Source organism: Bacillus sp. FSL R10-2201, from assembly GCF_038008665.1.
Classification (GTDB): domain Bacteria; phylum Bacillota; class Bacilli; order Bacillales; family Bacillaceae_G; genus Bacillus_A; species Bacillus_A mycoides.
Genome location: NZ_JBBOZP010000001.1, coordinates 1,490,232 through 1,547,902 on the forward strand (window position 1 = coordinate 1,490,232; position 57,671 = coordinate 1,547,902).

Below are 57,671 nucleotides of genomic sequence, written 5' to 3' on the forward strand. Positions count from 1 at the left end.
CATTTCACAAATTTCACACGAACGTGTAGAGCAACCTTCTGAGGTATTAGAGCAAGGTCAAAAGGTAAAGGTAAAAGTGTTATCTGTTGATGCTGATACGCAACGTATTTCTTTATCAATTAAAGCAGCTCAGCCAGGACCTTGGGAAAATGTTGCTGGCGAAATAAAAGCTGGAGATATTCGTGAGGGAGTAGTAAAACGCCTTGTTACATTCGGTGCGTTTGTTGAAATTTTACCTGGTGTTGAAGGGCTTGTACATGTATCTCAAATTGCAAATCGTCACGTGAAAAATCCAAATGAAGTATTGGAAATGGGACAAGAAGTAAAAGTGAAAGTACTTGAAGTCCATGTAGCAGAAAAACGTATTTCTTTAAGCATAAAAGAAACGCTTGAAGAAAATAATGTAACAGAAGATTATAGCCAATATGAGCCAAATGCTGATTCGGCTACTTTCCAGTTAAGTGATATTATTGGTGAACAACTGAAAAAATTAAAGAAATAAAGAGGGGTACAAGTGGTAAGGGCAAAACGTAAATTAGATCATATTGAATATGCTCTTTCTACTGGTCAGTCTCGTACGCATGGCTTTCATGATATTGATTTTGTGCATCAAAGCTTGCCAAATTCAAGTTATGACACTATAACATGTGAAACAAAAATCGGCGAACTTTCACTAAGTTCGCCGATTTTTATCAATGCGATGACTGGTGGTGGAGGAGAGCAAACATTACATATTAATGAGCAATTAGCATATGTAGCGAAACATCATAACCTTGCTATGGCTGTAGGTTCGCAAATGGCAGCTTTAAAAGATGAAAGTGAAGCGGCTTCGTATAAAGTTGTTAGGAAAGTAAATCCGAATGGGATTTTTTTCGCAAACTTAGGAAGTGAGGCAACTGTCGAACAGGCAGAGCGTGCCGTTGATATGATTGAGGCGAATGCACTGCAAATTCATTTAAATGTCATACAGGAGTTAACGATGCCAGAAGGAGACCGTGATTTTACTGGTGTACTTCAGCGGATTGAGAAATTAGTTTTAAAAAGTAAAGTACCTGTCATCGTAAAAGAAGTCGGTTTTGGAATGAGTAAGGAAACAGTACAACAGTTAGCGAATATAGGTATAACAGCAATTGATATTGGCGGACAAGGTGGTACGAATTTTGCTGCTGTTGAAAATGAAAGAAGACAGCGAATGCTTTCTTATTTTAATAACTGGGGCATACAAACAGCTACCTCGATTATTGAAGCAACCTCTACAAATAATAACCTCTCTTTTATTGCATCTGGGGGTATACAAACAGCACTTGACGTGGCGAAGGCAATCGCATTAGGGGCGAATACAACTGCGTTTGCTGGATACTTTTTACGTATTTTAATGCAAGATGGTGTTGAGAATTTAGTGGATGAAATTGATCTTTTACATACAGATTTAAAATTTATTATGACAGCTCTTGGCGTGAAGACGATAGAAGAGTTACAATCTGTACCTCTTGTTGTAAAAGGTGAAACGTACCATTGGTTAGCGCAGCGAGGGATTGACACTGCACATTATAGTAGGCGATAAAAAATCAACCATCCGGTTGATTTTTTTGCGTTTTATTTTCGTAAAATGAAGAGGGAAGGCGAGAAGTTATCATTCTATATAATTCTATAAATAGAAAAAAGAGAGAGTTTATATTATGATAAAAGTATATATAAATATCATACAGAAAAGCTAAAATTGAAAAAAAGGGGTTATAAAAATGAAGAAATGTAGAAAATATGCCGCTTAATTATTGGAGTATTCTTACTTTTGCCATGTTTGTGGAGAGAAACATGGCAAAAGTAAGAAAGTATTCCTCTCTATATAGCTGGTTAGCGATAAAACAAGATAAGAGATTGCTATTTAAGAGTCAAAAGAAACAAGGAAAAATTTACTATAATTTTGGGGATGAGGATGTTAATAAAAAAGGAGATAATGTATCTTCAAATAGTAAAAATACAATAGGACGCATTACATATAATAGTGAAGATTTTAACATCCATGCACGAAATATAAGAGAAGATACAGCAGTTTCTGGATATAAGAAAAAGGTTGAAATTTCATTAACTTCAAATGTAAGAGAAGGAGATTCTAGTTCAACAACAGCACAATCAGCAATTAAAACGACGAATATTGCAATTGCAGTCGGGAATAAATTGTATAGGAATCCAACGGTGAATGCAGGAAGTGGAATAGAAGCACTAATTTTGCCAAGGGAATTAGGAGAAGACAAAAATCCATCGGAAGATTCGTATACAATTTATTATTTTAATATACCAAATGAAGTGAGTTTAAGTAATGCTGAAGTAGTATTACTTTCTGATCAAGGAAATACCATTGTGAGTAGGGAAATTAAAGGAGAAAAAGAAGATATTGTAGGTGCGAAAAAAGAGGTTGAGCGAAAGTTAAATGAGATAAGAGAGACGGATTATGTACGTGTAGAGGTAAAGAGTAAAGATCCTTCTCTACATACGTATTATGTTATTACATATTCTAAAAACCAACAGGTGTAGTTACGATTAATGCCTCGTTAAGTGATAGGGTTTATAATGCGAAAACAAAAGAATTATATTACGAGTAGAAATAAATAAAATAATTGTGTAAAAAGACGGTTTCGTACAATATCGAAACCGTCTTTTTGTATTGCCTATTTGAGGGCAGCTTGATTGGTGTGGGCTAATAATCCCCCACTGAAGTTTCACTTTATTTAATGCTGATTCTGCTTTCGAGCTTGCTCCGGTGTATCAAGACTTGTTGCACCGGGATATTGAAGTGATTGGTCGCGATCAGATTCAACGCGGCGTGATTCTCTTAGCTTTCGTTCTTGGCGATCTTTACCCATTGTGAGTTACACCTCCTTATTAAAAGTTTTGCTGTTATGAGAAAAACTATGCACAAAGAAAAGGAGGATTAACTTTCATAAAAAGTTCCCATAATGGAAATCATAGGAGGTGAAATGATGGATGGGAGTACTTTTTATTTTGTTGCTTGGATAGGGTGGATTGTCGTGACCTTTTTTATGAAAAAGGAATCTATTCGTTGGAAGATAAGTGCTTGTATATTAATTTTTATTATTTGTTCTCCGTTAAATGTGACGATTGCTTCTTTCACAATATCGGTAAATGCCCTTTTGCTTTGTATTATTTCTTTTGTAGGTATCGCGTTATATTCTATTTGGAAAAAATTATATACCTTACTTTCGGCACTTATTATTGCAATGTTATATACAAGCTTTCATTTGTTAGAAGTATATGATCCAATTTGGATTGTGGTTGATAGGTTGTTGCTGTTAAGTGGTGCACTTGTGTATGCATCGGTTTTATTGCACGGGGATCGCATATTACGATTATGCTCCTTATATATAGGGATGTTACAAGGAGAATTATTGGTGACGCTGATTTTTCGTAAATTACATTTTCCTTATGAATACGGCAGTTTAGCTTTTTTAGATGTTGCTGCTGTTTCCACTTTATTTATGGCGATTTTACTTTGGATTACAAAGGCATCGGTATATATGGAACAATTTAAGAGGAAAACACGTAAAAGAAAGGCGAGGGTAATACATGACTGAATATACACCAGCTATTTTATGTGGCGTAATTGCAGGTACAATAACTAGGTTGTTAATGCTTCGTACCGATACGAGGCAATATCCGACGAGGCTTCACGGGAAAATTATTCATATCGCGATGGGATTAATTGCGGCTGCCTTAGGAGCAATTGCGATTCCGTCTGTTTTGAAAAAAGATTTCTCTGCAATTACATTTCTTACGTTAGCAGCGACGCAATTTCGTGATGTGCGCAATATGGAAAGAAATACGCTTCAACAATTAGATGGATATGAGCTCGTACCACGTGGTAATACATACATTGAAGGAATTGCATTAGTATTTGAAAGTCGTAACTACTTGGCGATGTTAACGTCGTTTGTAACAACGTTTGCGTATATAGGATTCGATTCATGGATTGCCGGGGTAATTACTGGTATAGTAAGTTTTTTCATTGCGAAAAAATTAATGTCAGGTAAAAGACTTCATGACCTTGTAGAAATAGAGCACGTTCCACTTCGTTTTGAAGGAGCGGGACTTTATATTGATAATATTTACATTATGAATATTGGATTGCCAGCAAGGCAAGAAGAAATTATGAAATATGGAATGGGATTTATTTTAAAACCGAAATCGATAGATGCGATGGTTACAATCTCAAACTTAGGACAACGGCAAGCTATTTTACATGATGTTTCGGTTGCTTTAGGAATATATAGAGATTCTGGAACGCCGGCACTTGTACCGTTAGCGAAGCGTGATTTAGAGGATGGGAGAGTTGGGATTTTTGTTCTGCCGCAAGATCAAGATGCAGAAAAAGCGATAGGGGTAATCGGAAATGTACCAACATTAGAGAGTGCTGTTCATATGTCATCAGAAGCTCCGAAAGGAAGGGGAGATAAGAGATGATGTTAGAAAGTGTTATTCTCGCAGTCATTACAACAACGCCAGAGAAATTTGCAGGTGGTGCCCCTTTATTTATTTGCGAGTCGACAGAGGAACTGGAATTTGTTGCAAATAATTTAGAGGCTATTTTAGATGGTATTGCACATCGCTTACAAGATAATGTATATATTATTGTGAAACATTAGTAACGTGTGGTATAATGTGAGGTGTTTTGATACGTTGAGAAATATTCTGGAATGCAAATCCCTTCTTGCACAAAGAAGGGTTTTTTACATAATAAACAGAAGCAAGTTGAAAGGATGAAAGTATATGCCGAAACCAGTAATAGCGATAGTAGGCCGCCCGAACGTGGGGAAATCTACTATTTTCAATAGAATTGTTGGAGAAAGAGTTTCAATCGTAGAAGATATACCAGGTATAACGCGAGACCGTATTTATAGTGCGGGAGAATGGTTAAATCATGAGTTTAACATTATTGATACAGGTGGAATTGATATTGGAGACGAGCCGTTCTTGACACAAATTCGTCAACAGGCGGAAGTAGCGATTGATGAAGCGGATGTTATCATTTTTATGACGAATGGTCGCGATGGTGTAACTGCAGCAGATGAAGAAGTTGCTAAAATTTTATACCGTTCTAAAAAACCAATTGTACTTGCGGTAAATAAGGTTGATAATCCAGACATGCGTAGTGATATTTATGATTTTTATGCATTAGGATTTGGCGAGCCATTCCCGATTTCAGGTACACACGGTTTAGGACTTGGTGATTTGTTAGATGAAGCTGCAAATCATTTTCCAAAGATTGAAGAAGAAGCGTATGACGATGAAACAATCCGTTTCTCTTTAATTGGACGTCCAAACGTAGGGAAATCATCACTTGTAAATGCACTTCTTGGTCAAGAACGTGTAATTGTAAGTAATATAGCGGGAACGACACGTGATGCTGTTGATACACCATATAGTAAAGATGATCAAGATTATGTAATCATCGATACAGCTGGTATGCGTAAAAAAGGGAAAGTATACGAAAGTACAGAAAAGTATAGTGTACTTCGTGCACTTAGAGCGATTGAACGTTCTGACGTTGTTTTAGTCGTTTTAGACGGAGAAGAAGGAATTATTGAGCAAGATAAAAAAATCGCTGGATATGCTCATGATTCAGGACGAGCTGTTATTATCGTTGTAAACAAATGGGATGCAGTGAAAAAAGATGAAAAAACAATGAAAGCATTTGAAGAAAACATCCGTGCTCATTTCCAATTTTTAGAGTATGCACCGATTGTATTCTTATCTGCGAAAACGAAAAAGCGTACACAAACGTTATTACCGGTTATCAATGAGGTAAATGAAAGCCATAGCATCCGTGTACAAACGAATGTATTAAATGATGTAATTATGGATGCGGTAGCGATGAATCCAACGCCGACACATAATGGTAGCCGTCTGAAAATCTTCTATGCGACACAAGTTGCGGTAAAACCACCAACATTTGTTATATTTGTAAACGATACAGAATTAATGCACTTTTCATATGAGCGCTTCTTAAAGAACCGTTTACGTGAAGCGTTCGGTTTTGTAGGAACGCCGATTCACATTATCGCTAGAGCAAGAGACTAATGGAGAGGATGTGATTTTATGACAAAAATCACAGTAATAGGAGCAGGTAGCTGGGGAACAGCGTTAGCGATGGTATTAGCTGACAATGGGCATGATGTACGTATTTGGGGAAACCGTCCTGAACTCATGAATGAAATTAATACGAAGCGTGAGAACAGTAGATATCTTCCAGGGATTACATTGCCAAGCACAATCGTAGCCTACTCTTCTTTAGAAGAAGCATTAGTAGATGTAAATACAGTACTGCTAGTAGTACCGACGAAAGCGTACCGAGACGTATTGCAAGAGATGAAAGAAATTGTTACAGAGCCAATTACTTGGATTCATGCAAGTAAAGGAATCGAACCAGGTACGTCAAAACGTATTTCGGAAGTGATTGAGGAAGAAATTCCAGAGAGCTTGATTAAGGATGTTGTTGTACTATCTGGGCCGAGTCACGCTGAAGAAGTTGGATTGCGTCAAGCGACAACTGTTACGTCTGCAGCAAAGCGTATGGAAGCGGCTGAGGGAGTACAAGATTTGTTTATGAATAGCTATTTCCGTGTATATACAAACCCAGATATCGTTGGAGTTGAACTTGGTGGTGCTTTAAAAAATATTATTGCACTAGCTGCGGGGATATCTGACGGGCTTGGATTAGGTGATAATGCGAAAGCGGCATTAATGACACGTGGTTTAACAGAGATTGCTCGTTTAGGAAGAAAAATGGGCGGAAATCCGTTAACGTTTGCTGGTCTAACTGGTATGGGAGACTTAATTGTAACTTGTACAAGTGTGCATAGCCGAAATTGGCGCGCTGGAAATATGCTTGGAAAAGGGCACTCTTTAGAAGAAGTGCTAGAAAGTATGGGTATGGTTGTAGAAGGTGTAAGAACAACGAAAGCTGCTCATGAATTGGCAGAGAAAATGGAAGTTGAAATGCCGATTACAGCTGCTTTATATGACGTGCTGTTCAATGGGAATAATGTGAAAGATGCAGTAGGCTCATTGATGGGACGTGTTCGAAAACATGAAGTTGAAGCGATACCTGATTTGTTATAAAGAAAGCGGTAGAAGTACATTTCGTACTTCTACCGTTTTTTATTTTTTATGGGTCTTTTCACCAATTTTTCATCTCTGCATAGGATGAAGAGTAACTTGAGGAGAGGGTGAAAAGAATGGATAACAACATTTTTAATAACATTGAAAAAGAAGCGAAAGTGAACAAAGAAGATATTTTTAAATTAGCGTCGTCTGTTCAAAATGCGAACTTACGTGATGAGACAGTGCTTCGCCAATTGATTCATCAAGTTGCTCTAATGGCAGGACGCGAAGTGCCAAAAGAGCAAGAGGATCAAATTGTAAAAGCGATTATTAACAATAATATGCCGGCGGATTTTGGTTCGTTAAGTAAAATGTTTAAAAAATAAATTATGAGAAACAAAGAGTTTAGAGAATGCATATGATATTTATGAAAGAATGGGAATAGAGCTGTTAAGGGCATATTTGGTCAACCGAAGCGCATCATTTCGTGCTTCGGTTTTATTATTTTAAATAAAAATCATCAATTCACGGAAAAATGATGATTTTTATTTGTTTAAATATTTTAATTTGTTAAAATAGTATAAAAATAGATTGAAAGTAAAGGGGTGTATATATGTCGGAAGGACTTATGAAAATGTGGTTTGCTTTAGGGGCAATTGGATTTATGTTTCTTGCAGTAAGTTTTATTTTATTGAGTAGGCATAAAATGAAGAATAAATTTTTGAAAGGGATTACAGCTTTAGTGGCGTACACCCTCATGATTGTATCGGGAATTGTTATTTTCCTTGTTGTATTTAGTGGCCCTATTGAGCAATAAAGGATGTGTAGTCGGTAAATGTTACAAAAGCAACAGTCCATACTAGCATGAAAAGGTGATTGTCAGTGAAAAAAATCCATATTATTTTAATATTTTGTTGCATGAGCATTTTAACAGGGTGTATGTATCCAAGAGAAAATATGAAACAAAGTGCTATTCCTTATGAAGACCAGTTGCAAGTTGTACAAAAAGCCATTAATACATATAAGGAGCAAACGGATGGTTTATTACCAATTAAGACGCGTGATATGAGTACGCCGATTTATCAGAAGTATCCAATTGATTTTCAAAAAATTGCTCCAAGGTACATACAAGAGGCGCCAGGGAATGCGTATGAAAGTGGTGGGGTATATCAATATGTATTAATAGATGTTGAAAAAAATCCGACAGTAAAGTTAATTGATGTGAGAATGGCGGAACAAATTCAAGAAGTGGCATTGAAGCTAAGGATGTATCGTGATGAACATCAATATCCACCTTTTAAAAAAGTGATTACAGATGGTGTTTATGAATTAGACTTCAAAAAACTAGGATATAAAGATGTACCACAAGTGACAAGTCCGTACTCAGGAAAAGGTCTCCCTCTTGTAATTAATGAAAAAGGAGAATTGTTTGTTGATTATAGAATCGACTTATATGAAGCGTTGAAAAAAAATGAAGGACAATTTAAAGAAGGTGAAGATATCCGGAGTATACTATCGAAGGATTCCCCGTTTGTTCCTGCATATTCTTTGCCGTACACAGTAAAAAATGGAGAACCAATTTTTTTAAAATCATAAGTCATGAACCTTTCTTTTAGTGAATAAGTTCTAGAAGAAAGGTTTTTTATGTTATACAACTTGCGATGCAAACAAAAGGTATTTTTAAATAGTCATATGAAATTGGACAAAATTATATGATATATTGTCCGAACTTCTAGAATACCATTATATTATATCAGATATTATAGGCAACATTAGAGAAGGTATTAGTTGACTATAAACGTGGAATTATTCCCAAAAATATTGAGGGAGGGAATCACTTGGAAAAGGTAGATATTTTTAAAGATATTGCGGAACGCACAGGCGGTGATATTTATTTTGGAGTTGTAGGAGCTGTTCGAACAGGGAAATCAACATTTATTAAAAAGTTTATGGAACTTGTTGTTATTCCCAATATTGAAAATGAGTCAGACCGTCAAAGAGCGCAGGATGAACTGCCTCAAAGTGCTGCTGGTCGTACAATAATGACGACGGAACCGAAGTTTGTTCCAAACCAAGCGGTTTCTATCGAAGTAGATGAAGGTCTTGAAGTGAATATTCGATTAGTAGATTGTGTTGGATATACGGTTCCAGGAGCAAAAGGCTATGAAGATGAGAATGGTCCGCGCATGATTAATACTCCTTGGTATGAAGAGCCTATTCCATTCCATGAAGCTGCAGAAATAGGAACACGTAAAGTAATTCAAGAGCATTCAACAATTGGTGTCGTTATTACAACAGATGGAACAATTGGTGAAATTCCAAGAAGAGATTATATAGAGGCAGAAGAACGCGTTGTAAATGAGTTAAAAGAAGTAGGAAAGCCTTTCATTATGATTATCAATACTGTACAGCCATACCATCCAGATACGGAGCAGTTACGTCAAAGTTTATCAGAAGAATATGATATCCCAGTAATTGCGATGAGTGTAGAGAGTTTAAGAGAAACAGATGTGTATAACGTACTGCGAGAAGCATTATTCGAGTTCCCGGTTTTAGAAGTGAATGTAAACCTTCCGAGCTGGGTAATGGTACTAAATGAAGGGCATTGGTTACGCCAAAGTTATCAGGAAGCGGTTCAAGAGACTGTAAAGGATATAAAACGTCTTCGTGATGTGGACCGTGTCGTTTGGCAGTTTAGTCAATATGAATTTATTGATCGAGCGAGTCTAGCTGGCATCGATATGGGGCAAGGTGTGGCAGAGATTGATTTATATGCGCCAGATGAATTGTATGATCAAATTTTAAAAGAAGTAGTAGGAGTAGAGATTCGAGGGAAAGATCATTTATTAAAGCTTATGCTCGATTTATCTCATGCGAAAACAGAATATGACCAAGTGGCGGATGCCTTGCGGATGGTAAAACAAACCGGATATGGAGTAGCAGCGCCTGCATTAGCTGATATGAGCTTAGATGAACCGGAAATTATTCGTCACGGCTCAAGGTTCGGTGTTAAATTAAAAGCGGTTGCGCCGTCTATTCATATGATTAAAGTGGATGTAGAATCAACATTTGAACCAATTATCGGTACTGAAAAACAAAGTGAAGAACTAGTTCGTTACTTGATGCAAGATTTTGAAGATGACCCGCTATCAATTTGGAATTCTGATATATTTGGGCGCTCTCTTAGCTCTATTGTTAGAGAAGGAATTCAAGCGAAGTTATCTCTAATGCCAGAAAACGCTCGTTATAAATTAAAAGAAACGCTAGAAAGAATTATTAATGAAGGATCTGGCGGATTAATTGCGATTATATTATAAGAAAAAAATCCCTCTAATTGCAGAGGGATTTTTTTCTTTTTGAGTACGTAATAGAAAAATAAACAGTCATTATCTAATATTTTGTTGTAAATTGTCAAGTTTCATCAGAATTTCACATTTTTAGAGTAACAATTTCCTTAAAAATATTGAATTATAAAGGAGAATCGTATAATATAGGCGTTGATAATGATTTATCTACATCTTTGTAGTATAGAATTTGTAAAAATTGCCTACAAATGAAAGTAAGACTCATTTTATGATCATTATACAGTCTTATCTTTGGGAGGAGGTGAATGGCATGAACAAGACAGATTTAATCAATGCTGTTGCAGAAGCAAGTTCCCTTTCTAAAAAGGACGCAACAAAAGCAGTGGACGCTGTTTTTGATTCTATCTTAGAAGCTTTAAAACAAGGTGATAAAGTACAACTAATCGGATTCGGTAACTTCGAAGTTCGTGAGCGTGCGGCTCGTAAAGGTCGTAACCCACAAACAGGTGAGGAGATTGAAATCGCTGCAAGTAAAGTACCTGCATTCAAACCTGGTAAAGCGTTAAAAGATGCGGTTAAATAATCCTTACATATTAACAGGGAAGAAGAGTTTCCTTTTTGGAAACTCTTCTTTTTGCTTTTAAAAACATAAATATGCTAGAATGTGTTCGTATCACTTTTAGGTTTTTCGGGAGGGCTAGCGGATGGCAAAAGTTAATTTAGAACAAATTGAACATGCAGTACGTCTTATTTTAGAGGCAATCGGAGATGACCCAAATCGCGAGGGAGTACTTGATACACCGAAACGTGTTGCGAAAATGTACGCAGAAGTATTCTCAGGAATGCATGAGGATCCGAAAGAGCATTTACACAAAGTATTCGGAGAAGACCACGAAGAGCTTGTGCTAGTAAAAGATATACCATTCTATTCGATGTGTGAGCATCATCTTGTTCCGTTTTATGGAGTTGCTCACGTTGCATATATTCCGCAAGGTGGAAAAGTAACGGGACTAAGTAAATTAGCTCGTACTGTAGACACAATTGCGCGTCGTCCGCAACTACAAGAACGTATTACATCAACAGTAGCTAACTCTATTATGGAAGTACTAGAGCCGCATGGTGTAATGGTAGTAGTAGAAGCAGAGCATATGTGTATGACGATGCGTGGTGTGAAAAAGCCTGGTGCGAAAACAGTAACGACTGCAGTGCGCGGCGTGTTAGAAAATGATGCAGCAGCACGTAGTGAAATTTTATCGTTTATTAAGACGAATTAAAGAAGAGCGGGAAACTGCTTTTCTTTTTTTTATATACAAAAAAATGATATAGTTTTAATGTTAAAGAGCAAGAATATAAAGGTTGAAAATTACTTCTGCCTTTTGTGTAAATGAATGTTTGTAGTTGTTAGAGACGAAGATAACTTGTATGAATAAAAGTTGAGGCTTTATTCGGTGGCAGTTTGGCAGAAGTAGCCAAGTTTTGATTATAGAAAATAGAATGTATGTGTTATAATAAATTTTATGAATTAGAAAACAAGGGTGATTTTTTGTGTGTGACATCTACGGAGGGTATGCGGGTATTAAAGAGAAATTGATGGAGAAATTACGCCATCCTTATTTTATAAACTATATTGAAGAACCATTTATTGATGAAGAAAAAATAGCGCTGTTATACGGTGCATTAAAAAGTGCAAATATACATAAAGAACAAATTGATCATTATGTCGTAACGATTATGCTTGTACAAATTGCTCTTGATACACATGAAAAAGTATCAAATAAAGCAAACGAAGAGACGAGTGGATTCCATAAGCGTCGTCAATTGACAGTTCTTGCAGGGGATTATTATAGTGGTCTATACTATTACTTATTGTCAATGAATTGTGATATTATCTTAATTCGTGCACTTGCTGAAGGAATTAAGGAGATTAATGAACATAAAATTATGCTGTATCAAAAAGCACATGTGACGATTCAAGACATAATGGAAAGTGTAGTAATAATTGAATCTGCGCTTTTGCAAAAAACATGTGATCATTTTCAGTTATCTAATTGGAAACCATATATAACTTATGTGTTAGGAAAAAATCGTCTTCAAAAAGAGTGTCAATTGTATGCTGATAAACAAAATTCACCTGTTTTTCAAGCAGTCCAAAAAATCTCATTGGATGATGATAAAAATTTGGAAACAGTTATTAATGAATGGCTTATGGAAATGAGAAAGCAAGAAGAAAATTTTTTAGAGAATCATACAGAAGTTAATGAGATAATTTCTATGTTAAGAGATAAATCAAGGACATAAGCAACTTTACATTGGAAGAAGGTACGAGCATGCAACAATCAAAAGAAGAAAGAGTACATGACGTATTTGAGAAAATTTCTGATAAATACGATGTGATGAATTCTGTAATTAGTTTTCAAAGGCATAAGGCATGGCGCAAAGAAACGATGCGAATTATGGATGTGAAACCCGGGAGTAAGGCACTTGACGTATGCTGCGGGACGGCAGATTGGACAATTGCACTAGCGGGAGCTGTAGGTGAAGATGGGAAGGTTTACGGTTTAGACTTTAGCGAAAATATGCTAGCTGTCGGTAAACAAAAGGTAGAAGCTTTAGAATTAAAGCAAGTAGAACTTATGCATGGAAATGCAATGGAACTTCCTTATGAAGATAATACGTTTGATTATGTAACGATTGGTTTTGGGTTACGTAACGTTCCGGATTACATGCAAGTATTAAAAGAAATGACGCGTGTAGTAAAGCCTGGTGGAAAAGTAATTTGCCTGGAAACATCTCAACCAACGATGATAGGTTTTCGTCAAGGATATGTCTTATACTTTAAATATATCATGCCGTTATTTGGAAAGATGTTTGCGAAAAGTTATAAAGAATATTCATGGCTTCAGGAATCTGCTAGTACATTCCCAGGGATGAAAGAGTTAGCACGTATGTTTGAAGAAGCTGGGCTTAAGAATGTGCAAGTGAAACCATTTACTTTTGGTGTAGCAGCTATGCATTTAGGTATTAAACCAGAATCAAAATAGAAAATAGAAAAAAGACGTTTTAGGTTAAGGTGAACAATATGAAGTTACAACTTATGTACTCTTTTTTACGATCGGATATTAATGTTATAGAAAAAGAATTGAAGAAGACAGTTGCTTCTGAGCAGCCGTTAGTAGAAGAAGCGGCATTACAGCTTATTGAAGCAGGTGGGAAGCGGATTCGCCCTGTTTTTGTTTTGCTTGCAGGGAAATTTGGGGATTATAAGTTAGATGCAATTAAGCATGTTGCGGTTGCATTAGAACTAATTCATATGGCTTCGCTTGTTCACGATGATGTCATTGATGCTGCGTTTTTACGACGCGGTAGCGCAACAGTGAATGCGAAATGGGGAGATCGTATTGCAATGTATACAGGAGACTACTTGTTTGCGAAGTCTCTTGAATGTATAACAAATATAGAAATTCCAGATGCACATCAAGCGTTGTCTCATACAATTTTAGAAGTTTGTAAAGGTGAAATCGAACAAATTAAAGATAAGTATAACTATGATCAAAATTTAAGAACGTATTTAAGAAGGATAAAACGAAAAACAGCATTGTTAATCGCCGCAAGTTGTCAGTTGGGAGCGATTGCTGCTGGTGCTAATCGTGATACTGTAAATCGTCTATTTTGGTACGGATATTTTGTTGGTATGTCTTATCAAATTATTGATGATATTTTAGATTTCGTATCGACAGAAGAGAAGCTTGGAAAGCCTGCTGGTGGTGATTTATTACAAGGTAACATTACATTACCTGTTTTGTATGCCATGGAAGATCCAGTTCTTCGTCAAAAAATTACATCTGTGCATGAAAATACAACAGCAAGTGAAATGAAAGAAATTATTGATGATATTAAAGCGAGCGAAGCTATTGATAAAGCATTTTCGTTTAGTGAACGTTATTTACATAAAGCATTAGAAATAATAAAACCACTCCCTCGTGGACAGGCGAAGTATGCGTTGCAAAATGTCGCAAAGTATATTGGAAAACGAAAATTTTAGTGTTTTGTCTAAAAAATAAAATAATCTCTCTATTTCAAAACTATTGCGCAATTGTGATAAGGGTGTTAATATGTGTGTGGGGATATACAATTACATACATAATTCAGAAGTGGAGAGATTTTTTATGGAAAAAACATTTCTAATGGTAAAACCAGACGGTGTACAACGTGCCTTCATTGGGGAAATTGTAGCTCGTTTTGAGAAAAAGGGCTTTCAATTAGTTGGTGCAAAATTAATGCAAGTTACTCCGGAAATTGCTGAACAACACTACGGTGAGCATAAAGAAAGACCTTTCTTTGGTGAATTAGTAGACTTTATTACATCTGGTCCTGTATTCGCAATGGTATGGCAAGGTGAAGGTGTAGTAGATACAGCACGCAATATGATGGGTAAAACACGACCACATGAAGCTGCTCCTGGAACAATTCGTGGAGATTTCGGTGTAACTGTTGCGAAAAACATTATCCACGGTTCGGATTCTTTAGAAAGTGCAGAACGCGAGATTGCTATTTTCTTTAAGGAAGAAGAATTAGTAGACTACTCAAAATTAATGAATCAATGGATTTACTAATTATTTTGAAATAATTTGTAAACGCTTTAATAACTGTGATAATAGTAAAAAGTGTGAGAAGAATAGGGGTATTCTTCTTGCACTTTTTTTATTTCGATCAGTTACGAAGTTAGGGCTGTTATGATATATTGGTATGTAAAGTAAAAGGTCTACTATTATGAAAATAATCGAACAATTACAAGTAGGGAAAGCAAACATTCGATTTACTATATAATTTCTTTGTATTTTAAAGAGTGATGGAAGATAATATAGCTGCTTTATGTAGCGGGATAAATACATATGCGAAAAGAGGAATAACGTATGCGATATATTACAGCTGGTGAATCCCACGGTCCGCAACTTACGACAATTTTAGAAGGTGTTCCGGCAGGGGTATCTTTAGTAGCGAATGATATAAATGAAGAATTAGCTAGAAGACAAAAAGGATATGGACGCGGTAGACGCATGCAAATTGAGAAAGACCAAGTGCAAATTGTAAGTGGTGTTAGGCATGGGAAGACGATGGGGTCACCGATTGCACTTGTTGTTGAAAATCGTGATTTTACACATTGGACAAAGGTTATGGGTGCAGAGCCGTTAACTGAGCAGGAAGAGAAAGAAATGAAAAGGCAAGTTACGAAACCTAGACCTGGACACGCAGATTTAAATGGTGCGATTAAATATGGTCATAGAGATATGAGGAATGTATTAGAGCGTTCTTCAGCACGTGAAACGACAGTTCGTGTTGCAGCTGGTGCAGTTGCAAAAAAAATATTAGCGGAATTAGGTATACAAGTAGCGGGACATGTTATCGAGATTGGTGGTGTACAGGCAGCAAATATTAAATATAACTCTATTGTGGAATTACAAAGTACTACAGAAGCATCTCCTGTACGTTGTTTAGATGAAGAGGCCGGTAAAAAGATGATGCAAGCAATTGATGATGCGAAGGCAAATGGTGATTCTATCGGTGGTATTGTTGAAGTAGTTGTAGAAGGAATGCCAATTGGAGTAGGTAGCTATGTACATTATGATAGAAAATTAGATGCAAAATTAGCAGCGGCAATTATGAGTATTAACGCTTTTAAAGGTGTTGAAATTGGAATTGGTTTTGAAGCAGCACATAGACCTGGAAGTGAAGTGCATGATGAAATCCTTTGGGATGAAGTGCAAGGGTACAGAAGACAAACGAACAATGCAGGTGGATTAGAAGGTGGCATGACAACTGGTATGCCGGTTGTTGTGCGCGGTGTTATGAAACCGATACCGACATTATATAAACCGCTTCAAAGTGTTGATATTGATACGAAAGAACCTTTTACAGCGAGTATTGAACGTTCAGATAGTTGTGCAGTGCCAGCAGCTAGCGTTGTGGCTGAAGCTATTGTGGCTTGGGAGCTCGCAACAGCTTTAATTGAACAATTTGGATTAGATCGTATCGATCTTATACGTGAAAATATTGAGAAACATAATGAATATGCGAGGGGATTTTAATGGAGAACATACATATTCAAACGAAATCAAAAGAATATGATGTACATGTTGGAAGGGAGGCGTTGTCACACTTAACAACGCTTATTCAAAAAATGAATCCTGCAGTATCTAACATAATGATCATTTCTGATGAAGCTGTTGCATCACTGCATTTACAGACAGTTGTTGATGCATTGCAAGTAGAGCAAAAAGTATTTTCGTTTGTTGTACCGAGTGGCGAAAAAGAGAAGTCTTTTGAAAATTTCTATGAGGCTCACACTTCGGCTCTTGAAAATAAATTAGATAGAAATTCTTTAATCATCGCACTTGGAGGCGGAATGATTGGAGATTTGGCTGGATTTGTTGCCGCGTCGTTTATGCGTGGTATTCGCTTTGTCCAAGTTCCAACGACTTTATTAGCTCACGATAGCGCAGTAGGCGGGAAAGTAGCAATTAACCATCCACTAGGGAAAAATATGATTGGAGCGTTTCATCAGCCAGAAGCTGTTGTATATCATACGCCATTTTTACATTCACTTCCTGAAAAAGAGTGGCGATCAGGTTATGCAGAAGTGATAAAGCATGCTCTTATTGGTGATGTAGAGCTATATCATTGGTTAAAAGAAGAAGTGCAAACGTTAACGGATCTTCGTGATGAAAAGTTAATTCATATATTAACGAAGGCGATTCCTGTGAAAGCGAATATTGTGTCGCAAGATGAAACAGAAAAAGGTGTACGTGCCCATTTGAATTTTGGGCATACGTTAGGACATGCTCTTGAAAAAGAGTTAGGATATGGGAATATTACTCACGGTGATGGAGTAGCGGTTGGCATGCTATTTGCTATGTTTTTAAGTGAGCAAGTGTACAAAGTTGATCTTTCTTATGAAGAAATGAAGCAGTGGTTCTTGAAATACGGTTATCCAAAAATGCCAAGTGACTTGAATGTAGAACGTCTCGTTCAGTTGATGAAACAAGATAAAAAAGCAAATGCTGGAACAATTCATATGGTGCTTATGCAGGAATATGGGGGAGTGAATGTCGTATCTATTTCAGATGAGACTGTTCATATTGCGTTAGAAGCATTTCAAAAGGATATGGTGTAAAAAGTCATAGAACAGGTATGAAATGCATATTTAAAGGTATTCTCGTAATGGTGACGGTTATGATTAAAGATGACAGTAAGACATTATAAATCATATCAATGACTGGGGGAAGAAAAGTGAGAGTAAAAGAGCAATTGTTAACTTTGAGAGCATATGTACCTGGGAAAAATATTGAGGAAGTAAAAAGAGAATACGGATTGTCAAAAATTGTGAAACTAGCATCGAATGAAAATCCGTTTGGCTGCTCTGCGCGTGTGACAGAAGCATTAACTTCGTTAGTTAATCAATATGCACTCTATCCGGACGGGGCGGCATTTGAGCTTCGTGAGAAAGTAGCAGAGCATTTAGGTGTAAAAGCGGAACAACTTTTATTTGGTAGTGGGCTAGATGAAGTCATTCAAATGATTAGTCGTGCTTTGCTACATAATGGAACAAATGTTGTAATGGCGAACCCTACGTTCTCGCAATACCATCACCATGCTGTTATTGAAGGAGCAGAAGTTCGTGAAGTACCACTTAAAGATGGCATTCACGATTTAGATGCAATGTTACAACAAGTAGATGAGAAAACGAAGATTGTATGGGTTTGTAATCCGAATAATCCGACAGGTACATATGTAGAAAAACAAAAATTACTTTCATTTTTAGAATCAGTTCCAAAGTCAGCGCTCGTTATTATGGACGAAGCATATTATGAATATGCTGGGGCAGAAGATTATCCGCAAACATTACCTCTTCTTGAAAAGTACGAAAATCTTATGGTGCTACGCACATTCTCAAAAGCATATGGATTAGCTGCTTTTCGTATTGGATATGCGATTGGTGATGCAAAGCTTATTGGGCAGCTAGAGGTAGCAAGACTACCATTTAACACATCAACTATCGCCCAAGCGGTAGCATTAGCGGCAATAGAGGATCAACAGTTTTTACAAGAGTGTGTGAAGAAAAATGCCGGAGGATTAAATCAATATTATGCATTTTGTAAGGAATATAACGTATTCTACTATCCATCTCAAACGAATTTCATTTTCTTGAAACTTGGTATACCTGGTAATGAAGCTTTCGAACGATTAATGAAAAAAGGATATATCGTTCGTTCTGGTGCAGCATTTGGTATGCATGATGGTATTCGTATTACTGTTGGATTAAAAGAAGAAAATGATGAGATTATTGAATTACTTACGGAACTTGTAAAAGAACAAGTGAAGAAAGAAGAAACATATTCTTAAGAAATGGTGGAGGCTCCTGTTACAGGAGCCTTTTTCATTTGAACTGCAATAAGGGGAGTTGTTTGCACGTTCAAGAAAGAAAACGTTACAATAGAAGTAGACGTATAAGAAGAACTATTGTACATATAACTTATTTAAAATGTGAGGAGGATACAGTTTGAAACTAGTAGGACGAAAAAATAGTTTGAATGGGAAAATTGTTGTTCCAGGAGATAAATCTATTTCGCATCGCTCTGTTATGTTTGGAGCGATAGCGGAAGGGACGACGAAAGTATCAAATTTTTTATTAGGAGAAGATTGTTTAAGTACAATTGCATGTTTTCAAAAACTAGGTGTCCAGATTGAACAGTTTGGTAACGATGTCACGATTTACGGTAAAGGATTACATAATTTACAAGAACCGAAAGAAGTATTAGATGTGGGGAATTCAGGGACGACTATTCGTCTTATGCTTGGGATTTTAGCAAATACGCCGTTCCATAGTACGATAATTGGTGATGCATCAATTGGAAAACGTCCTATGAAACGTGTTACAGACCCGCTTAGTCAGATGAATGCTCAAATTGATGGTAGAGAAAACGGACAATATACACCTTTATCTATTCGCGGTGGTAAGGTAAAAGGTATGCATTACCATTCACCAGTAGCAAGCGCACAAGTGAAGTCAGCAGTTTTACTTGCGGGTTTGCAAGGGGAAGGGATTACTACGGTAACAGAGCCTATGCAATCTCGTGATCATACGGAAAGAATGTTGCGTGCATTCGGTTGTACCGTAGATGTTAATGGACGGACTGTTTCATTACAAGGTGGACAACAACTTAAAGGTGCAGACATAGAAGTTCCAGGGGATATTTCTTCGGCGGCATTTTTCTTAGTAGCTGGTGCAATTGTCCAAAATAGTAAGCTTGTATTGGAAAATGTTGGTTTAAATCCGACGAGAACAGGGGTTTTAGATGTATTAACAAAGATGGGTGCACTTATTTCTATCGATCATATTAGAAATGAAGAGTTTGAACCGTGCGGGGATATTACGATTGAAACATCTAAACTAAAAGGAATAGAAATTGGTGGAACTCTTATTCCAAGATTAATTGATGAAATTCCTGTAATTGCTTTATTAGCAACGCAGGCAGAAGGAAGTACTGTTATTAAAAACGCTGAGGAGTTAAAAGTAAAAGAAACAAATCGTATCGATACGGTTGTAGATGAATTAGGCAAATTAGGTGCGAAGATTGAAGCTACACCAGATGGTATGATTATATATGGTAAACAAAGTTTAAAAGGAAATACTGTTAATAGTCACGGCGATCATCGTATTGGGATGATGCTTGCAATCGCATCGTGTATTATAGATGGAGAAGTGAAAATAGAGAATAGTGATGCGGTCGCTGTATCGTATCCGGAATTTTTCGAACAATTAGCTGCGCTATGAGAGAAAGTATAGGAAGAGGTAGTTCACTCAAAAGGTTGCGTTCTTACACCTAGTTGCTTATGATAAATGAACAGAAGAGAATATTTTTTGAATTAAAGGAGACGTTTATGCAAAAGTTTGAACAGGCTGTTTCTTATATTGAAAACGGTGAAGCAGAAAAAGGATTACAATTATTAAAAGAACAACTACGAGTTGCTAATGATGAAGAGAAGTATGATATCGCTCGTTACTATCATACACTTGGGTTTATGGATGAGGCGTTAGCAATTACTGAAGACTTACGCTTGCTATATCCGGAAGAAAGTGAATTTACGGTATTTTTAGCAGAATTATATATTGATTTAGATAAAGAAGATGAAGCGATTGAAGTGCTTCATGATATTCCAGAAAACGATGATTTATATGTTCAATCGTTATTACTTGTAGCGGATTTATTCCAAATGCAAGGTTTTGATGATGTAGCAGAACAAAAACTATTAAAGGCGAAAGAAATGATGCCAGACGAACCTGTTATTACGTTTGGGTTAGCAGAATTATATAGTAGTAAAGGTGAAGAGCAAAAGGCGATCACTTATTATGAATCGTTACTAGCAGAACATAAAGTTATGGGTGGTGTTGTCATTGCGCTTCGTCTAGCAGAAACTTTAAGTGCTATTGGAAACTGGGAAGAGGCAATCTCTTACTATGAAGCGGGGTTAGAAGAGCAAAAAGATATTCACTCATTATTTGGATATGCCTTCACATTATACCAAGGAGAAGAATATCAAAGAGCAATTGGTGCTTGGCAAGAATTAAAAGAATTAGATCCTGAATACGCATCGTTATACATGTATTTAGCGAAAAGCTATGAAAAAGAAGGCATGCTTCAAGAAAGCTATGAAACACTTCAAGAAGGAATTAAAGTAGATGAGCTGTCTGTTCCTTTCTATGTAGAATTAGCGAATATTGCGGCGAAATTAGGTAAAATAGCGGAGGCAGAAGAAGTGCTTCAAAAAGCGCTGGAGCTAGATCCGGGACATTTAGGTGCGATATTAAAATATGCGTATATTTTAAAAGAACAAGAGAAATACGAAGAGCTAATTGCAGTTGTAGAGCGTGCAATTGACAGTGGAGAACCAGATACACAACTACTTTGGGATCTTGCATTTGCAAAAAAACAATTAGAAATGTATTCGGATGCATTAAAACACTATGAAAGTGCATATACTTCTTTTAAGAATCATCCAGATTTCTTGGAAGAGTACGGTTATTTCTTATTAGAAGAAGGAATGCGAAAAGAGGCGAAAGAAGTATTTACGCAGTTAATACAACTAGACCCGACACAAATTCATATTGAAGAATTGTTATATAATTTAGAGGATTTTTCATAAGTTGGAAGGAAACTGAATGCCGCTTCTTGAATCTAAAAAGAAAAGAGAAAGACAGAGGAGGGACTTAATCGCTATGAATACCCCTGTTTCTGTAAACGAGAAGAAGGATTTTGTAAAATGGTTTTTGAATAATTACCAACTGAAACAGCGTGAATGTGTATGGATTTTGAATTATTTAATGAGTCACGATCAATTAATGCATAAAGTCCACTTCGTAGAACATGCAAAATATTGTCCGCGTGGCTTAGTAATGTCAGCAAATTGTGTGAAAGACACACCGTTTCACTTTTTCAAACAAAATGTAATGACAACAGATGCAGAAAAATCGTTTCATGATATTCGTTTGAATCGAGATGAGGATATTTATATTCAGCTTAATTTTAAATCATCGTTCCAAAATGCAAACTATGTAGCTGTATTAGAAGAAAACCCATATTTGCCAAAGCATATTGAAGTGAATGAAAAAGATCGATTGCTTGCAGAACGATTTTTAGAAGAAAGTGTATTCTCATTTAGAAGAGAACGTCTTTTGAAACAAATTGATGAAGCTTTGGATAAGCAAGATAAGGAAGCATTTCATAGGTTAACAGCAGAGTTGAAGATTTTATAGAATTCATTTTGATTATGTAATCTTTACGAAATTCAGACTTTTTAAGAAAAACTACTTAATAATAGGTAGTTTTTCTTTTTTTACCTCTTTTAGTATGGTTTAATATATATAAAGTGAAAGTTCTGTTATTTCAAATGGAGGAGGGGAGAAAAGGTGAAATGGATTGTAAAAGATGTAGAACAGTTTGAGCAAGCGAGGGAGTATGTAGATACAGGGATTATACCCCTTTTGTCTATTTCGGCAGCAAAAGGGATGAAAATGGTTGTAGAGCAAGGTGAATTTATTGAGGCTTTGAGTATGGAGTTGGAAAGGGAGTATAAAGGAAGAGTGCTTTTACTGCCCGCATTTACGTATTTGGTAGAGAGCCAAAAGAATGAAAAAGACCGTTTGCAAGAATGGACAGATCATTTGCAAAGGCAAGGTTTTAAGCATATTGCCTATGTGACAAGTGACTTTTCATGGAAAGAAGATATGAGAGATGTGCAGGGTGATTTATTTTGGTTTCCATCGTTATCATTAGACCAATTTAGTGACCAAGCGAAAAGGGAAGTTATTCGTGCACACATAAAAAATATTATGGAAATGTTGGAAGAAAGATGGATAAAATAATAATAAACAGAAAGTTCTTATTATTATGAGTAGTATGATATTGACCTATACAAGAGGGTATTATATCATGATAGTGTCCTAGTTTTTATTTTTTATATAATTTTTTCACGAGGGGACAATTTCTGATAGAGGGGGGAAATTTTCGTGAGCGAGAAAGAACATCGTGTGTCAAGAAGACAGTTTTTAAATTACACACTTACAGGGGTAGGAGGCTTTATGGCGGCGGGTATTTTAATGCCGATGACGAGGTTTGCGCTTGATCCGGTGTTAAGAAAAGAAGCGGGAACAGATATGGTTGCTGTTGGACAAGTAAAGGATATTACAACAGAGCCGAAGCGCTTCGATTTTAAGGTGAAGCAGGTTGACGGGTGGTACAAGTCTGAAGAGCCAAAATCTGCTTGGGTGCATAAAGATGAAAGTGGAGAAATTGTTGCGTTTTCTCCAGTATGTAAACATTTAGGTTGCACAGTGAACTGGAATTCGGACAAAGCACATCCTAATCAATTCTTTTGCCCGTGTCACGGGGGACGTTACACAAAAGATGGGATGAACATTAAAGGCACACCGCCTCTTGCTCCGCTTGATGTGTACGAGTCTAAAGTGAAAGATGGAACGTTGTATTTAGGAAAAGCGAAGCCAAGAGGGGGTGCAAAGTAGATGCTAAATAAAATTTATGATTGGGTGGACGAACGTTTAGATATTACACCGATATGGCGTGATATCGCTGATCATGAAGTACCTGAGCATGTTAACCCGGCACATCACTTTTCTGCATTCGTCTATTGCTTTGGAGGACTTACCTTTTTCGTTACAGTAATTCAAATTTTGTCCGGAATGTTTTTGACGATGTATTATGTGCCGGATATTAAAAATGCTTGGGAGTCGGTTTATTATTTACAAAATGAAGTAGCTTACGGGCAAATTGTTCGTGGTATGCATCACTGGGGTGCTAGTCTCGTAATTGTAATGATGTTTTTACATACACTCAGAGTTTTCTTCCAAGGTGCGTATAAAAAGCCTCGTGAGTTAAACTGGATTGTTGGTGTTCTTATTTTCTTTGTTATGTTAGGTCTTGGTTTTACCGGATATTTATTACCGTGGGATATGAAAGCGTTATTTGCTACGAAAGTAGGGATTCAAATTGCAGAGCAAACGCCGCTCATTGGTCCTTATATTAAAACATTACTCGCTGGTCATTCCGAAATCGTTGGCGCCCAAACATTAACTCGCTTCTTTGCTATTCACGTCTTCTTCTTACCAGCAGCACTTCTAGGTTTAATGGCCTTCCACTTCATCATGATTCGCAAACAAGGTATTTCCGGTCCGCTATAAGAGATTGCTAAATTAAAGGGGAAAGAACAAAAGGAGGGAGATTATGCATCGCGGCAAAGGGATGAAGTTTGTAGGAGATTCTCGGGTACCAGTAGCCCGGAAACCAAATATTCCAAAAGATTATTCTGAATATCCAGGGAAAACAGAAGCGTTTTGGCCGAATTTCTTGTTAAAAGAATGGATGGTTGGTGCAGTTTTTTTAGTCGGTTATTTATGTTTAACAGTGGCGCATCCGTCACCGCTTGAGAGAATGGCGGATCCTACAGATGCAGGATATATACCACTTCCAGATTGGTATTTCTTATTCTTGTATCAGTTATTAAAGTATTCGTATGCTTCAGGCTCATTTACTGTAATTGGTGCGTTTATTATGCCGGGGATTGCGTTTGGAGCGTTACTATTAGCTCCGTTTCTAGATCGAGGCCCAGAAAGAGCACCATTGAAGCGTCCTGTAGCAACGGGGTTTATGCTTTTAGCAATTGCATCGATTATTTTTTTAACTTGGGAATCTGTAGCACACCACGATTGGGAAGCTGCAAAAAAACAAGGAGCAATTGTAAAAACAGCACCAGTTGATAAAAATGATGACGGCTACAAGTTGATGCAAAAAAATACTTGTTTAACATGTCATGGTGACAATTTACAGGGCGGAGCGGCAGCACCGGCTTTGCAAAACTTAACTTTAAAACCAGAAGAAATCGCTAAAATTGCGAAAGATGGAAAAGGTTCAATGCCTAAAGGTGTATTTAAAGGTACAGATGAGGAACTGAAAAAGCTTTCGGAATTCGTTGCAAAGTATAATAAAAAATAATAGAAAAGCTGACTACAAAATCTGTGGTCAGCTTTTTATTTTGCGTACCCAGCTAAGCTGGGCACTGTTTGATGGTGAAAGGTTTAAATAGAATTCTACAAGGATTCAAAAATTATTATAGCCTATCTTTAATTGGACAGAAGTGGCTCGGTAAAATAGATTGGTACGTCTTAGAACGGCTTAACCTTTTCTGGAATAAGAAAAGAAATGTTCGAAAGAAACATGGTCGTATCAAGGACTTGATGAAGAAAATAACATACACACTCGTGAAAGTAGGAAGCTAGAACAAACTGAAAGCTAAAGAAGGAAGAGCATCGGAAAGCCGTATGAGGGAAAACCTCACGTACGGTTTGATGAGGGGAAGCTGAAACAGAAAAGGGATAGCAAAGCCATCTCTAAAGAAAATTTAATCTGTTTCAGTTTTCTACTCTACGATGACGGAAAGTTTGCTATATAATAGAGTAGAGTTCGATGAAAGAATTACTTTGTTTGAAAGGTGTTGGACATACAGATTGGCTTACTTGTATGCAATGTTAAGGCAACGTTCGGTACTATTATTTTTATTGGTTGTTAACATATTAGGTACAATTTACGGATTCATATGGTATGGAAATCAATTAAAAGAAACCTCACCTATATTTTGGCCGTTTGTACCAGATAGCCCTATGGCGACTCTCTTTTTTGTCTTTGTTTTAATTGCTTTTTTGATGAAGAAGAACTGGGGGTTAATAGAAGCGCTAGCGATAGTTACTTTAATAAAATATGGTGTTTGGGCTGTTGTTGTAAATGCAATTATGATTTATGTAAAAGGCCCTATTGGCCTTATGGGATATATGTTAATGTTATCTCATTTTGCGATGGCAGTGCAGGGAATGTTATATGCTCCGTTTTATCGGATAAAAAAATGGCACTTCACTGTAGTTGGCATATGGACATTACATAATGATGCAATTGATTATTTATTTTGGCAAATGCCGAGATATGGGATTATGCATTTATTTGTAGAGAAAATTGGTTATTTTACGTTTTGGTTAAGTATTGCTGTACTGTGTATTACATATTATTATTGCTTACGTGAGAACCGAAAACAGTTTTCTTTATGATGGTGAGGACATTTAGGGGGAGAAAATGAAGAAAAATAAGAGCGGTATAAACATATTGGATCGATTGATCACTTTAGTAGTTTCCTATAGCATAGCATTTTCTGTTTTCGCTCTCGCGACAACGGTAGTTGTATATGGAAAATGGTTGTATTATTTTGAAATTGATTTTTTAAATATTCCAGATTTAGCGGATATGACGAAAGATGAAATTAAGAGAAACTATGATGTGCTTATTACATATTTATCGCCGTTTTATGAAGGTGCATTACAATTGCCGACATTAGATATGTCCACAAATGGACGCATTCATTTTGTAGATGTTAAAAATATTTTAGTAAAGATTCAATATATAATGTATGGAACGATTGTAATTGCTGTATTAGGAGGAGCGTATTTATTAAAAAAGAAAAAAGAAAAGTTTTTACTTCACGGAGCGATTCTTACAATTATTTTTCCAATAGCTCTTACGTTACCAATTGCTATTAATTTTGAAAAGAGTTTCGTATTATTTCATAAGCTTTTATTTAGCAATGATTATTGGATGTTTGATATTGAAACAGATCCGGTTATTTTAATGTTACCGGAAGAATTCTTTATGCATGCTGCATGTATTATTTTATTATTGATTTTAGGTGGTAGTATGCTTTGTTACGGTGTGTATAAATATTTAGTGAAAAAGAAAAGGGTTTCAAAGAAAAAATTCTCTGTTTAAAGAGAATTTTTTTGTTTTCATAGAGATAATATATTTTTTGGTTTTGTTCTGTTCTATTCTTGTCCAATTCCACATATTTTGTACTAGTAGTTATAGGGGGGACCGGGATGAAGAGAACATTAATTGGACTGATAGCATTTCTAATTATAATGTTTCCAGTACGTATATATGCTGAAGAGTGGAGTGAACTAACTGGATTGCTAGATGACTCTTTGCAGTTAGTGAAGAAAAAAGAAGATGAAAAGGCAATACAAGTACTGTACCATTTCTCAGAGCAATTTCTATCAAAGGAGAATGAAAATAATTCAAAAGTAACTCCGGGACAAATTAGAGTCGTTTCTTTAGCATACGATAAGGCGAAACAATCTCTCGCGGAAGATTCAGATAGGCAAGTTAAAGTGGATAATATGTTAGCGTTACAACTTGCTGTTGATGCACAAGTATCTAAATATCAGCCACTTTGGATGGAAAGAGAAAGAAAGATAATGAATGCTTTTTCTCAAGTAGAAAAGGCGATGGAAAAAGACGATGATGGACAGTTCCAACAGACGCTAAATACATTTTTAAATGAATTTAATATTATTTATCCTAGTTTAATGATTGCTCTGCCAGAAAACGAAGCGCAGCGTGTAAATGCACATTTATCTTATTTGGATGAATTTCGTAACGTTATGTTAAAAACGAAAGGTGGACAAATGCAACTAGGGATTATTAAAGGTGATTTGCAAAAAATATTTCATACAGTAAAAAAAGATGAGATTGCTCCCTCTCTCATTTGGTTTATGACAATTACTGGAGGACTTATTTTGTTCACTTTAACGTATGTTGGATGGAGAAAGTATAAAGGGGAGAGAGAGAAGCGGAGAAGCAACTTGCATTCTAAAGATAAATAATACGCATAAATAAAGATACGGATTGTAAGGTTTATTTATTGACAACGGTGGAAGAAAAAAATAGAATGAGAAGTACTATAATTAAAACTTCAATGGAGGTTTATGATGTTTTATTTAATTTACTTCGCGATCATTTTGATCATACCGTTGTATGCACAGTCAAAAGTACGTAGTGCCTATAGCAAGTATTCACAAGTTTATTCAACATCAGGTATGACAGGAGCGGAAGTGGCTCGAAAAATTTTAGATGAAAATGGATTGTACAATGTAGCCGTAGAAGAAACGCCAGGTCATTTGTCAGATCATTATGACCCGCGTGTAAAGACGGTTAGATTATCGACAGATAACTATTATGGTCATTCAGTTGCTGGTACAGCTGTAGCAGCACATGAAGTAGGACACGCAATTCAAGATGCGAAAGATTATAACTTTATGCGTGTACGCCATTCGTTAGTGCCAGTTGCTAATTTTGGTTCAAACATGTCATGGGTTTTTGTCCTAATTGGTGTATTTGCACAAATGTCTGGTTTGTTGTTACTAGGAATTATTTTAATGGCAGCAGGTGTTATTTTCCAACTTGTTACATTACCAGTTGAGTTTGATGCATCAAAACGCGCAATGCAACAAATTGAAGCACTTGGTATCGTATCAACAGATGAGTACGGTCAAGCTCGTAAAGTATTAAATGCGGCAGCATTAACATATGTAGCAGCAGCTGCTGTAGCAGTATTTGAATTATTACGTCTCGTATTAATTTATACTGGTATGCAGCGTAGCGACGATTAAAGACTATCAATTTTGATAGTCTTTTTTTGTTTTGTGGATTGAATCTTATAATATGTTACAAATGGAAATAATAGAGAGAATATGGGGTATAGAACTAGTTAAAATAAAGATAAGTATGGAATGATGAAAGAAGGTGACGGACATAGAATATCCATATTATTTAGTTAAACAAGTGAAGGAGCGTAGTGCTACATACCAATTAGAAGGTTTTTTAAGTGGACAGGGCCCTAAAAACCCGAAATTAATGCTTGTTGGAGAAGCACCTGGTGAAACAGAAATTCATAATGGGATTCCATTTAGTGGGAGAGCGGGAAAACATTTAATGGAATTTTTAGAACGTATTCACGTTACAAGGGAAGAAGTATATATTACGAGTGCGGTCCGGAGTAGACCTTATAAATGGAGAGAGAAAAGGGAACGAAATGGCGAAATAATACAGAAGAAGTACAATAGAACACCGAATCAAGGTGAGATACTTGCCCATGCACCTTTGCTAGATTATGAACTGGAATTTATACAGCAGCCGGTTATTGTCACACTTGGTAATATTGCATTACAGCGTTTAGTTGGTAAAAATGATAAAATTACGGATGTTCATGGAGAATTGTTAAAGCAACCTGTGCAGCGATTGAAAGATAGCAGCAGTACAGAATTTATTTGGTCAGAAAAAGAATATCATATTTTTCCGACCTTTCATCCAGCTTCTATTTTCTATAATCGGAGTTTGTTGGAGCTTATTTATGAGGATTTGGAGAAACTTAAAAGATTTATAATAAAAAACTAGAAAAGCTACAGAGCTTTTCTAGCTGAATTTAATTATGTAACGGATTTTTATTTTCATCTAATGTAAATCCTTCACCAACAACATCGTGTACATCACTTACAGCGACAAAGGCATGTGGATCTACTGAAATAATGATATTTTTTAATTTTACGATTTCATTTTTAGCAACAACACAATATAGTACATTACGTTCTATTTTTGTATAGGATCCAACTGCTTTTAAAAAGGTTGCTCCGCGCTCCATTTCTGATAAAATTTTTGAAGCAATTTCATCGTTTTTATCAGAAATAATAGTTGCTCCTTTTGCTGCATAAGCACCTTCTTGCATGAAATCAATAACCTTAGCCCCGATAAAAACAGCAACTAACGTATACATGCCCTCGCGATATGATAAATATGTAAGAATAGAGATAATGATAACGACCGCATCAAACATAAACATCGTTTTTCCCATACTCCAGCCAACATATTTGTGAGCTAGCCTTGCGATAATATCAACACCGCCAGTAGTCCCGCCGTATTTGAATATAATTCCAAGTCCTATGCCGATAAATGCCCCAGCGAATAAAGCAGCCAGTGTCATATCATTTTGCAAGTTTAAATGTAAGTTGAGAACCTCGTAGCGCTGAAACACCCAAAGGAATAAAGAGACGCTAAATGTACCGATTAATGTGTATAAAAATGTTGTTCGGCCGAGTAATTTCCAGCCAATGAAAAATAGAGGGACGTTTAAAATTAAGTTTGTATAGGAAGGATCAAGTGAAAATTTAAAATATAATAATAGCGTAATGCCGGTAAATCCACCCTCTGCAAGATGATTTTCAATATTGATATTCACAATACCGAAAGAAAAAATAGCGGAACCGATTAAAATAAAAATGATATTTCGAATCTTCAAATTTGATGTCATTTAGAAATCCCCCTAATTATGTAATGATTGCATTGCTCCTCTTAAACGATAGAACATAATAATAAGTTATTTCTAGTTGATAGTAAAAATAGAGAGTGGTATAAGAGCTTAATTAGTTCAGCCTGATATTGTGCGGAAAAAATGCAAAAGAAAGTTTCACTTTATCCCGTCCCAACGGCTGGTAGAGGGAAAAGCGAAGAAGAAAAGGTCGAACCAGCCGCAGGGACCCGATTGGTTCAGGCTGATCTTTTGCAAAAATCACGCAAAAGAAGTTTCACTTTACCCCGCTCTAACGGCTGGTAGAGGGTAAAACAGTGAAGAAAGTTCGAACCAGCCGTAAGAGCCCGATTGGTTCAGGCTGATCTTTTGTAAAAATCACGCAAAAGAAGTTTCACTTTATTATAGTCTATCCTAAAAAGAGTCGTAAATAGTGATATGAGGGAATAATATTTGTCAAATCGCGATGAATTGGCTAACATGAAAGAGGAAGGAATAAGAGGTGACTAGTATGGAAGCAAAAACGATGAAAGATATGCAGAAAGAAGTAGATGCATATATCGGTCAATTTAAAGAAGGTTATTTTAGTCCGCTTGCAATGATGGCTCGTTTAACTGAAGAAATGGGAGAGCTTGCAAGAGAGGTTAATCATTATTATGGTGAGAAACCAAAGAAAACGACTGAGAAAGAACGAAGTGTTGAGGAAGAGCTTGGAGATGTTTTATTTGTTATGATTTGTATGGCAAATAGTTTAAATATTGATTTAGAAACAGCGCATAACATTGTAATGAATAAATTTAATACACGTGATAAAGATCGTTGGACACGTATTGATGAGGGAGAGAAAGACGCATGAAAGAAATTAAAGTAATTATCGCTGGACCACGAGGACGCATGGGATATGAAGCAGTCCTTCTTATGGAAAGAACAGCGCATTTCAATTTAGTAGCAGCAATTGATTATAAGCATGGCGGAGAAAAAATTTCTGATTTACCGGGAATGCCAGCGATAGATGCACCTATTTACGCGGATTTACATACTTGTTTAGATGAAGTAGAAGCAGATGTATTGTTAGATTTAACAACACCAGAAATTGGAAAGAAACATGTGACACTTGCAGTTGAACGTGGACTTCGATCAGTTATTGGTACAACTGGATTTACTGAAGAAGAACTAAAGCAATTAACAGAAAATGCAAAAGAAAAAGAAGTAGGAACAATTATCGCTCCAAATTTTGCGATTGGTGCAGTACTTATGATGAAGTTCTCTCAAATGGCAGCGAAGTACTTCCAAGATGTTGAAGTAATTGAATTACACCATGATCAAAAATTAGACGCACCATCTGGTACAGCTGTAAAAACAGTAGAATTAATCCGTCAAAATCGTGTACCAAAAGAGCAAGGGCACCCTAATGAAACGGAACAATTAGAAGGGGCACGTGGTGCAAATGTAGACGGTATTCACATTCATAGCGTACGTCTACCAGGGCTTATTGCACACCAAGAAGTAATGTTCGGCGGAGATGGACAAATGTTAACAGTTCGCCATGATTCATTCAACCGTGCATCATTTATGTCAGGTGTAAAACTATCAATTGAAACAGTAATGAACCTTGATCATCTTGTGTACGGTTTAGAAAATATTATCGACTAAAGGGGAGACAACGGATGAAAATTGCCTTAATCGCACATGACAAAAAGAAAGATGATATGGTTTCGTTCGCATACGCATATAAACCAATTTTTGAAAAACATGAACTTTTTGCAACAGGAACGACAGGACTTCGTATTATGGAGGCAACTGGTTTAGTTGTAACAAGATATCAATCCGGTCCTCTTGGTGGAGATCAAGAAATTGGTGCAATGATTGCAAAAAATGAGATGGATATGGTGATTTTTTTCCGGGATCCACTAACAGCCCAGCCGCATGAACCAGATGTTAATGCGTTACTTCGTTTATGTGATGTATACGCCATCCCATTAGCAACAAATATGGCAAGTGCTGAAATGCTAATGCATGCATTAGAGCGGGGAGATTTAGATTACCGAAAGTTAAGAAAATGAGGGGAACAATTATGAGTGGATTACATATATTAGCGTTTGGTGCTCATGCCGATGATGTTGAAATCGGCATGGCAGGTACCATTGCAAAGTATACGAAGCAAGGATATGAAGTAGGCATTTGCGATTTAACAGAAGCTGATCTTTCTTCAAATGGAACGGTAGAACTAAGAAAAGAAGAAGCAAAGGCTGCAGCTCGTATTATGGGAGTAAAAACGAGAATTAATTTAGCAATGCCAGACCGTGGTTTGTATATGAAAGAAGAATATATACGTGAAATTGTAAAGATTATTCGTACATATAAACCAACACTAATTTTCGCACCATATTACGAAGATCGTCATCCAGACCATGCTAATTGCGCGAAACTTGTGGAAGAAGCTATCTTTTCAGCGGGAATTCGTAAATATATGCCTGAACTTCCGCCGCACCGTGTAGAGTCGTTTTATAATTATATGATTAATGGTTTTCATAAACCGAATTTTTGTATAGATATTAGTGAATACCTTTCTAAAAAGGTGGAAGCGTTAGAAGCGTATGAAAGTCAGTTTTCAACAGGGAGTGATGGTGTTAAGACGCCATTAACCGAAGGATACGTTGAAACTGTAATCGCTCGGGAGAAGATGTTTGGGAAAGAAGTTGGAGTGCTGTATGCCGAAGGATTTATGAGTAAGAAACCGGTTTTATTACATGCTGATTTAATAGGGGGATGTAAATGAAATTGAAAATAGGTATTACATGTTATCCTTCTGTAGGTGGTTCTGGGGTTGTTGGGACAGAGTTAGGAAAGCAATTGGCGGAACGCGGGCATGAAATTCATTTTATTACATCGGGTGTACCATTTCGGTTGAATAAAGTGTACCCGAACATTTATTTTCACGAAGTAACAGTAAATCAATATTCTGTTTTTCAATATCCACCTTACGATTTAGCATTAGCGAGTAAAATGGCAGAGGTTGCTCAAAGAGAAAACCTTGATATTTTACATGTGCATTATGCAATCCCACATGCTATTTGTGCATATTTAGCAAAACAAATGATTGGGGAGCGTATTAAAATTGTTACGACCTTACATGGAACGGATATTACTGTGTTAGGTTCCGACCCTTCGTTAAATAATTTAATTCGCTTTGGTATTGAACAATCTGATGTTGTTACAGCTGTGTCACATTCGTTAATTGAAGAAACAAATGAACTTGTAAAACCAGATAAAGAAATTGAGACGGTATACAATTTTGTAGATGAACGTGTTTATTTCAAACGTGATATGTCTCAATTAAAAAAAGAATATGGTATACGAGAAAATGAAAAAGTGTTGATTCATATTTCAAATTTCCGAAAGGTTAAGCGTGTACAGGATGTTGTGCAGTCATTTGCCAAAATTGTAAAGGAAGTAGATGCGAAATTGCTTCTTGTTGGTGATGGACCAGAGTTCTGTACTATTTTACAATTGGTGAAAAGTTTACATATTGAGGAACGTGTCTTATTCCTAGGAAAGCAAGATAATGTTGCAGAGCTTCTTGCGATGAGTGATTTAATGCTACTTTTATCAGAAAAGGAAAGTTTTGGTCTTGTTATATTAGAAGCGATGGCGTGTGGTGTGCCTAGTATCGGAACGAGGGTTGGGGGCATTCCAGAGGTCATTCAACATGGTGAAACAGGATATATATGTGAAGTTGGAGATACAGACGGAATAGCTAAGCAAGCAATTCAGCTACTAGAAAATGAAGAACTTCACCGTAATATGGGAGAGCGAGCGATGAAATCTGTATATGAGCAGTTTCGTTCGGAAAAAATCGTTTCACAGTATGAGGCGATTTATTATGACATACTAAGGGATGACAAGAATGGAAAGATTTAAAAAAGCTAGTTCAATTATTGAGATGTTAAAACAGCACGGACATGAGGCTTACTTCGTTGGTGGAAGTGTACGCGATCTTATTATCGATAGACCGATTGGAGATATCGATATCGCAACATCTGCTTTACCAGAAGAAGTAATGGCTATTTTCCCAAGACATGTTCCGGTTGGTCTTGAGCATGGAACTGTAATTGTTGTAGAAAATGGTGAACCGTATGAGGTAACTACTTTTCGAACAGAAAGCGAATATGAAGATTTTCGAAGACCTAGTAGTGTTCAATTTGTCCGTTCATTAGAAGAGGATTTAAAACGACGTGATTTCACGATGAATGCAATTGCAATGACAGAGGAAGGCGAAATGGTTGATTTATTTGCTGGGAAAGAAGCGATTCGTCTGAAGGAAATTACAACGGTTGGAGATGCTGCAGACCGTTTTCAAGAAGATGCACTGCGAATGATGCGTGGTATTCGGTTCGTAAGTACGTTAGGTTTCTCTTTGGAAATAAAGACGAAACAAGCAATTGAAACGTATGGGCATTTGCTCGAACATATAGCGATTGAAAGAATTACAGTTGAATTTGAAAAATTGTTGACCGGTACATATTGTGTGAATGGTCTTCAAGAGTTAGTAGAAACTAAGCTATTTTCTCATCTGCCATATTTGCAAATGTCAGAAGAAAGACTCTTGAAAGCTACGCAGTATAAATGGGATTCTTTCGAAACAGACGTTGAGGCGTGGGCATTTTTCTTATATTGTATCGGAGAAGAGCATCCATCTGTCTTTTTGCGTCAATGGAAGTTCTCGAATAAAAAGATTAAAGATATCGTAGCGGTTTTATTAGCAATTCGTTCTAGAAAGGAGAAGGAGTGGGATACAATCCTTCTTTATAAAACTGGGATTCGCATCGCTGAGATGGCGGAAAGAGTATATGAAGCGATAATAGAAAGTTATAATAGTGCGTCTGTTAAGCAAGTACAATCATTATTTCATGCATTGCCGATAAAAAATCGTCAAGAAATGAATGTGACTGGTAATGATTTATTAAGCTGGACAGATAAAAAGCCAGGTCCGTGGGTTGCCGAAATGCTTCAAAATATTGAAGAAGCAATCGTACAAGGAGATTTAGTTAATAAGAAAGAGGATATAAGGGAGTGGCTACAAAGATGCAATCTACTATAAGAAAGCAGTTATTACAAGTTTTTTCTGAAGCAGATGGTGCATTTGTATCTGGTCAAATACTTAGTGACAAACTTGGTTGTTCGAGAACCGCTGTATGGAAGCATATGGAGGACCTTCGTAATGAAGGGTATGAACTAGAAGCTGTACGCCGCTTAGGGTACCGAATTGCTAGTAAACCAGATAAAGTAACTGCGAATGAGATTCAATTAGGATTACAAACAGAGCGTATCGGTAGAACGGTTTATTTTGAAGAATCGGTTGAGTCTACTCAGCATATTGCAGCGAGACTTGCTTATGAAGGCGCAGAAGAGGGAACAATTGTCGTTGCTGAAGAACAAACAGCAGGTAGAGGACGTTTAAGTAGAAAATGGTATTCCCCAAAAGGAACAGGAATTTGGATGAGTATTATTTTGCGTCCCTCGATTCCAGTTCATCATGCACCACAGCTTACTTTATTAGCAGCTGTTAGCGTAGCGCAAGCAATTGAAAAATGTACCGGTGTAAACGTAGGGATTAAATGGCCAAATGATATTTTAATTCAAGGTAAAAAAGCTGTCGGTATATTAACGGAGATGCAAGCTGATCCAGATAAAATTAATGCTGTTATTATGGGAATTGGCATTAATGCAAATCAGAAACAAGAACATTTTGATGAGGAAATTCAGCAAATTGCAACTTCATTAGCAATTGAATCGGGTAAGCCGATTGTTCGTGCGGAACTTATGCAACAAATTTTCTTGCAACTAGAGAAATTGTATGAAGAGTATTTAAAAAATGGCTTCTCTGTTATTAAAATTCTTTGGGAAAGTTACGCAGTAAGTATCGGAAAAGAAATTACAGCTCGAACGATGAAGGAAACTATTAATGGGCTAGCAAAAGGAATTACGGAGGATGGTGTATTGTTACTTGAGGATCATCAAGGGCAAGTGCACCACATTCATTCTGCTGATATAGAAATTAAGTAAAAGAAGTTCCTATTTTGGAGCTTCTTTTTGTCATTTAGATACTAATAAATTTCACATACCATAATAGGGATAAAAAATTATTTTTTCGAAAAAATGTAGCAATTCCTTTTCAGAGTTTGCTATAATTATTTCGAATATGGGCAGTATCAAAGCGAACTGCACCATTATTTTACGCAGTATGAAAAAATAATAATTTGGATTCTGCCTTGATCCAATAACGGACTGGGACAGAGGGATGAATAATGCCGACTAACACACAACCCTTCTGCCCTTTTATGGCCAGAGGGGTTTTTTATATGATTTCGGCCATCTCCTCTCTCCTGCATAAAGGAGGAGTAGTTTTTGAAAACAAAAACAGATTTTTTGAAAATGAAAGAGCAAGGTGAGCCGATTACAATGCTAACGGCGTATGATTATCCATCTGCTAAATTAGCAGAAGAAGCTAAAGTCGATATGATTTTAGTGGGTGATTCTCTAGGAATGGTTGTACTTGGGTATGATTCAACAGTTCCAGTAACAGTAGAGGATATGATTCATCATACGAAAGCTGTACGCCGCGGAGCGAAAGAGACGTTTATTGTAACTGATATGCCATTTATGTCTTATCATGTCTCATCGCAAGATACGATGATTAATGCACGTCGCATTGTTCAAGAGAGCGGGGCACATGCATTAAAGGTAGAAGGTGCTGGAGAAGTTATATCAACTATTCACTACTTAACGAATGCGGGAATTCCCGTTGTGGCGCATTTAGGTTTAACTCCTCAATCTGTAGGAGTGCTAGGTGGGTATAAAGTACAAGGGAAAGATGCTGAAAGTGCAAAAAAATTAATAGAAGATGCAAAGAAATGTGAGGAAGCTGGTGCGATAGCACTTGTGCTAGAATGTGTGCCAATGCAATTAGCAGAAATTATTTCAGAGCAGTTAACAATTCCTACAATCGGAATTGGAGCAGGACAAAAAGTAGATGGGCAAGTTCTTGTATACCACGATCTTATCTCGTACGGCGTAAATCGTGTTCCGAAATTTGTGAAGCAATATACGTCTGTTCAAGAGGAGATTGTGCGAGGGATTTCGCAATACGTTACTGAAGTAAAGACAGGGCAATTTCCTGAAGAAAAACATTCATTCACAATGAAAGAGGAAGAGTGCTTAGCGTTATACGGAGGAAAACAATAATGAAAATCATAACTACAGTGCAAGAGATGCAGCAAATTACAAACGAACTTCGTACAAGTGGAAAAAGTATCGGTTTTGTTCCAACGATGGGGTATTTACACGAAGGGCATGCTACGTTACTACGTAAGGCCAGGGAAGAAAATGAAATTGTAGTTTTAAGTGTATTTGTAAATCCACTACAATTTGGACCAAATGAAGATTTAGATCGATACCCACGTGATATTGATAGAGATGAAAATGTAGCAAAAGAAAATGGTGTTGATTATTTATTTTATCCGAGTGTAGAAGAGATGTATCCAGCAGAACAAACGACAACAGTAGAAGTTGTGAAGCGTACCGACGTATTATGTGGCAAACAAAGACCTGGTCATTTCGCTGGTGTTGCGACTGTACTAATGAAACTATTTAATATTACATTGCCAACGCGTGCTTATTTCGGTATGAAAGATGCACAGCAAGTAGCTGTAATTGAAGGATTCGTAACTGATTTTAATATTCCCGTTACGATCGTACCAGTTGATATTGTAAGGGAAGAAGATGGATTAGCGAAAAGTTCTCGTAATGTGTATTTATCACTAGAAGAACGTGAAGAGGCTCCTCATTTATACGGCAGTCTATGTATAGCGAAAGAACGAATTGAGGCAGGCGAACGTAATCCGGAAATCATTATGAATCTTGTGAAAGAGCATATTGAGAAGTATACGAAAGGCACTGTAGATTATGCTGATTTATATGCATATCCTTCATTAAAAGCAATAAATAAAATTGAAGGAAGAATCATTTTAGCGATTGCGGTTAAGTTTGAAAATGTACGATTAATTGACAATATAACATTAATGGGGAAATAAGGGGGAGCATCTATGTTTCGCACAATGATGAGAGCGAAGTTACATCGTGCAACTGTAACAGAAGCAAATTTAAATTATGTAGGTAGTATTACAATTGATGAAGATTTAATGGATGCGGTAAATATTGTAGAAAATGAAAAAGTACAAATTGTAAATAACAACAATGGAGCTCGCTTAGAGACATATGTTATTAAAGGAGAGCGCGGTAGCGGTGTTGTGTGTTTAAATGGTGCAGCTGCAAGGCTTGTACAACCGGGTGATAAAGTTATTATTATTTGCTATGGTTTAGTGGCAGAAGAAAATATTCATAAACAAGAGCCGAAAATTGCAGTATTAGACGATGATAATCAAATTATTGAAATGTTAGGTGCTGAAAAAGCTGGCACGATATTATAAGTAGGAAGGCTATCTCTAATTAAGGAGATAGCTTTTTTGTGCATCTTTTCATTAAGATGAGGTAAAACGTGGTATAGTAACATTATATAATTTTTGTGTTTGATAGGTAAGAAATTGAGGTGTTACATATATGAGTAAGCGTTATGTCGTTGTTGATTTAGAGACGACAGGGAACTCCTGGAAGGATGGGAAGGATAAAATCACCCAAATTGCAGCTGTTGTAGTGGAAGATGGAGAGATATTAGAGATTTTTTCATCTTTTATTAATCCGAAGAGAGAGATTCCCCTATTTATTACAGAATTAACTGGGATTGATGAAAATCTTGTAAAACAAGCCCCGTTATTTCGAGATGTAGCCCCGATGATTGTTGAGCTATTACAAGGTGCGGCTTTTGTTGCACATAACGTTCACTTTGATTGGAATTTTTTAAATGAAGAATTAAGGCAGGCTGGATATACAGAAGTACATTGTCCTAAAATTGATACAGTTGAATTGGCGCAAATTCTTTTGCCAACAGCTGATAGTTATAAATTACGTGATTTAGCTAAGCAGCATGAACTAGAGCACGATCAACCACATCGTGCGGATAGTGATGCTCTTGCAACAGCGGAGTTGTTTTTACAATTTTTAAGTGAAATTGAAAAGTTACCACTTGTCACATTACAATCGCTTTATGAATTAAGTGATGTTTTCCAAAGTGATATAGCTGATGTACTTTCTGAAAATATTTTAAAGAAAATGATGCATGGTAAAGAAGAGGCAGAGGAGTGTGAGGTGTATCGAAATATTGCGCTTCGAAAGCGGAATTATTCTTTAAGCCTCAGTGAAACATACTCATCTAAATTTGATGCTTTCTTACATAAGACAATCGATAAACTTGAATTGAATATGCCAAAGTTTGAAAAAAGAGAAAGCCAACAAATTATGATGAAGGAAATATATACAGCGCTAAGAGATTCTAGGTTTTCACTGATTGAAGCAGGAACAGGTACGGGGAAGACGCTTGCATATTTACTTCCAAGTATTTATTTCGCAAAGAAAAAAGAAGAACCTGTCATTATAAGTACACAAACTGTACAATTGCAACAACAAATACTAGAAAAAGAAATTCCTTTATTAAAGAAAATAATGCCATTTTCATTTGAAGTAGCTCTTCTGAAAGGAAGAAAGCATTACCTTTGTCTACACAAATTTGAATATGCTTTGCAAGAGGAAGAGAAAAATTATGATATGGCGCTCACAAAGGCAAAAATTTTAGTGTGGTTATTGCAAACGGAAACTGGCGATCGTGATGAATTAAATATTCCTGAGGGCGGCAAGTTACTTTGGAACCGTATTTGTAGTGATGTACATAGTCCAGGCGGGATGCAAAGCAACTGGTATAGTCGTTGTTTTTATCAAAGAGCAAAGAATAAAGCATTATTTGCAGATATCGTTATTACAAATCATGCGTTATTATTTCAAGATTTTTCAAGTGAAGAACCACTATTTGCTTCATGTGAACATATTATTTTTGATGAAGCTCATCATATCGAGGAAGCGGCGAGTAGAACATTAGGTGAACAGTTCTCATGCATGTATTTTCAATTAGCTTTATCTCGTCTTGGTACGCTAGAAACAGATGATGTACTTTCTAAAGTATATAAAATGATGAAAAAATCAGAGCAAGCATCGCGTTCGACTTTCCGTATGGTGAGTCATAGTTTGAAGGAATTGAAATTTGATGCGGATGAACTATTTCAAATGTTACGGACTTTCGTATTTAAACAAACAAAGCAGGAACAAGGGATGAGCAATATGCCACTCATTTATCGATATAACACGGAAGTAGAGAAAGGTAAGTTATGGGATAGCATTACCGAGTTAACAAATCGATTTGTGTATGATGTAAGAAAGTTATTGACTACACTTGAGAAGCAAGCTGAAATATTGCAAAGTAAATTAGAATGGGAGATGCATGTCGTTACAGGTGAATATATGCATTTAATTGAGTTGTTGAGAAAGATGGCACAATCTTTACAATTACTCATTTTAGAAAAAAATTCATACGTGACATGGATGGAGACTGAAACGAAGGGAACGATTCATTCAACAGTTCTATATGCGCAGCCTGTTCATATTGGTGAAAGATTTGCTGATGAATTTTTAACCCAGAAAAAGAGTGTTATTTTCACATCAGCAACGTTAACAGTTAATGATTCATTCGACTATATAAAAGAGGAGCTAGGTTTACATGATTTTGCTCCCAATACATTAAAGGTTCCATCACCATTCCGTTTTGAAGAGCAAATGAAATTAATGGTTTCAACGGATGTACCTTTTATTAAGAAAGCAAGTAATGAAGAATATATTGAGTCTATATCGGCACATATTGCGAAAATAGCGAAAGCTACAAAAGGTAGAATGCTCGTTTTATTCACTTCGTATGAAATGTTGAAAGAAGCGTATACGAATTTGAAAAATGATGAGACATTAGAAGGATATTTATTATTAACGCAAAGTGTGAATAATAAGAGCCGAAGTCGTCTAATCCGAAAATTCCAGGAGTTCGACAAATCGATTTTGTTAGGAACAAGTAGTTTTTGGGAAGGGATAGATATACCTGGAGATGCTCTGAGTTGTCTTGTCATTGTCCGTCTGCCTTTTACCCCTCCTCATCAGCCGATGATGGAAGCAAAAGGAGAGTGGTTAAAAAATCAAGGAGAAGACGTATTTGATAAGTTGGCGCTCCCACAAGCAATCTTGCGTTTCAAACAAGGGTTTGGCCGTCTTATTAGAACAAATACAGATACGGGAACTGTATTTGTATTAGATCGTCGTTTGACAAGTTCTTCCTATGGAAAACGATTTTTACAATCAATCCCAACTGTACCGCTCTATGAAGGACCGTTAGAAGAATTGTTAGTACAGTTAGAAGAATCGTCAAATGAATAAAATTGGAAGAAAAATACGCCTGAAGTACATTTAAACTTCAGGCGTAAAAAATGTGGGTAGGAGGAATTTTATTTTTCTTACTTCTTGTATACAAAATATATTGCTTTTCGATTTGAAACCTTTTTTTGCTGTACATGTCCTGCTATAATAGATGGGTGATGAAGCAGGGGTTGTAAAGAATGTACTCTTATTGTAACCGCATTGCGTTCTTCTATAATTAGAAATTTTTGTGTAACGGAGGAGTTTTTTCATGGATAAGAAAATCGAAGTCCTATCAACGACGCGTATTAAATATTCGTCTGACTTGTATAAAATTGTTGATGGTTTGAATCGTACGTTAAAAGAGCAGGACCTCATGTTCGGATTAGCATTAGACGAAAAAGATAAAGAAACAGCTGTATTTACGATTTACAGAACGTAGTGATACAATGAAAAAGTGGATCTTTACAATCATTATCGTTATCGTTGCTAGCGGAATATATGGGGCATATGTTTATAATAAAGCGATGGAAAAGAAAATTCCAAAAGAGTCAAAGTCTGTAGAAATTGCGAAAGAAAAGGCAAAGCTTACAAAGGTAAATACTGTTGATTATTATAATGGAAAATCTTCATATACAGTCGTACAAGGTACAGATGAAAAAGGAGAACAACTTATCGTTTGGGTGCCTGATAAAAAAGGAAATGTCCTTGTGAAGAAAAAGAGCGAAGGTATTTCTAAAAAAGAAGCTTTGCAAAAATTGGCTGAACAAGCTACAGGAGAAGGTGCTGAGCCGAAGCCGAAACCAAAAGAAATTATAAAAGTAAAATTAGGTGCTCAAAACGATATTCCATTGTGGGAAATTACATATATTGATCAGGAAGATCGTTATACGTATTACTATTTAGAGTTTCAAAATGGGGTTTATGCTGGACACTACAGCATTGAAAAATAGATGTAGGGGGAACTACAAATGAAATTAGCAAAGCGAGTAGCTGCTTTAACACCATCTGCAACTTTAGAAATTACAGCAAAGGCACAAGCATTAAAAGCAGAAGGTCATGATGTAATTGGATTAGGAGCAGGAGAACCTGACTTTAATACGCCAAAACATATTATGGATGCTGCGCATAAAGCGATGTTAGAAGGACATACGAAATATACACCAACAGGTGGATTACAAGCGTTAAAACAAGAAATTGTGAAGAAGTTTACTCGTGATCAAGGAATTGCGTATGATCCATCTGAAATTATTGTATGTAATGGTGCCAAGCATGCATTATATACATTATTCCAAGTGTTACTTGATGAAGGAGATGAAGTTATCATCCCAACTCCTTATTGGGTAAGTTATCCTGAGCAAGTAAAGCTTGCTGGTGGTAAGCCAGTTTATGTAGAAGGTCTAGAAGGCAATGAGTACAAAATTACAGCAAAGCAGCTGCGTGAGGCAATTACAGAGAAAACGAAAGCTGTTATTATTAATTCACCGAGCAATCCAACAGGGATGATTTACAGCAAAGAAGAATTACAACAGCTTGGAGAAGTATGTTTAGAGCATGATATCTTAATCGTTTCAGATGAGATTTATGAAAAATTAATTTATGGTGACGCGGAATATACTTCAATTGCCCAGCTTTCTAATGTATTAAAAGAACAAACACTTATTATTAATGGTGTATCTAAATCACATTCTATGACAGGTTGGCGTATTGGATATGCAGCAGGAAATAAGCAGCTTATTAAAGCGATGACGAACTTAGCGAGTCATAGTACGTCAAACCCTACTTCAATTGCTCAATACGGTGCAATTGCTGCGTATGCAGGCTCACAAGAACCTGTAGAAACAATGCGTCAAGCGTTTGAAGAAAGATTGAACATTATTTATGATAAATTAATTCAAATTCCTGGTTTCACTTGCATTAAGCCACAAGGTGCTTTTTACTTATTCCCAAATGTAAAAGAAGCCGTAGCGTTAGCTGGGTATGATACAGTTGATGAGTGGGCAAAAGCATTATTAGAAGAAGAAAAGGTGGCTCTTGTTCCAGGTACAGGATTTGGTGCACCAAATAACGTTCGATTATCGTATGCGACATCTCTTGAGCAAGTTGAGAAAGCATTAGAACGAATTCATACGTTCATGAAAAGTAAAGTACAGGCTTAATCGTCTGTTTCTTGTAGTAAATGGCAAAAAACCTCCCTATATATAGGGAGGTTTTTTTGACGAATTGTGGCAAAAAGAAATGGCTAAAGGTGTGTTATACTAGAGAACGAGGTGTTTGGTGATGAAAAAGAAAATGATGTTACAATGGTTTGAACAGGGAAGCATAGCGATTCCTAAATTGCTTATGATGCATTATAAAAAGCTAGGTTTAAATGAGACGGAATTTATGGTAGTACTTCATGTACACACATTTTTAGAATCAGGTAATTCGTTCCCGACTCCTTCAGAGATTTCAGAACGGATGACGATAACAGAAATGAAATGCATGGAAGTGATTCAGACTTTAATCCAAAAAGGTTTTTTAGCACTAGAAGGTGGACGAAGATCTGAAGCGATGATGTGTGAAAGTTATTCTTTACAACCACTGTGGGAAAAAATATTGCACTTTTTAATGAATGAATCTATAGAGGAAGAGCAAAAAGAACAAAAGCAAATTCAAGTAAATTTATATACAGTATTTGAAAAAGAATTCGGAAGACCACTTTCGCCATTTGAATGTGAAACATTAGGGATGTGGGAAGATCAAGATCAACACCATCCGAATTTAATTCAAGCTGCTCTTCGTGAAGCTGTTATGAGTGGTAAACTTAATTTCCGGTATATTGATCGTATTTTGTTTGAGTGGAAAAAGAACGGAATTAAAACGGTAGATCAAGCGCAAAATCAAGGCCAGAAATTTAGAGCGAATCAACAACGCACACAACAAACGACAAAACAAGAGACGAAATTTACTGGGAAAGTGCCTTTTTATAATTGGTTGGAGCAGTAGTGTAGGAGGAAAGATATGTTGAACAAAACGCAAATTCGTTATTGTTTAGATACAATGGCGGATATGTATCCAGAAGCGCATTGTGAATTAATTCATGATAATCCATTTGAACTTGTAATCGCAGTGGCATTATCTGCGCAATGTACAGATGCACTTGTGAATAAAGTGACGAAAAACTTATTTCAAAAATATAAAACACCAGAAGATTATTTAAGTGTGTCTTTAGAAGAATTACAACAAGATATACGTTCCATTGGATTGTTTAGAAATAAGGCGAAAAATATTCAAAAATTGTGCCGGATGTTACTAGATGATTATAACGGGAAAGTTCCAGAAGACCGTGATGAGCTGACGAAATTACCAGGAGTAGGGAGAAAGACAGCGAATGTAGTTGTTTCGGTAGCATTTGGGATTCCAGCGATTGCTGTTGATACGCATGTAGAGAGAGTGAGTAAACGGTTAGCAATTTGTAGATGGAAAGATTCTGTGTTAGAAGTGGAAAAGACATTGATGAAGAAGATTCCAATGGACGAGTGGGGAGTTACACACCACCGTATGATTTTCTTCGGACGTTATTACTGTAAGGCGCAGCGACCACAATGTGAAGAGTGTCGATTACTAGAAATATGTCGCGAAGGAAAGAAACGAATGAAGGGGAAATAAAGGATGGAGCGAGTTATAGAAATACCGAAAGAGTTTCGGTGCGTACCATTTTTTAAAGAGAGTGCAAATTCGATTACGTATCACACAGACCAATCTTTTGAAGAAATAATACAAAATACTTACTTTATATTTGATATTGAAAGAAAATATGAGCCATGGAATGAAATTGAAACAAGTATTCCAGCGGTGTTAAATATATGGAAAAGCAAGCATGAAGAAATTGCTATACTATTTCGGAACAGAAAAAAACAAGAAGCTGAGGGTCCGATGATTCTTTTTGCAGCGCACTTTCTATCGGTTATATATTGGTTAAATGAGCAGCCTGTTCATAGTTTGAATGAGATGCAAGTAAATACGAATAAATTGGAAGTACAACCTGTTAATTTTATGGAGCGATATTCATTTATTATAAAGAAACCGAGTAATTACCATTCGTATATTCAATTAGTACAGTTGTATATCGAAATAGAAAAGCTATATGTAAAGAAAATGATAACAAAAAAGAAGTCGATTTCTCATTAAGAGAAACCGACTTCTTTTTTTGTTTATTAAGACTCTGTTGTAACAACATTTCCGTCCGCGTGAGGTATATCTCCTCCGGTATTTTGTTGCTGTTGTTGCTCTTCAGCTTTTTTTCTAGCTTCTTCGTCAGCTTTTCTTTTAGCTTCTTCGTCGGCTTTTCTCTTAGCTTCTTCGTCAGCTTTCTTCTTAGCCTCTTCGTCAGCGGCTTTCTTTTGAGCTTCTTCTTGCTGTTTACGTTGTTGTTCTTGTTGCTGCTGTTGTTCTTGTTGTTTACGTTGTTGTTCTTGTTGTTGCTGTTGCTGTTGTTCTTGCTGTTTACGCTGATCTTCATCAGCTTTTTTCTTAGCTTCTTCTTGTTTTAGTTTATCTTCATTGGCCTTTTTCAGGGCCTCTTCGTCAGCCTTCTTCTTAGCCTCTTCGTCAGCTTTTTTCGCATCTGGAGTTCCGCCAGGGGCAGTGAAGGATGCACCAACTGCAGGGCTTGTTCCAGTACCCTTTTTCGCTACTACAGAGAAACTGTAAGTAACACCTGGTTTAATACCACCAAGAGTAGCTGTCGTACCGCTTACTGATAAGCTACCACTAGAACCGTCAGTAGCTTTATAGCTTGCTGCGTATGCATCAACATCTGATGATGGTCCAGACCAGTTCAGTGTCACTGTGCTAGCGCCATCGAAAGCGAGATTAAGGCCACTAGGTGGATCTACTTTAATTTGTTTAACTGCATCTTTTTTCGCACCTTTTACGTACAATTCTCCGTTTATTTCTTGAACAGAAGAAGGACGTTCGAAACGAGATTTATCTGTAGCGAATTTGCTCATCATTACTTGGAACATTTGTTGTGCAATTTTAGTATAACGATCGCTAATGTAATTTTCTGGACCATTCTTTTCGTAACCAGTCCACACAGCCATCGTATATTGTGGTGTATATCCAGCGAACCAGCTATCTCTGTTCGCATCAGCTGGGATGCCATATTTTTTTATATCTTTTGCATCAAAGTTTTGTGTTCCTGTTTTACCAGCAACGTCGAATCCAGAAACATATGCTGTTGGCCCTGTACCGCCAGAACCAGGTTTTACTACGTCACGAAGAACATCAGTAACCATGTAAGCTGTATGGTCGTGCATTGCACGTTGTTCTTTCGGTTTAAAGCTTTTCTTTTTCCCGTCTGGGAAGATGACTTCTTTTACGAAGTGAGGTTTATTATAAACACCGTCATTTCCAAATGCTGCATAAGCTCCAGCGACATCTAACGGAGAGCCTTCATTACTACCGATTGCAGTAGATTCATATGCTTTCCCATCTTTAAACGTCATTCCTAAACCTTCAGCAAACTCTTGTGCCTTAGGAATACCGACTGCTTGAGCTGTTTTTAAAGCCGGGATGTTTAATGACTTCTTCAATGCTTCACGAAGTGAAACGTCACCTTTAAAATTACCTGTAGCATTTTTAATCTTTGTGCCATCAGAGTAAGTATATTCAGAGTCATTTAATTGATGATAAGTAGACCATTGAAGGTTTTCAATTGCAGGACCATAGTCGAAAATTGGTTTCATTGTTGAACCAACTTGGCGTTTTAAATCAACTGCCATATTATGACCTTTGAAAGTAGACTTACTTTCTTTACGACCAGCGCCGATTGCTCGAACTTCTCCAGACTGAGTATCCATAAATACGAATGATCCTTGGAATTGATCGTTTGGATACTTGATGAGATTCCCATCCATAATTTTTTCAGCGTAATCTTGAGCATCTTGATCAAGTGTTGTATGAATCGTTAAACCATCTGAACCGATATTTACATCAGGGTATTCTTTTTCAACTTCCTTTACAACAGCATCTATAAATGCCTGATACTTCATTTCAGTCACTTCTGAAGATGGAAGAAGTCCTTGTGTTACAGGGATTTGCATTGCATCATTCATTTCTTGTTTCGTTATATACCCGTGTCGGTTCATTAATGTTAATACGATATTACGACGTTTCGTTGCTCTATCAACGTTATCTGGTTTTGTTGGATCATAAATGTTAGGACCTTGGGGTAAACCAGCGAGCATTGCAGCTTCGTGTAGTTGTATGTCTTTTAAATCTTTGCCGTAATATTTTTTTGCTGCTGTTGAAATACCGTAAGAGCGATTACCGAGGTTAATCTTATTTAAGTACATTTCTAAAATTTCATGTTTTGAGTACTGTTGCTCTAACTTATAAGATAAGTACCATTCCTGCACTTTTCTTTTTGCAGTTTTGTCCATCGTTAGAAAATAGTTTTTAACTACTTGCTGTGTAATCGTACTACCACCTTGTGATCCAAAACCACCAGTGACATTTTCCATGACTGCCATTCCAGTACGTCTAAAATCAATTCCATTATGATCGTAGAAACGAGCATCCTCAGTCGCAAGGAATGCACTTTCAATTACTTTTGGAATTTGATCGTATGTAACATGGGTTCGTTTTTCAGCACCGTATTCATAGAAGAAATTCCCGTTTTTATCAAGGAATTTTGTTGATAAAGGATTGACTAGCTTTGATTTGTCTAGTTTTGGAGCGTCCTTTACCATAACAAAGAAGGCCGAAACGCCAGCTACGAGACCGACGATACCAAGAAGTAGACAACCTATAAGAAATCTCTTGAAAAAGGAACCTTTTTTCTTTGGTTTTTCTTCTTTATTATTTGTTTCTTTCGTTTGATTTTTTACATGATTTCGTTCTGTACGAGAACGATAATTATCTGACATTATACTTTCTCCTACCTTTCATTCTCTCCCCCAAAAGTCGAAAAAAGAGCCTTAGTGATGACTCTATCACGAAAAATAAACCGTGTCTAGTACGCGGATATAATCAATTCGAGGGTGATAACCGCATGATAATAAAGACCCATGCTCTTCTATTTCTTGTTTTGTAATCGATTTACGTCCACCAGTATTTTGACGATTCCAAAATGCAATAATATGTTTTGCATCTAATAAATAAAATTCATCAAAAAGTGTAAATTTAATAATAACAAATGCAATTCCATTATGAGCGACTACTTGCTTCATATGTTCAATTTGATGAAGGTGGAAGTTTTGAAGTGGAAAACTGGTTTTATTTTTAGTTTCTTTCGCTTCAAAATCGATGTATTTCCCTTTGTATACACCGTTGTAATCTGTTGTAGAAGGTTGTTTGAAATACGCTTCTTTTACCACTGCAGCACTTCGAGCGGGGTAATCTACTTTTACAATTTGAAGAGGTGTAGGTTTTTTATGTACGCATGCAATATTATGGGTTAAGTAATATTGATTGGTTTCATTCAATTCCTCTTCAAGGGACATACCTCTATTACTGTAAGTATGTTTTTTTATTGGTGTTTTATGAGGTTGTGAAGCTTGATCGTACCTTTTTCCATTTGGGTAACGAATGGTCATATTTTGTCCACTCCCAACTTGATAAGAATTACTTACAAAGGTGATTATATCAAAAAATGAAAAAAGATGTGACCTTTTTCAAGAAAGGTATGGTGACTTACTCATGTTTCGATGGAATGACTATGAAAAAATTAAACAGAACCGTAATGATATTTTTTGTACAGAAGAGGAAAAAGTTATAGTTCTTACTATTAAGGAGAGAACGGATGTAGCTAACGTAGATAATATTTCACGTACACAATCTTACCAAGAATATTATTTGAGAAATAGAGAAATTAGATGGTCTTTTTTAGCGAGTATGGTTTCAAGGAATGGGGGATGGAACATGACAGATTTAGAAGGAGAATATTATTCTAATCTTTTATCTCAAACAGTTAAGAGACGATTATTTCTTTTGTATGAGAAAGCCAATTGGCTCATTTTCTTAGATGCATTTCCTCAACTATTACTGTATGAGGAAAGTAAAAAGAGATGTGCGCCGCTCTTCCATTTGTTACAATTTTTCAACATATCAATTTTTATGGAAAAAGAATGGGTCGCGTTTTGGGAGAAAAAAGATATAAATAGGCTTATGACGGCACTTATTATTAATGAACAAAATAAAATTCAAAAACCAGTAATTGAGAATGCATATTTTCAAAAACACGTATTTGATACTGCACTGTTCAAATTTCAAGAAATATTTCATGTTAGTGCAGTTATTTTTCCAACGGTGGAAGGGGGAATGTATGGATTTTCAGTTTATCAATTTGAAACGTTGCAAAAACGTATAGAACTGGGGAAGCAATTAGCTTGGTTACTATTTCATTCAAAGTATAAGTCTTCTTTTTATAAATTTGCAGTGCAAACTAGGCATACAGGGTCAAGAATGGATTATGAATGTAATATAAGGGGAATTAGAAAATCATGTACGCCGGCTCTTCGGGAAGTGTATTCTATTGTCACTCATGAAAAATTAATTGAAAAAGATTGGTTTAGTGAAGGGTTGGAAATAGATTCATTATTTTTACTTGAAAAACCTAAGGGAGAAATTAATATAACAGAATGGTATAGAAAGAAGAGGGAGCAAATACATACTCTTTCTATATTAAGTAGTTTTGTTAAAAGAATAGATGAGTTCATGATATAATAAAGAAGTCCCGCCTTCTTAAATGAAGGCGGGACTTCTTTATTAAAAGTAATAAGCTCTACAACAAGTTACTTTCTAATCGGTTATTTGTCGGCAGTACGACTTTAACTTCAACATTTATCGAAAGCGAAGAGGTAAGATAGACTAGAAAATAGTTGTTTGTAAAAGCCACTTTGGTTAAAGTGTCATTTTATCCCGCTATTTGCGGACAGTAAAACTCCCACCTCAAAATTTGGCTGGAGCAAAGAAGGTAGGTGGAAGCCCTGCTGTCCGTAAACACCCGATTGGTGCGGGTTGATAATCAGTGGGGGATGAACAAAACCCCACTGATTAAAGTTTCACTTTATGTAGCGGGGAAATTTGGACCATCAAGCTTTGGATTACCAGTCTCAGGTTGGTTTTGTTGTTTGTTTTGCTTTTTCTTTTTTTCGTTTTTATTTTTTGCCATCGTAATACACCTCCTTTTTGTATTGTTACCATTTCTAATAATGGCATACTAAATGATTTCTTTGACGAATATCAACTAGTTTTGTCATGTGAGAAGGAGTAATTAATCAATCGGCGAAATTACATGACAAAGGAAAGGCAAAGAAGGGGGCGTTTTAAATATGGCGATGGTTCAGAAGGAAGATGTTATGAAAAAAATGGATCAAATGTTAAGTTCTCTCGATTTGCTGGAAATGAAGATTGGGATTAGAATGAATCATGCATTGAAGGATAAAGGTGAAAAAATATGCAATAAGATAGAAATAACAGAAATGCATATAGAACATATGGAAAATAAATTAGTGCATCACGAAGAAAAAGGGAGCTGGGTAAAGACATTTCAAAACGTCGTAGTGAGTGCATAATAAGGTGGGAACAAAATGGGACATGAAGCATTAATCCAGTCTTCGGAGAAGTTAATGCAGTATAATGATGAAGCGAATGTGAAAAAAAGAGAGATGGCTGAATATGATTTTTATAAGGATATGAAGCCATTTGTTGATATTGTAGATGCGGAGTTAGAGATGTGGAAAGAATTAGCTTATAGGTGGATAAAGGAAGAACAACCTAAGTATATACATGTACAACAAATTGATCAAGTGTATGATAATTTACAAACTAATGTGCTACAATGTTTTGTTAATAAGGGAAAAGGCAAACGTTTCTTTGAAACTCATCAAGCTATTTCGTATACTTTGCAAAATATCGTAGATCAATGTAAATAACAAGAGGGAAAACCCTCTTGTTTTTTTATGCCTCTGTCACTGTTGTAGGTTTTGTTGCACCGTTTATTTCTAACTCTCGTATTAATGTTCGGTAATCTGATATGCATACTTTTCCTTCAAGATAACAATGTCTTGCAAAGTCTAACAGTTCATTCGAATTTTCTGTGTAATACCCCTTTTTTTGAGAAAACGCTTGTTTTAAATCCCCTAATACCATGTTGATTCCTCCCCCATGAGAATCTTCTTCCTTATTATCATAGCATGGAAGGGTTTACTTTCTAATTTTTTTAAAAATTTAAACTTCCGACAAAAACAGACAGGTACTCCGTCACACATTTTATTTTATAGGTACATATTCTATATGTAGAAACTTATGCCAAGGAGGAGAGAATGCATGTTTCAACAACCTAATGTATATCAGCAAGCAAATCCATATGCACAGCAAAATATGTACCAATATAATGAGGATACATATTTGCGATATAATATGTATCCTTTCGAGCCTCATTATGGAAACCAAAATTATTATCAACCATTTGAAGTGTCTTTTGGGAATCAACCGCAGCAAGCGCATATGAATCAACCGCAACAAGCATATACGAATCAACCACAGCAAGCGCATATGAATCAACCGCAACAACCGCACATGAATCAGTCGCAACAAGCGTATATGAATCAACCGCAACAACCGCACATGGATCAGTCGCAACAACCGCATATGAATCAGCCGCAGCAAATGTATACGAATCAACCACAGCAAGCGTATATGAATTCACAAAACTACATGTCGCCAGCTCAATATGTAAATCAACAAGCTATGTTTTATCCACCAAAACAACCATATCCAACGATGAATAAACAAAAGCAACAGCAACAGCAACCAAGTCAGTTTTCTAGTTTTGTTTCACAATTTAAATCATCAGATGGTAACTACGATGTAAATAAAATGATGAACACGGCTGGACAAATGATGAACGCGATGAATCAAGTAACAGGGATTGTTAAGCAAGTCGGGGGCTTTTTTGGTAAATAATAGTAGGGGGTTGTCTATAATAGGTATTACGTATGAAATTGGATACTAGACAAATTTCCATGAAATAAATGGGTATATATAACAAGCGGCTTTAGCCCCTCGCTCATATTGTAAAGTGTAGTCAGATTTTTTTAATGAGAGAGGAGAGAAAAAACTATGCATCATTGTCATCCTTGCTTTGGAGGGCATAAGCCTGTAGGACCTATTTGTACGACAGCTCCTGTCATTCACCCAACGAAACAATGCGTAACACATTCTTTTTCAACAACGGTGGTGCCACACATTTTTCCAACTCATACAACGCATGTTCATCATCAACAAATTAAAAATCAAAGCTTCTTCCCACAAACAAACTCGAACGTAAACGTTGTAGACCCTGGTGATCCAGGATCTGTTGGTGGATTTGGCGGCGGATGTGGACCATGTGGTCATGGCCATCATCACCATGGGCATCAAATATCACCATTTGGACCAGGACCGAATGTATCACCATATGGACCGGGACCGAACGTATCACCATATGGACCAGGACCGAATGTATCACCATTTGGACCAAATATCGGACCAAACGTTGGTGGAATGTTTAAAAAGTAAATGATATGTTAGAACTAGCGAAATGCTAGTTCTTTTTTTGTAATTGGAGTGTTGATATGAAGGTTGTTGCTGTAACAGGATATAAGCCGTTTGAACTTGGAATATTTAAAAATGATCATCCAGGAGTAGAGTGTATAAAAAAGGCGCTGCGTCGTAAATTAACTGTTTTTGTAGAAGAAGGTTTGGAGTGGGTTATTATAAGTGGTCAGTTAGGAGTAGAGCTATGGGCTGCTGAAGTTGTTTTTGAAATTCAAGTAGAATATCCAAATTTAAAATTAGCTGTATTTACTCCTTTTTTAGAACAAGAGGAAAATTGGAAGGAAGATAACCGTGAATATTACGAATTTATTCTTTCACAAGCAGATCATATTGATAGTATTACGAAACGGAAGTACGAAAGCCCAGAGCAATTTAAATTAAAGAATCAATTTTTTATTGAAAAAAGCGATGCACTTTTAGCTGTATATGATGAAGAAAAGTCTGGGAGCCCTAAATATATTGTAGAAGCAGCTAAGAAAAAAGGAGAAATAGAAAATTATCACAGTTATTTCATTCTTTTTTCTGATTTACAAGATATAATGGAAGAGGAACAGTGGAATAATGCAGAGTAATATGTAATATAGTACTCGTATATTTGATTGACAAAAGGCGTTGTTTCTGAAAAAATTTAGTTAATGAAAGCTTTGGCAAAAATTTGAGGTGAAGAAAATGATTTCGGATAAAATTAAATTAACAGCGAAAGATATTTTAGAAAAAGAATTTAAAACAGGTATGAGAGGTTATCAACAAGAAGAAGTAGATAAGTTTCTTGATATGATTATTAAAGATTATGAAGCTTTTCATAAGGAATTTGATCAATTAAAACAACAAAATGCTCGTTTGAAACGTGAATTAGAAGAACAAAAAGTAGCGGCAACACAAGTTCCGCAACAACCGGTACAAACACCAGTTGCACAACCAGTGTATAACAATACGAATACGGATATTTTAAAACGTCTATCTAATTTAGAAAAAGCTGTATTTGGAAGTAAGTTATACGAATAAATTAAGGTAACAAAAAGGTTAAAGCATTTTACATAGAAAAAAACATTGCAAAATCTTTTTGTTTCCACTATACTAATGTTTGTCATAACGTTTGGGTAATCGCTGCAACGCCAACGTTGTAGAGGAAAGTCCATGCTCGCACGGCCTGAGATGGCTGTAGTGTTCGTGCCTAGCCAAGTCATAAGCTAGGGTATTCTGGCTGCAAGGCTGGTTTAACGGCAGGGAAAAAACCTAAGTCCTTTCGGATATGGTTTGACTACCTTTAAAGTGCCACAGTGACGAAGTCCTTGAAGAAATGATAGGAGTGGAACGAGGTAAACCCCACGAGCGAGAAACCCAAATAATGGTAGGGGAATCTTTTCCAAGGAAATGAACGACGGAAAAGGACAGGTTTTCGTAACCTGTAGATAGATGATTACCACCGGAGTACGAGGCGTGGGCCGTTTGCAGTACAAAGGAACAGAACATGGCTTACAGAACGTTATGAACCAACTATGAAATAACTCAGCTCTCCTTTGTTAGAGGAGGGCTTTTTATTTGTATGAAGTTATAAGTTGTGAGTTAAAATGGTAAGTGAGAATATTCTTCGTAATATGTGATAATTAATAGGACAACATGTTATTAATTATTGTTTGATTATACATAAGAGGTGAATGCAAATGGGAAAAGTTACTTTAATTGCAACAGCGGCAATGGGTATTGAAGCGTTAGTTGCCCGAGAAGTTCGCGATCTTGGTTATGAATGTGAAGTGGAAAACGGAAAGGTAACGTTTGAAGCGGATGAAAAAGCGATTTGTCGTACGAATTTATGGTTACGTACTGCAGACCGTGTGAAAATTAAAGTCGGCGAATTTAAAGCAACAACATTCGATGAGTTATTTGAAAAAACAAAAGCGTTAAACTGGGGAGATTATATTCCAGAGAACGGAGAATTTCCTGTTATTGGGAAATCTTTGAAATCAACATTATTTAGCGTTTCAGACTGCCAACGTATCGTTAAAAAGGCTGTTGTTGAGAAATTAAAAACAACGTATAGACGCACAACTTGGTTTGAAGAAGATGGACCGTTATTCCGTATTGAAATTGCAATGCTCAAGGATATTGCGACGTTAACAATCGATGCGAGTGGTGTAGGTCTTCATAAACGTGGATACCGTCTTGAGCAAGGTGAAGCGCCTTTAAAAGAAACATTAGCTGCGTCTTTAATTAAGTTAACAAACTGGAAGGCGGATCGTCCTTTCGTTGATCCTTTCTGTGGATCTGGTACAATTCCAATTGAAGCTGCATTAATTGGACAAAATATCGCACCAGGATTTAACCGAGGCTTTGCATCGGATGAATGGGGCTGGGTTGGTAAACAAAATTGGCGCGAAGCTCGTCAAGAAGCTGAAGATTTAGCTAATTATAATCAACCATTGCAAATCATTGGATCAGATATCGATCACCGTATGATAAGAGTTGCCCAAGATAACGCAGAAGAAGTTGGATTAGGGGATCTTATATCATTTAAACAAATGCAAGTAAAAGATTTCACGACAAAAGAGGAATATGGCTATGTTGTAACGAATCCTCCATACGGAGAACGTTTAAGTGAAAGAGCGCTTGTTGAAAAATTATATAAAGAAATGGGAGAGGTATTCCGCCCATTAGATACGTGGTCAATGTATTTATTAACAAGTTATGAAGCATTTGAGAAATGTTATGGGAAAGATGCATCGAAAAAGCGTAAACTGTTTAACGGATTTATCCGTACAGATTACTATCAATACTTCGGAAAGCGTCCACCGCGTAATTCATAGTATAAAACTCCTCCAGCACGCATATACTGGCTATTATGTAATGCGTAAAGGAGGAAGTGATATGGATAGTTTCCAATTATCGATGATTCAAAAAGCTATTCACCGTACGTATGATGAGCTCGGAAAAGAAGTGGATAGTCAAGGTGCAATTGTAGATGGAATACAAAAAGCGCAGGAAGAATATTTGTCAGCTCTTTCACATGAAACAGCGATTGATAAACGTTATTTAAGGTCATTAATATAGAAAAAAATTTTCCTTTTTCGAAAGGAAAATTTTTTTTCGTGTATTTCTATGTATTGTAACAGGGGAAAGTGGCTGCACACATGTGAGTAGCAGTTGCTATATCTTTTTATAGAAAAACTGTTTGGTTGGAGGCTAAGGATGTTTACTGAGAATAGGTTACCATTTGAAGTAGGAAAACAAGATAATTTTTATGATAAGTTGAATGAGTGGATTGGAGATGTGTTTTACGACATTCTTCCGGAAAAAGGCTTTGAAGAGCGTGATGAACAGATTTTTATGGCGTTTCAGTTAGAGCGCGCTTTCCAAGAGAAGAAAGTTATGTTTGCAGAAGCAGGTGTAGGAACAGGGAAAACAATTGTATATCTTTTATATGCAATTTGTTATGCACGTTATACAGGGAAGCCGGCTATTATCGCTTGTGCAGATGAAACGTTAATTGAGCAGCTTGTGAAAGAAGAAGGAGACATTGCTAAGTTATCTGAAGCATTAGGGCTATCTGTTGATGTTAGACTTGCGAAGTCAATGGATAATTATTTATGTTTACGTAAACTTGAAGATGTTATGAGTGGACGAGCTCCAGAAGTAATTGAAGATGTATATTACGAATTACCTCAGTTCGTATTCGATCATGGTACGATGCAGAACTTTACTCACTATGGTGATCGAAAAGAATTTCCACTGTTAAATGACGAGGAATGGTCAAAGGTAAACTGGGATTACTTCCAAGATTGCTTCACTTGTGATTCTCGTCATCGTTGTGGTCAAACTCTTTCGCGCGAGCATTATCGTAAAGCGGCAGATTTAATCATTTGTTCTCAAGATTTCTATATGGATCATATTTGGACGTACGAAGCTCGCAAACGTGAAGGACAAATTCCGTTATTACCAGAAAGTAGTTGCGTTGTATTCGATGAAGGGCATCTTGTAGAATATGCAGCTCAAAAAGCTTTAACGTACCGTTTAAAACAAACGATGATGGAGCAACTTTTAACGAGATTATTACAAAATGATATTCGTGAAGAGTTCGCACATTTAGTAGAAGAAACAATTTGGCAAACTGAACAATTCTTTGGGGTACTACAAGAGAATAAAAAGGAAATTGAAGGTTCTGATCGTTTAGAAATTACTGTGACAGAAAAGGTAACTGCAGAAGCGAAAAGACTTTATGCGAAAATCGGTGAAGTCGGTGATGCATTAGTATTTGAAAGTGAAATGCATACAGTAAACACATACGATTTAAATATTGTTGATGAGCATTTAGATGTGTTAGAGCATTCACTTCGTCTTTTCATGCACGAGAAAAATGTAATTACGTGGGGTGAAGAAGGCGATGGTGCTTTCACGTTAGTTATTATGCCGCGTGCAGTTGAAGAAGTGTTACAAGAAAAAGTATTCTCGAAGAAGATTCCATATATTTTCTCTTCTGCGACATTATCTGACAATGATTCGTTCGCATTT

Annotated in this window: 66 protein-coding genes and 1 other RNA gene (2 of these 67 cut by a window edge); 61 read left to right on the forward strand and 6 right to left on the reverse strand. The window is 36.5% G+C overall.

Annotated elements, in window-relative coordinates; genetic code table 11:
* The 3 genes from rpsA to NSQ69_RS07780 form a co-directional block, all read left to right on the forward strand.
* Positions 1-502, forward strand: the 3' end of a protein-coding gene (rpsA, locus tag NSQ69_RS07770; RefSeq protein ID WP_002126412.1) for a 30S ribosomal protein S1. Its footprint begins 647 nt before the window's first position; 502 of the gene's 1,149 nt are visible here — the last part of the coding sequence; its start codon lies off the left edge, out of view; the stop codon is at positions 500-502.
* Positions 503-514: 12 nt separating this feature from the next.
* Positions 515-1,564, forward strand: coding sequence for a type 2 isopentenyl-diphosphate Delta-isomerase (gene fni, locus NSQ69_RS07775; protein WP_088045834.1), 1,050 nt, complete (start codon positions 515-517; stop codon positions 1,562-1,564).
* 251 nt (positions 1,565-1,815) lie between these two features.
* The gene (locus tag NSQ69_RS07780; RefSeq protein WP_063226115.1) at positions 1,816-2,535 is read left to right on the forward strand and encodes a hypothetical protein; all 720 of its coding nucleotides are present in this window, start codon (positions 1,816-1,818) and stop codon (positions 2,533-2,535) included.
* A gap of 194 nt (positions 2,536-2,729) precedes the next feature.
* Here the strand turns inward: NSQ69_RS07780 and NSQ69_RS07785 are convergent, their stop codons facing one another.
* Positions 2,730-2,864, reverse strand: a complete 135-nt coding sequence (locus NSQ69_RS07785) for a YpzI family protein (protein ID WP_000513901.1) — start codon at positions 2,862-2,864, stop codon at positions 2,730-2,732.
* 117 nt (positions 2,865-2,981) lie between these two features.
* On the opposite strand from NSQ69_RS07785, the gene NSQ69_RS07790 reads away from it, so the two are divergent.
* From NSQ69_RS07790 to NSQ69_RS07935, 30 genes are all read left to right on the forward strand, one after another.
* The gene (locus NSQ69_RS07790) at positions 2,982-3,593 is read left to right on the forward strand and encodes a YphA family membrane protein (protein WP_002086626.1); all 612 of its coding nucleotides are present in this window, start codon (positions 2,982-2,984) and stop codon (positions 3,591-3,593) included.
* Complete coding sequence (locus NSQ69_RS07795; protein ID WP_002086625.1) at positions 3,586-4,479, forward strand: YIEGIA family protein; 894 nt, start codon at positions 3,586-3,588, stop codon at positions 4,477-4,479. Before NSQ69_RS07790 ends, NSQ69_RS07795 begins: the two co-directional genes overlap by 8 nt.
* The gene (locus tag NSQ69_RS07800; protein WP_002086624.1) at positions 4,476-4,661 is read left to right on the forward strand and encodes a capping complex subunit for YIEGIA; all 186 of its coding nucleotides are present in this window, start codon (positions 4,476-4,478) and stop codon (positions 4,659-4,661) included. The genes NSQ69_RS07795 and NSQ69_RS07800 overlap by 4 nt, the downstream gene beginning before the upstream one ends.
* Positions 4,662-4,785: 124 nt before the next feature.
* The gene (gene der / locus NSQ69_RS07805; protein ID WP_002011811.1) at positions 4,786-6,096 is read left to right on the forward strand and encodes a ribosome biogenesis GTPase Der; all 1,311 of its coding nucleotides are present in this window, start codon (positions 4,786-4,788) and stop codon (positions 6,094-6,096) included.
* 18 nt (positions 6,097-6,114) lie between these two features.
* Positions 6,115-7,137, forward strand: a complete 1,023-nt coding sequence (locus tag NSQ69_RS07810; protein WP_002011813.1) for an NAD(P)H-dependent glycerol-3-phosphate dehydrogenase — start codon at positions 6,115-6,117, stop codon at positions 7,135-7,137.
* A 116-nt stretch (positions 7,138-7,253) separates the two neighbouring features.
* Entirely contained in the window at positions 7,254-7,505 is a 252-nt protein-coding gene (locus tag NSQ69_RS07815) for a stage VI sporulation protein F (RefSeq protein ID WP_000369753.1), read from the forward strand.
* A gap of 227 nt (positions 7,506-7,732) precedes the next feature.
* Positions 7,733-7,936 carry a DUF2768 domain-containing protein gene (locus NSQ69_RS07820; protein ID WP_002011815.1) on the forward strand — a complete coding sequence of 68 codons (204 nt, stop codon included), beginning with the start codon at positions 7,733-7,735 and terminating at the stop codon, positions 7,934-7,936.
* Between the two features lie 65 nt (positions 7,937-8,001).
* Positions 8,002-8,715 carry a hypothetical protein gene (locus tag NSQ69_RS07825; RefSeq protein ID WP_002126422.1) on the forward strand — a complete coding sequence of 238 codons (714 nt, stop codon included), beginning with the start codon at positions 8,002-8,004 and terminating at the stop codon, positions 8,713-8,715.
* A 242-nt stretch (positions 8,716-8,957) separates the two neighbouring features.
* A complete protein-coding gene (gene spoIVA / locus NSQ69_RS07830) occupies positions 8,958-10,436 on the forward strand; it encodes a stage IV sporulation protein A (RefSeq protein WP_000416521.1) in 1,479 nt (492 codons plus the stop codon).
* A gap of 298 nt (positions 10,437-10,734) precedes the next feature.
* On the forward strand, positions 10,735-11,007 hold the full coding sequence (locus NSQ69_RS07835) for an HU family DNA-binding protein (protein ID WP_001043860.1): 273 nt from the start codon (positions 10,735-10,737) through the stop codon (positions 11,005-11,007).
* Between the two features lie 121 nt (positions 11,008-11,128).
* Positions 11,129-11,698, forward strand: a complete 570-nt coding sequence (gene folE, locus NSQ69_RS07840) for a GTP cyclohydrolase I FolE (protein WP_002011819.1) — start codon at positions 11,129-11,131, stop codon at positions 11,696-11,698.
* 271 nt (positions 11,699-11,969) lie between these two features.
* Positions 11,970-12,722, forward strand: a complete 753-nt coding sequence (locus NSQ69_RS07845; protein ID WP_002030763.1) for a heptaprenyl diphosphate synthase component 1 — start codon at positions 11,970-11,972, stop codon at positions 12,720-12,722.
* Positions 12,723-12,751: 29 nt separating this feature from the next.
* The gene (gene menG, locus NSQ69_RS07850; RefSeq protein ID WP_002086620.1) at positions 12,752-13,465 is read left to right on the forward strand and encodes a 2-heptaprenyl-1,4-naphthoquinone methyltransferase; all 714 of its coding nucleotides are present in this window, start codon (positions 12,752-12,754) and stop codon (positions 13,463-13,465) included.
* 38 nt (positions 13,466-13,503) lie between these two features.
* Positions 13,504-14,466 carry a heptaprenyl diphosphate synthase component II gene (gene hepT, locus NSQ69_RS07855; protein ID WP_002011823.1) on the forward strand — a complete coding sequence of 321 codons (963 nt, stop codon included), beginning with the start codon at positions 13,504-13,506 and terminating at the stop codon, positions 14,464-14,466.
* 124 nt (positions 14,467-14,590) lie between these two features.
* A complete protein-coding gene (gene ndk, locus NSQ69_RS07860) occupies positions 14,591-15,037 on the forward strand; it encodes a nucleoside-diphosphate kinase (RefSeq protein WP_000415879.1) in 447 nt (148 codons plus the stop codon).
* A 300-nt stretch (positions 15,038-15,337) separates the two neighbouring features.
* Positions 15,338-16,510 carry a chorismate synthase gene (gene aroC / locus NSQ69_RS07865; RefSeq protein ID WP_341099121.1) on the forward strand — a complete coding sequence of 391 codons (1,173 nt, stop codon included), beginning with the start codon at positions 15,338-15,340 and terminating at the stop codon, positions 16,508-16,510.
* Positions 16,510-17,595, forward strand: coding sequence for a 3-dehydroquinate synthase (gene aroB, locus NSQ69_RS07870; RefSeq protein ID WP_002011826.1), 1,086 nt, complete (start codon positions 16,510-16,512; stop codon positions 17,593-17,595). The genes aroC and aroB overlap by 1 nt, the downstream gene beginning before the upstream one ends.
* A gap of 116 nt (positions 17,596-17,711) precedes the next feature.
* Positions 17,712-18,824, forward strand: coding sequence for a histidinol-phosphate transaminase (hisC, locus tag NSQ69_RS07875; RefSeq protein ID WP_002126434.1), 1,113 nt, complete (start codon positions 17,712-17,714; stop codon positions 18,822-18,824).
* 157 nt (positions 18,825-18,981) lie between these two features.
* A complete protein-coding gene (aroA, locus tag NSQ69_RS07880) occupies positions 18,982-20,256 on the forward strand; it encodes a 3-phosphoshikimate 1-carboxyvinyltransferase (RefSeq protein WP_002186289.1) in 1,275 nt (424 codons plus the stop codon).
* A gap of 107 nt (positions 20,257-20,363) precedes the next feature.
* Positions 20,364-21,626, forward strand: coding sequence for a tetratricopeptide repeat protein (locus NSQ69_RS07885; protein WP_002086616.1), 1,263 nt, complete (start codon positions 20,364-20,366; stop codon positions 21,624-21,626).
* A 73-nt stretch (positions 21,627-21,699) separates the two neighbouring features.
* Complete coding sequence (locus NSQ69_RS07890) at positions 21,700-22,236, forward strand: ReoY family proteolytic degradation factor (RefSeq protein WP_002086615.1); 537 nt, start codon at positions 21,700-21,702, stop codon at positions 22,234-22,236.
* 153 nt (positions 22,237-22,389) lie between these two features.
* Entirely contained in the window at positions 22,390-22,845 is a 456-nt protein-coding gene (locus NSQ69_RS07895; RefSeq protein WP_002126440.1) for a YpiF family protein, read from the forward strand.
* A gap of 144 nt (positions 22,846-22,989) precedes the next feature.
* Positions 22,990-23,502 (forward strand): menaquinol-cytochrome c reductase iron-sulfur subunit, encoded by a 513-nt coding sequence (qcrA, locus tag NSQ69_RS07900; protein ID WP_002011835.1) that lies wholly within the window; start codon positions 22,990-22,992, stop codon positions 23,500-23,502.
* A complete protein-coding gene (gene qcrB / locus NSQ69_RS07905) occupies positions 23,503-24,177 on the forward strand; it encodes a menaquinol-cytochrome c reductase cytochrome b subunit (protein WP_000932700.1) in 675 nt (224 codons plus the stop codon).
* Between the two features lie 43 nt (positions 24,178-24,220).
* Complete coding sequence (gene qcrC / locus NSQ69_RS07910; protein ID WP_002011836.1) at positions 24,221-24,988, forward strand: menaquinol-cytochrome c reductase cytochrome b/c subunit; 768 nt, start codon at positions 24,221-24,223, stop codon at positions 24,986-24,988.
* A 512-nt stretch (positions 24,989-25,500) separates the two neighbouring features.
* The gene (locus NSQ69_RS07915) at positions 25,501-26,091 is read left to right on the forward strand and encodes a DUF1405 domain-containing protein (RefSeq protein WP_002126441.1); all 591 of its coding nucleotides are present in this window, start codon (positions 25,501-25,503) and stop codon (positions 26,089-26,091) included.
* Between the two features lie 25 nt (positions 26,092-26,116).
* A complete protein-coding gene (gene lit / locus NSQ69_RS07920; protein ID WP_002064533.1) occupies positions 26,117-26,803 on the forward strand; it encodes a lipoprotein intramolecular transacylase Lit in 687 nt (228 codons plus the stop codon).
* Between the two features lie 107 nt (positions 26,804-26,910).
* Entirely contained in the window at positions 26,911-27,696 is a 786-nt protein-coding gene (ypjB, locus tag NSQ69_RS07925) for a sporulation protein YpjB (protein WP_002126445.1), read from the forward strand.
* Between the two features lie 105 nt (positions 27,697-27,801).
* Positions 27,802-28,482: a zinc metallopeptidase gene (locus NSQ69_RS07930; RefSeq protein WP_002086606.1), complete on the forward strand. Its 681-nt coding sequence runs from the start codon at positions 27,802-27,804 to the stop codon at positions 28,480-28,482.
* A 133-nt stretch (positions 28,483-28,615) separates the two neighbouring features.
* Complete coding sequence (locus tag NSQ69_RS07935) at positions 28,616-29,266, forward strand: uracil-DNA glycosylase (RefSeq protein WP_341099124.1); 651 nt, start codon at positions 28,616-28,618, stop codon at positions 29,264-29,266.
* Between the two features lie 28 nt (positions 29,267-29,294).
* Here NSQ69_RS07935 and NSQ69_RS07940 read toward each other — a convergent pair whose 3' ends face one another.
* The gene (locus NSQ69_RS07940; RefSeq protein ID WP_002126452.1) at positions 29,295-30,176 is read right to left on the reverse strand and encodes a YitT family protein; all 882 of its coding nucleotides are present in this window, start codon (positions 30,174-30,176) and stop codon (positions 29,295-29,297) included.
* A 508-nt stretch (positions 30,177-30,684) separates the two neighbouring features.
* On the opposite strand from NSQ69_RS07940, the gene NSQ69_RS07945 reads away from it, so the two are divergent.
* From NSQ69_RS07945 to NSQ69_RS08025, 17 genes are all read left to right on the forward strand, one after another.
* Positions 30,685-31,029 (forward strand): nucleotide pyrophosphohydrolase, encoded by a 345-nt coding sequence (locus tag NSQ69_RS07945; protein ID WP_002011846.1) that lies wholly within the window; start codon positions 30,685-30,687, stop codon positions 31,027-31,029.
* Positions 31,026-31,826, forward strand: coding sequence for a dihydrodipicolinate reductase (gene dapB, locus NSQ69_RS07950; RefSeq protein WP_341099125.1), 801 nt, complete (start codon positions 31,026-31,028; stop codon positions 31,824-31,826). The genes NSQ69_RS07945 and dapB overlap by 4 nt, the downstream gene beginning before the upstream one ends.
* Before the next feature lie 14 nt (positions 31,827-31,840).
* Positions 31,841-32,236, forward strand: coding sequence for a methylglyoxal synthase (gene mgsA / locus NSQ69_RS07955; protein WP_000684753.1), 396 nt, complete (start codon positions 31,841-31,843; stop codon positions 32,234-32,236).
* Between the two features lie 11 nt (positions 32,237-32,247).
* Positions 32,248-32,952 carry a bacillithiol biosynthesis deacetylase BshB1 gene (gene bshB1 / locus NSQ69_RS07960; RefSeq protein WP_002011848.1) on the forward strand — a complete coding sequence of 235 codons (705 nt, stop codon included), beginning with the start codon at positions 32,248-32,250 and terminating at the stop codon, positions 32,950-32,952.
* On the forward strand, positions 32,949-34,094 hold the full coding sequence (bshA, locus tag NSQ69_RS07965; protein ID WP_002086596.1) for an N-acetyl-alpha-D-glucosaminyl L-malate synthase BshA: 1,146 nt from the start codon (positions 32,949-32,951) through the stop codon (positions 34,092-34,094). Before bshB1 ends, bshA begins: the two co-directional genes overlap by 4 nt.
* Positions 34,081-35,274 carry a CCA tRNA nucleotidyltransferase gene (locus tag NSQ69_RS07970; RefSeq protein ID WP_002086595.1) on the forward strand — a complete coding sequence of 398 codons (1,194 nt, stop codon included), beginning with the start codon at positions 34,081-34,083 and terminating at the stop codon, positions 35,272-35,274. The genes bshA and NSQ69_RS07970 overlap by 14 nt, the downstream gene beginning before the upstream one ends.
* Positions 35,259-36,239: a biotin--[acetyl-CoA-carboxylase] ligase gene (locus NSQ69_RS07975; RefSeq protein ID WP_002086594.1), complete on the forward strand. Its 981-nt coding sequence runs from the start codon at positions 35,259-35,261 to the stop codon at positions 36,237-36,239. Before NSQ69_RS07970 ends, NSQ69_RS07975 begins: the two co-directional genes overlap by 16 nt.
* Positions 36,240-36,581: 342 nt before the next feature.
* Entirely contained in the window at positions 36,582-37,418 is an 837-nt protein-coding gene (gene panB / locus NSQ69_RS07980) for a 3-methyl-2-oxobutanoate hydroxymethyltransferase (protein WP_002126469.1), read from the forward strand.
* The gene (gene panC / locus NSQ69_RS07985) at positions 37,418-38,266 is read left to right on the forward strand and encodes a pantoate--beta-alanine ligase (RefSeq protein WP_002126472.1); all 849 of its coding nucleotides are present in this window, start codon (positions 37,418-37,420) and stop codon (positions 38,264-38,266) included. Before panB ends, panC begins: the two co-directional genes overlap by 1 nt.
* Positions 38,267-38,278: 12 nt before the next feature.
* Entirely contained in the window at positions 38,279-38,662 is a 384-nt protein-coding gene (gene panD, locus NSQ69_RS07990) for an aspartate 1-decarboxylase (RefSeq protein WP_000490176.1), read from the forward strand.
* Positions 38,663-38,792: 130 nt separating this feature from the next.
* A complete protein-coding gene (gene dinG, locus NSQ69_RS07995; RefSeq protein ID WP_002030787.1) occupies positions 38,793-41,597 on the forward strand; it encodes an ATP-dependent DNA helicase DinG in 2,805 nt (934 codons plus the stop codon).
* Positions 41,598-41,847: 250 nt separating this feature from the next.
* Entirely contained in the window at positions 41,848-42,018 is a 171-nt protein-coding gene (locus tag NSQ69_RS08000) for a YpmA family protein (protein WP_002086589.1), read from the forward strand.
* 7 nt (positions 42,019-42,025) lie between these two features.
* Positions 42,026-42,529, forward strand: a complete 504-nt coding sequence (locus NSQ69_RS08005; protein WP_002086588.1) for a cell wall elongation regulator TseB-like domain-containing protein — start codon at positions 42,026-42,028, stop codon at positions 42,527-42,529.
* A gap of 18 nt (positions 42,530-42,547) precedes the next feature.
* The gene (gene aspB / locus NSQ69_RS08010; RefSeq protein WP_002011860.1) at positions 42,548-43,735 is read left to right on the forward strand and encodes an aspartate transaminase AspB; all 1,188 of its coding nucleotides are present in this window, start codon (positions 42,548-42,550) and stop codon (positions 43,733-43,735) included.
* A gap of 121 nt (positions 43,736-43,856) precedes the next feature.
* Positions 43,857-44,564, forward strand: coding sequence for a DNA replication protein DnaD (dnaD, locus tag NSQ69_RS08015; RefSeq protein WP_000728546.1), 708 nt, complete (start codon positions 43,857-43,859; stop codon positions 44,562-44,564).
* 15 nt (positions 44,565-44,579) lie between these two features.
* Positions 44,580-45,227, forward strand: coding sequence for an endonuclease III (gene nth / locus NSQ69_RS08020; RefSeq protein ID WP_000933020.1), 648 nt, complete (start codon positions 44,580-44,582; stop codon positions 45,225-45,227).
* Between the two features lie 3 nt (positions 45,228-45,230).
* The gene (locus tag NSQ69_RS08025; protein ID WP_002086586.1) at positions 45,231-45,749 is read left to right on the forward strand and encodes a YpoC family protein; all 519 of its coding nucleotides are present in this window, start codon (positions 45,231-45,233) and stop codon (positions 45,747-45,749) included.
* 26 nt (positions 45,750-45,775) lie between these two features.
* Here NSQ69_RS08025 and NSQ69_RS08030 read toward each other — a convergent pair whose 3' ends face one another.
* Both NSQ69_RS08030 and recU read right to left on the reverse strand, forming a co-directional pair.
* Positions 45,776-48,490 (reverse strand): penicillin-binding protein 1A, encoded by a 2,715-nt coding sequence (locus NSQ69_RS08030; RefSeq protein WP_002126477.1) that lies wholly within the window; start codon positions 48,488-48,490, stop codon positions 45,776-45,778.
* A gap of 66 nt (positions 48,491-48,556) precedes the next feature.
* The gene (gene recU, locus NSQ69_RS08035) at positions 48,557-49,159 is read right to left on the reverse strand and encodes a Holliday junction resolvase RecU (protein WP_000155584.1); all 603 of its coding nucleotides are present in this window, start codon (positions 49,157-49,159) and stop codon (positions 48,557-48,559) included.
* Positions 49,160-49,262: 103 nt separating this feature from the next.
* Between recU and NSQ69_RS08040 the strand changes: the two genes are divergently transcribed.
* On the forward strand, positions 49,263-50,288 hold the full coding sequence (locus tag NSQ69_RS08040; protein WP_002126479.1) for a DUF2515 domain-containing protein: 1,026 nt from the start codon (positions 49,263-49,265) through the stop codon (positions 50,286-50,288).
* A gap of 343 nt (positions 50,289-50,631) precedes the next feature.
* Here NSQ69_RS08040 and NSQ69_RS08045 read toward each other — a convergent pair whose 3' ends face one another.
* Entirely contained in the window at positions 50,632-50,778 is a 147-nt protein-coding gene (locus tag NSQ69_RS08045; RefSeq protein ID WP_307838604.1) for a phage portal protein, read from the reverse strand.
* Positions 50,779-50,896: 118 nt separating this feature from the next.
* Here NSQ69_RS08045 and NSQ69_RS08050 point away from each other — a divergent pair, with 118 nt between their 5' ends.
* On the forward strand, positions 50,897-51,139 hold the full coding sequence (locus NSQ69_RS08050; RefSeq protein WP_002011865.1) for a hypothetical protein: 243 nt from the start codon (positions 50,897-50,899) through the stop codon (positions 51,137-51,139).
* 15 nt (positions 51,140-51,154) lie between these two features.
* Positions 51,155-51,499 (forward strand): YppE family protein, encoded by a 345-nt coding sequence (locus NSQ69_RS08055; RefSeq protein ID WP_002126482.1) that lies wholly within the window; start codon positions 51,155-51,157, stop codon positions 51,497-51,499.
* A gap of 25 nt (positions 51,500-51,524) precedes the next feature.
* On the opposite strand, the gene NSQ69_RS08060 is transcribed toward NSQ69_RS08055, so the two are convergent.
* On the reverse strand, positions 51,525-51,716 hold the full coding sequence (locus NSQ69_RS08060; RefSeq protein WP_002030817.1) for a YppF family protein: 192 nt from the start codon (positions 51,714-51,716) through the stop codon (positions 51,525-51,527).
* Between the two features lie 177 nt (positions 51,717-51,893).
* Here NSQ69_RS08060 and NSQ69_RS08065 point away from each other — a divergent pair, with 177 nt between their 5' ends.
* The 8 genes from NSQ69_RS08065 to NSQ69_RS08100 form a co-directional block, all read left to right on the forward strand.
* Positions 51,894-52,532 carry a YppG family protein gene (locus NSQ69_RS08065; protein ID WP_002086577.1) on the forward strand — a complete coding sequence of 213 codons (639 nt, stop codon included), beginning with the start codon at positions 51,894-51,896 and terminating at the stop codon, positions 52,530-52,532.
* Between the two features lie 156 nt (positions 52,533-52,688).
* Positions 52,689-53,126, forward strand: a complete 438-nt coding sequence (locus tag NSQ69_RS08070; RefSeq protein ID WP_002168778.1) for a CotD family spore coat protein — start codon at positions 52,689-52,691, stop codon at positions 53,124-53,126.
* 56 nt (positions 53,127-53,182) lie between these two features.
* Positions 53,183-53,737 carry a DUF1273 domain-containing protein gene (locus NSQ69_RS08075; RefSeq protein WP_002030808.1) on the forward strand — a complete coding sequence of 185 codons (555 nt, stop codon included), beginning with the start codon at positions 53,183-53,185 and terminating at the stop codon, positions 53,735-53,737.
* Between the two features lie 97 nt (positions 53,738-53,834).
* Positions 53,835-54,170 (forward strand): cell division regulator GpsB, encoded by a 336-nt coding sequence (gpsB, locus tag NSQ69_RS08080; RefSeq protein ID WP_000622426.1) that lies wholly within the window; start codon positions 53,835-53,837, stop codon positions 54,168-54,170.
* A gap of 87 nt (positions 54,171-54,257) precedes the next feature.
* Positions 54,258-54,649: RNase P RNA component class B (gene rnpB, locus NSQ69_RS08085), an RNA gene on the forward strand.
* Between the two features lie 180 nt (positions 54,650-54,829).
* The gene (locus NSQ69_RS08090) at positions 54,830-55,969 is read left to right on the forward strand and encodes a THUMP domain-containing class I SAM-dependent RNA methyltransferase (RefSeq protein WP_002011868.1); all 1,140 of its coding nucleotides are present in this window, start codon (positions 54,830-54,832) and stop codon (positions 55,967-55,969) included.
* Between the two features lie 61 nt (positions 55,970-56,030).
* On the forward strand, positions 56,031-56,213 hold the full coding sequence (locus tag NSQ69_RS08095) for a DUF3921 domain-containing protein (RefSeq protein ID WP_002126488.1): 183 nt from the start codon (positions 56,031-56,033) through the stop codon (positions 56,211-56,213).
* A gap of 138 nt (positions 56,214-56,351) precedes the next feature.
* Positions 56,352-57,671 carry the 5' portion of an ATP-dependent DNA helicase gene (locus NSQ69_RS08100; protein WP_002011942.1) on the forward strand. It continues 618 nt past the right edge of the window, so 1,320 of the gene's 1,938 nt are visible here — the first part of the coding sequence; its start codon is at positions 56,352-56,354; the stop codon falls past the right edge of the window.

Bases quoted from the DNA above. Each gene is read 5' to 3' on its own strand.
- NSQ69_RS08005 (WP_002086588.1), top strand. From the start codon at position 42,026: ATGAAAAAGTGGATCTTTACAATCATTATCGTTATCGTTGCTAGCGGA.
- dinG (WP_002030787.1), top strand. From the start codon at position 38,793: ATGAGTAAGCGTTATGTCGTTGTTGATTTAGAGACGACAGGGAACTCC.
- ndk (WP_000415879.1), top strand. From the start codon at position 14,591: ATGGAAAAAACATTTCTAATGGTAAAACCAGACGGTGTACAACGTGCC.
- hepT (WP_002011823.1), top strand. From the start codon at position 13,504: ATGAAGTTACAACTTATGTACTCTTTTTTACGATCGGATATTAATGTT.
- der (WP_002011811.1), top strand. From the start codon at position 4,786: ATGCCGAAACCAGTAATAGCGATAGTAGGCCGCCCGAACGTGGGGAAA.
- NSQ69_RS08055 (WP_002126482.1), top strand. From the start codon at position 51,155: ATGGGACATGAAGCATTAATCCAGTCTTCGGAGAAGTTAATGCAGTAT.
- NSQ69_RS07820 (WP_002011815.1), top strand. From the start codon at position 7,733: ATGTCGGAAGGACTTATGAAAATGTGGTTTGCTTTAGGGGCAATTGGA.
- NSQ69_RS07930 (WP_002086606.1), top strand. From the start codon at position 27,802: ATGTTTTATTTAATTTACTTCGCGATCATTTTGATCATACCGTTGTAT.
- NSQ69_RS08075 (WP_002030808.1), top strand. From the start codon at position 53,183: ATGAAGGTTGTTGCTGTAACAGGATATAAGCCGTTTGAACTTGGAATA.
- NSQ69_RS08050 (WP_002011865.1), top strand. From the start codon at position 50,897: ATGGCGATGGTTCAGAAGGAAGATGTTATGAAAAAAATGGATCAAATG.
- aroB (WP_002011826.1), top strand. From the start codon at position 16,510: ATGGAGAACATACATATTCAAACGAAATCAAAAGAATATGATGTACAT.
- NSQ69_RS08040 (WP_002126479.1), top strand. From the start codon at position 49,263: ATGTTTCGATGGAATGACTATGAAAAAATTAAACAGAACCGTAATGAT.
- lit (WP_002064533.1), top strand. From the start codon at position 26,117: ATGAAGAAAAATAAGAGCGGTATAAACATATTGGATCGATTGATCACT.
- aroC (WP_341099121.1), top strand. From the start codon at position 15,338: ATGCGATATATTACAGCTGGTGAATCCCACGGTCCGCAACTTACGACA.
- NSQ69_RS07800 (WP_002086624.1), top strand. From the start codon at position 4,476: ATGATGTTAGAAAGTGTTATTCTCGCAGTCATTACAACAACGCCAGAG.
- NSQ69_RS07975 (WP_002086594.1), top strand. From the start codon at position 35,259: ATGCAATCTACTATAAGAAAGCAGTTATTACAAGTTTTTTCTGAAGCA.
- NSQ69_RS07945 (WP_002011846.1), top strand. From the start codon at position 30,685: ATGGAAGCAAAAACGATGAAAGATATGCAGAAAGAAGTAGATGCATAT.
- NSQ69_RS07835 (WP_001043860.1), top strand. From the start codon at position 10,735: ATGAACAAGACAGATTTAATCAATGCTGTTGCAGAAGCAAGTTCCCTT.
- qcrC (WP_002011836.1), top strand. From the start codon at position 24,221: ATGCATCGCGGCAAAGGGATGAAGTTTGTAGGAGATTCTCGGGTACCA.
- nth (WP_000933020.1), top strand. From the start codon at position 44,580: ATGTTGAACAAAACGCAAATTCGTTATTGTTTAGATACAATGGCGGAT.
- NSQ69_RS08000 (WP_002086589.1), top strand. From the start codon at position 41,848: ATGGATAAGAAAATCGAAGTCCTATCAACGACGCGTATTAAATATTCG.
- folE (WP_002011819.1), top strand. From the start codon at position 11,129: ATGGCAAAAGTTAATTTAGAACAAATTGAACATGCAGTACGTCTTATT.
- gpsB (WP_000622426.1), top strand. From the start codon at position 53,835: ATGATTTCGGATAAAATTAAATTAACAGCGAAAGATATTTTAGAAAAA.
- NSQ69_RS08030 (WP_002126477.1), bottom strand. From the start codon at position 48,490: ATGTCAGATAATTATCGTTCTCGTACAGAACGAAATCATGTAAAAAAT.
- NSQ69_RS08060 (WP_002030817.1), bottom strand. From the start codon at position 51,716: ATGGTATTAGGGGATTTAAAACAAGCGTTTTCTCAAAAAAAGGGGTAT.
- panC (WP_002126472.1), top strand. From the start codon at position 37,418: ATGAAAATCATAACTACAGTGCAAGAGATGCAGCAAATTACAAACGAA.
- recU (WP_000155584.1), bottom strand. From the start codon at position 49,159: ATGACCATTCGTTACCCAAATGGAAAAAGGTACGATCAAGCTTCACAA.
- aspB (WP_002011860.1), top strand. From the start codon at position 42,548: ATGAAATTAGCAAAGCGAGTAGCTGCTTTAACACCATCTGCAACTTTA.
- NSQ69_RS08090 (WP_002011868.1), top strand. From the start codon at position 54,830: ATGGGAAAAGTTACTTTAATTGCAACAGCGGCAATGGGTATTGAAGCG.
- NSQ69_RS07815 (WP_000369753.1), top strand. From the start codon at position 7,254: ATGGATAACAACATTTTTAATAACATTGAAAAAGAAGCGAAAGTGAAC.
- menG (WP_002086620.1), top strand. From the start codon at position 12,752: ATGCAACAATCAAAAGAAGAAAGAGTACATGACGTATTTGAGAAAATT.
- NSQ69_RS08065 (WP_002086577.1), top strand. From the start codon at position 51,894: ATGTTTCAACAACCTAATGTATATCAGCAAGCAAATCCATATGCACAG.
- NSQ69_RS07795 (WP_002086625.1), top strand. From the start codon at position 3,586: ATGACTGAATATACACCAGCTATTTTATGTGGCGTAATTGCAGGTACA.
- bshA (WP_002086596.1), top strand. From the start codon at position 32,949: ATGAAATTGAAAATAGGTATTACATGTTATCCTTCTGTAGGTGGTTCT.
- NSQ69_RS08095 (WP_002126488.1), top strand. From the start codon at position 56,031: ATGGATAGTTTCCAATTATCGATGATTCAAAAAGCTATTCACCGTACG.
- NSQ69_RS08025 (WP_002086586.1), top strand. From the start codon at position 45,231: ATGGAGCGAGTTATAGAAATACCGAAAGAGTTTCGGTGCGTACCATTT.
- NSQ69_RS07780 (WP_063226115.1), top strand. From the start codon at position 1,816: ATGGCAAAAGTAAGAAAGTATTCCTCTCTATATAGCTGGTTAGCGATA.
- NSQ69_RS07885 (WP_002086616.1), top strand. From the start codon at position 20,364: ATGCAAAAGTTTGAACAGGCTGTTTCTTATATTGAAAACGGTGAAGCA.
- mgsA (WP_000684753.1), top strand. From the start codon at position 31,841: ATGAAAATTGCCTTAATCGCACATGACAAAAAGAAAGATGATATGGTT.
- NSQ69_RS07785 (WP_000513901.1), bottom strand. From the start codon at position 2,864: ATGGGTAAAGATCGCCAAGAACGAAAGCTAAGAGAATCACGCCGCGTT.
- NSQ69_RS08070 (WP_002168778.1), top strand. From the start codon at position 52,689: ATGCATCATTGTCATCCTTGCTTTGGAGGGCATAAGCCTGTAGGACCT.
- dapB (WP_341099125.1), top strand. From the start codon at position 31,026: ATGAAAGAAATTAAAGTAATTATCGCTGGACCACGAGGACGCATGGGA.
- NSQ69_RS07810 (WP_002011813.1), top strand. From the start codon at position 6,115: ATGACAAAAATCACAGTAATAGGAGCAGGTAGCTGGGGAACAGCGTTA.
- NSQ69_RS07970 (WP_002086595.1), top strand. From the start codon at position 34,081: ATGGAAAGATTTAAAAAAGCTAGTTCAATTATTGAGATGTTAAAACAG.
- NSQ69_RS07940 (WP_002126452.1), bottom strand. From the start codon at position 30,176: ATGACATCAAATTTGAAGATTCGAAATATCATTTTTATTTTAATCGGT.
- NSQ69_RS07790 (WP_002086626.1), top strand. From the start codon at position 2,982: ATGGATGGGAGTACTTTTTATTTTGTTGCTTGGATAGGGTGGATTGTC.
- bshB1 (WP_002011848.1), top strand. From the start codon at position 32,248: ATGAGTGGATTACATATATTAGCGTTTGGTGCTCATGCCGATGATGTT.
- qcrB (WP_000932700.1), top strand. From the start codon at position 23,503: ATGCTAAATAAAATTTATGATTGGGTGGACGAACGTTTAGATATTACA.
- NSQ69_RS07890 (WP_002086615.1), top strand. From the start codon at position 21,700: ATGAATACCCCTGTTTCTGTAAACGAGAAGAAGGATTTTGTAAAATGG.
- dnaD (WP_000728546.1), top strand. From the start codon at position 43,857: ATGAAAAAGAAAATGATGTTACAATGGTTTGAACAGGGAAGCATAGCG.
- panD (WP_000490176.1), top strand. From the start codon at position 38,279: ATGTTTCGCACAATGATGAGAGCGAAGTTACATCGTGCAACTGTAACA.
- ypjB (WP_002126445.1), top strand. From the start codon at position 26,911: ATGAAGAGAACATTAATTGGACTGATAGCATTTCTAATTATAATGTTT.